This is a genomic window from Nannocystis punicea (assembly GCF_026965555.1).
GTDB classification, from domain to species: Bacteria; Myxococcota_A; Polyangia; order Nannocystales; family Nannocystaceae; genus Nannocystis; species Nannocystis punicea.
The window spans coordinates 3,509,902-3,566,996 of the sequence record NZ_CP114040.1; the positions used below are offsets into that span (position 1 = coordinate 3,509,902).

Below are 57,095 nucleotides of genomic sequence, written 5' to 3' on the forward strand. Positions count from 1 at the left end.
CACTTCATCCACAACCGCCTGGTCGAGTGCGTCAGCTGGCAGTGCCGGGCCCAGGGCGAGGGCTGGGGCGACTTCCTCGCGCTCCACATGGCCCTGCGGCCAGGTGAAGACCTCGACGGCACCTACGCCGACCACGTCTACGCCAGCTCCGATCCGACCGGCTACTTCGGCGTCCGACGGGTCCCGTACTCGGTCGACATCACCAAGAACGCGCTGACCTTCCGCCACATCGCCGCCGGCGAGCCGCTGCCCGACGAGCACCCGGTCAACGACCAGTTCGGCGCGCCCAACTACGAGTCGCACAACGCCGGCGAGGTGTGGACGACGATGATGTGGGAGGTCTACGTCGCGCTGCACAAGGTCAACTCGGGGCGCAAGAGCTTCGACGAGGTGCGGCGGGCGATGAGCGATTACATCGTCACCGGCATGATGATGGCGCCGGTGGGGCCGACCTACACCGAGCAGCGCGACGCCCTGCTGGCGGCGATGGCGGCCGCCGATCCGGCCGACTACGCGGCCGCGGCGACGGCGTTCGCCCGGCGCGGCGCGGGCACCTGCGCGGTCGGGCCGGGGCGCGGCTCGGTGACCTTCGAGGGCGTGATGGAGGACTTCGAGGTCCGGCCGCTCGGGGTGATCGCGGCGGCGGCGGTCGACGACCTGACGATGTCGTGCGACATGGACGGCGTGGTCGACGTCGGCGAGCCCGGGGTCCTCAACGTCAAGATCGACAACCTCGGCGGCGGCGACCTCGCGGGCGCGGAGCTGGTGGTGACCGCGTCGAGCCCGAGCGTGACGTTCTCCGGCGAGACGAAGCTCGCGCTCGACACGGTGGCGCCGCGGGAGTCGCTGTCGCTGCAGTTCCCGTTCGAGCTGCCCGAGGCGCTGCCGGGGGTCGAGAACGTGACCTTCACGGTCAGCATGACCACGCCCGATGGTTGCACGACCGAGACCGTCCGCGAGCTGGCGGTGGTCCTCAACGGCGACCCGACCAGCGCCGCGTCGTCGGTCGACGACGTCGAGGCCGCGGACACCCTGTGGACCCTGGGCGGCAACGGCGGCGGGACCTTGTGGTCGCGCGCGGCCAACGCGTCGAGCGGCAAGGGCTGGCACGCAGACGACGCCGACGCCACCAGCGACACCTGGCTCATGTCGCCGCCGATGAAGGTCTCGGCCGACCAGCCGCTGAAGATCTCCTTCGACCACGCCTACTTCTTCGACTCGGCGGTCGACGCGGACACCAACGTCTACGCGTGGGACGGCGGGGTCGTCGAGATCTCCGCCGATCAGGGCAAGAGCTGGGACGACCTGTCCAAGTTCGGCGATCCCGGCTACACCGGCACGATCGCCAGCAGCGACAACCCGCTGTCGAACCGGCCGGGCTACGTCGTGATAAGCCCGTCGTACCCGCTGCTCGAGCACGTCGAGGTCGACCTCGGGACGGCGTTCGCCGGCCAGGAGATCCTCGTGCGCTTCCGCGCCGGCACCGACGTCTCCACCGGCGCGCCCGGCTGGGACATCGACAACCTCGGCTTCTCCGGCGTGACCAACACGCCGTTCCCCGGGTGGGTCAGCGACCCCGGCGACTGCGTCGGCCCGGTGCCGACCACCAGCGAGGGCGAGGACACGTCGAGCAGCTCGACCGACGCGCCCGACGAGCCCTCGACCGGCGAGACCGACTCGGCCACCGGACCGTCGCAGACCGGCCAGGACGACGGCTGCGCCTGCCGCTCCGACGCGGGCGGCGGCTGGCAGGGTGCCGGGCTGCTGGCGCTTGCGGGGCTCCTGCGGCGCCGGCGACGGAGCGCGTAGCGCTCGGGGCATGTCCCGACGGGCATGTTCGATAAGGCATGCTCGAAGGTACATGGCACGAAGGGCATGTCTTGATGGACATGCCCTTCGTTGCGGTGCGACGCGAGGCGAGGGCTCGGGCCCGCGCTACGCGGCCTTCTTCTTCTTCGCCTTGGGCTTGCCGGGGGCCGGGTGGGCGGCGTGCCAGGCGGCCAGCAGCTCGGCCTCGCGCTCGCGGGTGATGCCCGCGCGCATCTTGGCCCGGCGCGGCTCGGGCAGGGTGTTCCACCAGGCGACGGTCGAGGTCACGGTCTCGGCCAGCGGGCGGAACTTGAGGCCGATGGCGGTCGCGCGGTCGATGCGGACGGCCGTCGCGCCCTCGAAGCCGGGGTCGGGCGGGATCCACACCGGCAGGTCGCTCCACGGCTCGACCTTGTTGTCGGCCAGGAACTGGCGGTCGACCCATGTGAACTCCGCATTGCTGGCGAGCGCGGTCTTGCTGCCGTTCAAGAGATCGCCCATCGGCATCGGCGCGCCGTTGGCGTTGTAGACGCCGACGTGGCCGCCCTCGATCGCGGTGATGATGAACTCGGCGAGGTCGCGGACATCGATGAACTGCACCGGGTTGGCCGGGTCGCCGGGCGCGAGCACCTCGCCGCCGGCGGCCACGCGGACCGGCCAGTAGGTGAAGCGGTCGCTGCCGTCGCCGGGGCCGACGATGAGGCCGGGGCGGACGACGGTGGTCCGCTTGGGCATGGCCGCCTCGGCGGCCTGCTCACACAGGGCCTTGAGCGCGCCGTAGTGGGCCGGGATGTCCTCGGTCTTCGGGTCGGGGGCGACCGCGACCGGCGAGTCCTCGTCGATGCCGACCTTGCTGGTGTCGGCGTAGACGGAGATCGTCGAGATGAACACGTACTGGCGCACGTTCGGCGCCAGCAGCTCGGCCGAGGCCTTGACGACCCGCGGGACGTAGCCGGAGGTGTCGATGACGGTGTCCCACTGGCGACCCTCGAGCGCCTTGAGGTCGCCGTCGCGGTCGCCGCGGAGCTTCTCGACGTCGGGGAACAGCTCGGGCCGGGTCTTGCCGCGGTTGAACAGGGTGACGCTGTGACCGCGACGCTGGGCGGCCTCGACCAACTGCGGGCCGAGGAAGGCGGTGCCGCCGAGGATCAGGATCTTCTGCGCCTGTCCTCCGAGCAAGACGGGCTCGGGGCGCAGGGGCGGATCGGCGGGCGGCGGGGCGCTCGAGGTGGTGGGTGCGGCGGTCTGTTCGCCGGCGCCGGGGCGACAGGCGGCGAAGCCGAGGGCGGCGCTGGCGAGGCGGAGGAAGCGGCGACGTGCGAGGCTCATGCAGGGCTCGGTGGTGGTACGACCCGCAGGCCCGCGGGCGAGTTTCGAGCGACCGACGTGAGGCGGTGGAGCGGTCGCTCGCTGCGACGCGCGACCGGGACGAGCGGCCGTCCCCTATAGTCGCGGCGATGGCAGAAGAAGAGGGGCGGGTGTGGCGTATGGCGCGGGCGATCGCGCCGCTGCAGCGGGAGGAGCTGCCGGGGGCCTTGTGGTCGGCGGGGCTGATCTTCTGCGCCCTGTGCTCCTTCTACATCCTGAGACCGTTGCGCGACGAGATGGGAGCGGCCGGGGGCGTCGACGGGCTGCCGTGGCTGTTCTCGGCGACCTTCGTGGTGATGCTGGCGGCCGTGCCGGTCTACTCGTGGGTGGTGGCGCGGTTCGGCCGGCGCACGATCGTGCCGCTGGTGTACCGCTTCTGCGCGCTGGTGCTGCTCGGCTTCGTCGCCCTGTTCGCGCTCGCCGACGGGCCGGTGCTGGTGTGGACGGGCCGCAGCTTCTTCGTGTGGGCGGCCGTCTACAACCTGCTGGTCGTGTCGGTGTTCTGGGAGCTGATGGCCGATCTGTGGCGCCGCGAGCAGGGCGAGCGCCTGTTCGGCCTGGTGGCCGCGGGCGGCAGCGCCGGGGCGATCCTCGGCCCGCTGCTGACCGCGGCGCTGGTGCCCCACGTCGGCGCGCCGGCGCTGGTGCTGCTCGCGGCGCTGTTCCTCGAGGGCGCGATCGCCTGCGCGCGCGGGCTGATGCGGTCCTTTCGCACAGGTTCGGAAGAACATGCGCGAAAGGCCATGTCGATGGACGCCCGGCCGATCGGCGGCGGGGCGCTGGCGGCGTTCGTGCTGATCGCCCGCTCGCCGCGGCTGCGCGGGATCTCGCTGTGGATCGTGCTGCTCACCACCACGGCGACGTTCGCCTACTTCGAGCAGGCGCGGATCGTCAAGGCGGCGCTCGCCGACCCCGCCGAGCGCACCGCGCTGTTCGCCAAGGCCGACCTCGCGGTCAACGCGATCAGCGTGGCGCTGCAAGGGCTGGCGGTCGGGCGCCTCATCCCCAGGCTCGGGGTCGGCTGGACGCTGGCGCTCCTGCCCCTGATCTCGCTGGTGGGCTTCGCGGTGCTGGCGGCGTCGCCGGTGCTGGCGGTGCTGATCGGCTTCCAGGTGCTGCGCCGCGCGGCCGACTTCTCGCTGGCCAAGCCGGCCCGCGAGGTGCTGTTCACCCAGGCCGGGCGCGAGGCCAAGTACAAGGCCAAGCACCTGATCGACACCGCGCTGTACCGCGGCGGCGACGTCGCCGCGGCCTGGCTGTACGGCGGGCTCGGCCTGCTCGGCCTGGCGGCCCCGGGGCTGTGCGGGGTGGCGGCGGCGCTGTGCCTGCCGTGGGCTGTTCTTTCGCGCAGGCTCGAAAGCACAGGTGCGAACGAGCAGGTTGAAGAGGACAGGTCTGAAGAGGCAGGTCAGTCGCCGGCGAACACGTAGAGGCGCTCGCCGAGCATGGCGGCGCCGCCGAGGCGCTCGCCGGGCGGGGCGCCCGCGGCGGCGAACGGCGGGAACTCGGCCAGCGGGGCCTGCGAGACCATCTCGAAGCACAGGCCGACGTCCTGCAGGAAGACATCGGTGGGCGTCAGCCAGGCGGCGTAGCGGCCGAGCGCCGCCAGCTCGTCGATGCAGGTGGCGTAGAACTGGCCGCCGACCCACGAGAACGGGGCGTCGAGGTCGACGACCAGGTCGCGCACGGCCGCGGGCGTGCCGGGGTTGACGAGCGGGGTGAACGAGCTGCAGCAGGGGCCCTCGAGCGCGAACTGGGTCTTGAAGCCGCCCGGCTGGAACGCGAGGGTGTAGACCCACGCGAGCGGGTCGCCGACGGCGTAGACGTCGTAGGTGCCGAGATCGGGGTTGTGGACGGCGTAGGCCTGCAGCACCGGGAACGGCAGGTCGGGGAACAGGTCGGTCAGGGGGCCGGAGCCGATCCAGGCGTGGTCGCTGCCCTGGAGCACGTGGTAGGTGGCCTCGGTCAGGACGACGATCTGGTCGTCGGCGTGGAGGTCGAAGGCCGCCTTCACGGGGCCCGCGGGCGCGTGCCGGGGCGGCGGCTGGGGCAGGGCGACGCGCTGCCAGCCGAGCTGGAGGTCGTCGACGTACCAGTAGGCGCACGAGCTGGCGTCCTCGACGCACTCGTCGGGGCCCCAGGTGCAGTCGGCCTGGCAGGTGCGACGGACGCGGCCGCACGGGTCGCACAGCGCCCCGGTGTCCATGACCTCGGCGGGCGTGCACTCGATCTCGCCGGGGCACAGCGACGCCTCGGTGGTGCTGTCCGTGGGGTCCGGCCCGCCGGTGGTGGTCGTGCTGGCGGTGTCGGAGCCGCCGGTCGTGGTCGACGGATCGGGCAGGTCGCCGGTGGTGGTGCCGGGGCCGGTGCTGGTCGAAGGGCCAGGTTCGGACGAGCCGCCGGTCTGCGTCAGCGCGGCGCCGTCGTCCTTGAAGCAGCCGGACAGCAGCGGCAGGACGGCGAACGCGAGGGCGCAGCGGCGGACCGACATCGGCCGATGCTAGCGCAGGCGATCCGCGCGAGGCGGCGGGCCGGCGTGCGCCGACGCGGTCGGGGCCGCGCGGAACATGACCTTGCGGACAGGTCGGCGCGCGGCCTCGCCGCCGGCGCGGACGATCGGCCGCGAGCTTCGAACGCGACGGTCCGCGCGCGAAGGCCATCGGGCTTCGGGGACATGTCGAAACGGACATGCCCCGGCGGACAGGTCAGCCGGCCGGCCGGTCAGGTCGCGGCTTCGGGCTTGCGATCCTTGCGCGGCCACGACAGCAGCTGGCACAGGCGGTCGACGATGGTGTCCAGCGAGGCCGGCTTCTGGATGCAGCCCACGGCGCCCAGGTGGCCCTGGATCTCCATCAGCTGCTCGATCGGCATGCCGCTGAGGATGACCACCGGGAGGGTCTTGCCGCCGACGTTGGTGGCCCGCCGGACCATCTTCATGGCCGTGTCGCCCCGCATGTCCGGGAGGTTGAGGTCGAGCACCACCATGTCGGGCTGGAAGCGCATGACGACCGCGACCAGCAAGAAGCCCTTGTCCAGGGTCTCGACGACGAACCCGGCCTCGGTCAGCGCGCCCTTGACCACCCTGGCCGTCGCCGCGTCGTCCTCAACAACCAAGACCCGTGGAGCACGTGTCGTCACGCCCTCCAGGGTGCAAGGTTTACGGTTCCCCGTCCAGAGCAAACTCGGAGCGCAGTGCGCCACGTTGGGGGCTCTCAGCCCGCCGTGAAACCGCTGCAGGCGGGCGAACGACGGCTGTCCGCGACGGCCGGGGTGGCGTGGACCCATGCCGTTGCGCGCGGCCGCGCAGGCGGCGCCCGGCTCGCCGCGCGTCGATCGAAATGCGCCCCGGGGCGCGCCCGAACGGCGCGACGAGGGCAACAGGCGCTGCCGCCGGCGAGCTCATCCGGACAGGTCCCAAGGGCCAGGTGGGCGCGCCCGCCGGCGCCTGGACTCAGTCCTCGATGGGCTCGAAGTCGGCCTTGGTGGCGCCGCAGTCGGGGCAGTACCAGTCGTCGGGGATGTCCTCGAACGCTGTCCCGGGGGCGATGCCGGTGGAGGGATCGCCCTCGCGGGGGTCGTAGATGTGCTCGCAGACGAGGCAGCGGTACTTCTTGGCGATGACCACGGTGGCCCGATCGTACACCGGTCGCGATGTGGCCGAAAGCACGGCGCGGCTCGCGTGAAGGGCGGCGCCGGCGGTCACGGGCGCGGATCTTCGGCGCTATGATGCGGTGACGATGTCCGGCGCACCGCCCGAGGTCGAACTCACCAACGACGCCGTCGTCGACGTGGCGGCGCTCGGCCTGCTCGCGGGCGACGCGTCCGCGGTGACGAGCCGCCGCGGCTGCATCACCCTCGAAGTCTGCGCCAGCGAGGCTCCGGGCCCGGGTTCGACCTCCATCCCGTTCTGCTGGCCCGAGGCCGTCGCCCACGGCAAGATCCCCGAGTTCACGTCCAGCGCCGTGCGCGTCGACAAGGCGCGCGCCCCAGCCCTCGCCGACCTCGACGGCGCCGCCGAGTGAGATGGAGACGATCTTCATCGCCGTCGTCACGGTGCTGGTGGCCGGCTACGGGTTCATCCGCCTGCGCCGCGCCGACGAGGCGGCCCGCCGGTACCTCGAGTCGAGCCAGGAGAAGCCGCTGCAGCTGGCCCACCTCAGCGAGACGCTGGCCCGCGTGGCCCGGGAGACGCGGACGCTGCGGATCTGGCTCGAGTCGCCGCTGCAGGCGGTGCGCGACCACCTGGCCACCGACCTGACCCGCACCGACGAGGACGTCGAGGCGTTCGACGCGGTGCTGCTCGACGCCAGCCGCGAGGTCGGCCTGTACCTGGCGATGATCGACGGGCTGCAGCCGCACGAGCGCCAGGAGCTGGAGGCGCTCGGCGCCGGTGTGGGCGCCATCCGCGGGGCCATGGAGGCCGAGAACGGTGCGTTCGAGCGCGCCCACGTCAAGGCGCCCGGGCGCCCGGCGATGGACCAGCGTCTCGAGGCGATCCTGCGCGAGCTGGCGCGCATCGAGGGCGCGCTGCAGGGGCAGGGGCACGTCTACCGCTGAGGCGGAGGATGTCCTTCGGGCCAGGTTGGGCGCGACGCGCCCGGCGGTCGAGGCCGCGATCGCGCCGAGCCCGACCGCTCATTGGGACAGGTCCGGACGGACATGGCGAATGGGACATGTCCTGACGGACATGTCCCGGAGCGTCCAGCGGCCTCAGAACTCCGTCGCCAGGCCGACCATCCAGGTGCTGTCGCCGAGGTTCATGCTGTCCTTGCGGCCGAAGTTGGACAGGCGCGTCAGCTGCCACTCGCCGATGATGTAGGTGTGGTTGATGCCGGAGATCCGGTCGAAGGTGCGAGCGGTGTCGGGGTCGAGGAAGTCGAGCCGCAGCATCATGCCGAGGTTGATCTGGTAGCCCCACACGCCGCCGCGGCCGCGGTCGACGACCTCGGTGCCGTCCTTGATCACGGCGATGTTGCCGTTGCCGTTCTTGGTCCACCAGAAGCCGTAGGCGAGGCCGGCCTTGACGTAGGGGACGAACGGGGCCCAGCGGACCTTGTCGGCCAGGAGCTCGAAGCGGTAGACCGCCTGCAGGGCGATCGGCATGACCGTGAAGCGGACGGTGTCGGCGCCGCTGCGGGTGCTGCCCTCGGCCGGCGGCTCGGCCAGCGGGGCCTGGGCCTTGTCGCGGGCCATGGTCCACTGCACGCCGATGCCGATCGGGCCGGCCAGCTTCTTGGTGATCTGCCACTCGAAGGCGATGCCGCCGTAGATGCTCTTCTTCGGCTGGCCGATGGTGATGCCGCGCTCGTCGGTCTCGCCGAAGATCTTGGCGTAGGGGCCGAAGCCCTCGCCGCTCCAGTTGCGGTCGACGTCGGCCAGGTAGGGGCCCATCTTGACCTCGAGCGCGAACCGCTGCTTGCTCTCGGCGGTCAGCGAGGTCTGCTTCTTCTTGAGGCTGTCCGTGAGGTCCGGGTTGCTCTGGCCGACGACCGCCGACTCGCTGGGGACCGGCTGCTTCTCGTAGCTCGGGCCCTCGATCGGCCGCCAGACCTCGCCCTCGCGCTTCTCGCCGACGCGCGAGCCGTAGGGCGGGCCGAACAGGTCGCCCTGGCGGGTCTCGGTGGTGGTCGTGCCGCTGGCCGGCGGGCTGGCCTCGGGGCCAGGTGGCGCGGGCGGGACGGTGGCAGGGTCGGCCGGCGGCGGGGTCGCGCCGGCGTCGCCGGTGATCGTCATGTCGGCCGCCGCAGGCGCGGCGACGAGGGTCAAGGCGAAGGCGATCACGCGCGGTTCCTTCTCCGGTTGGCGACGCCGAGGCCGCCGAGGCCGAACGCTGCGAGGGCGCTGAAGAGGGCCAGGCCGCCGCTCGAGTCGTCGCTGACGTTGCAGTACCCGGAGGCGCCGCAGATGCCGCCGTCTTCCTCGCACTGCTCCCACAAGTCGTAGGTCTCGACCGGGATGCCCCGCGCGATCGTGGCGACCGGCGCGGGGTTGCCGATCAAGTCGTACGGGACGAGCATGAAGTTGTACTCCTTGCCGTTCTCGAGGCCGCGGATCCGGTAGGTCTTGGTGCTGAACGGGATGTGGCCGCTGCAGACGTAGTCCCAGTCGAGGCTCAACATGCCGGCGCTGGCGGTGAAGGTGCAATCGGGGCTGCAGCTCGATGTGTCGCTGTTGTTGAGGCCGTCGTCGCAGTCCTCGCCGTCCTGCTTGATGCCGTCGCCGCAGGCGGGCTCGTGGCAGGTGTTCGAGCAGCCGTCGTTGTTGATGTCGTTGCCGTCGTCGCACTCCTCGACGTCTTTCCAAACGAAGCCGTCGCCGCAGGTGGCGCGGAAGCAGCCCTCGGTGCAGGCGTCGGTGTTGTCGCCGTTCTCGCCGTCGTCGCACTCCTCCGGCTCGACCCCGTCCGGCGGATCGCTGAACACGAAGCCGTCGCCGCATTCAAATTTGGTGCAGTCGCTCTTGCAGGCGGCGTGATTCGAGTTCAGCGGGCCGTCATCGCAACCGTTCTCGGGATCGAGCGCGAGCTCCTCGGTATCATCGCTGTTGCCGCACGTCGGGCAGGTGCCCAGGGCGATGCAGTTGACGAGCTCGCAGAGCTCGTTGCACGGCGACATGTTGTCGGTGGCGTTGAGGTCGCCCATGTCGCAGAACTCCATGCCGACCCAGAGGCTGCCGTCACCGCAGCCGGCCATCTTGCACGCGTTGGTGCAGGCGTCGCCGTCCTCGTCGTTGCCGTCGTCGCACTCCTCGACGCCGGCCTGGACCCGCCCGTCGCCGCAGTAGCTGCGCTTGCAGTCGCCGCTGCAAGCCGCGTCGTCGGCGTTGGCGTCGCCCTCGTCGCACTCCTCGTCGCCCTCGATGATGTCGTTGCCGCACTCGGCGCTCGGTTCGAGGGTGTCGCCGCCGGTGTCGCCGATCGTGTCGGTGCCGCCGTCGGTGTCGGTGCCGGTGGCGCTGTCGTCACCGTCGCTGGTGGTGCCGAGCGGGTTGTCCTCGGAGGTGAAGAACGTGCTGAAGGGGCCGTTCGGGCACAGGTTCTCCTGGGTGAAGAAGTACTGGCCGTTGGGGATGGTGTCGTACGGGTGGGCGAACGGCTGCTTGAGGCCGGGTACGGGCTGGCCGGTGGCTGCGTCCTCGCAGAGGATGCGGAAGCCGTTGACGTCGCCCGAGCCGGCCTGCCAGGTGAGGACGACGGCGCCGTCGCCCGGCTCGGCCTTGAAGTCGTTGATCTTGAGCAGCGGCGGCTGGAAGTCGTACTTGATGCCGCCGGTCTTGCTCGGCAGGTTGATGTTCTGCGAGCCCTGGATGAAGAACTCGTCGGCCTGGCAGTTGCCCATGCTGTTCATGTTGGGCGCGCACATCCACACGCCCGCCTCGCCGGTGACGTTGGCCTCGCACGAGCCGGCGGTGTACGCCTCGCTCGGATTGCGCGAGGGCGAGTTCGGAGTGACGCCGTTGGTCAGCCAGATCGGGTGGAACGAGGTCGTGATGCCCATCTGGAAGGTGGACACCAGCTCGACCCCTAGCTGGGCGCACTTGCGGAACTGGCCGGCCAGCGCGACCTCGGCCATCCCGCACTGCGTGCCGACGAAGCTCTGCAGCTGCTCGCCGGTCGAGTAGCCCGCCATCGTCTTCTTGAGGCGGACGATGACGCCGATCTGCAGCCCGCACTGGCAGCGGGCCTGGTTGAAGTACTGATTGAAGTACTTCTCCGTCAGCGGCCGGAGGAAGTCGCCCTTCTCGTTGAGGAGCCAGTACTGGATCGTGAACGCGTCGGCGGGCGGGAACTTGTTCGTCGTGCCGCCGGTGCCGCCGGTGCCGCCCGAGGGCGGGGTCTGGGCGGCGGCGTCGCGCAACGGGCCGAGCACGCACAGGCCGGCGAGGAGGAGGGCAGCAGGACGCGAGAGGTCGTGCATACGCATGGGCGGTGTCAGCGTTCGACGGCTGTGCAACCAGGATGCCACAGGCGAGGACCTCGCGGGAGTTTGGCGCGGCGCGGCTTGCCACACGCGGACAGCGGCGCGCGCGTGACATTTTGTCAGCTGGCGCCTTCTGGCAGTGACGATCGGACGCGCAGCCTGCGGCGCCGCGGCTCTGGTAGAAAGCGCGGTCGATGGCGACGACCGGGTCCGAGCTGCGCCTGCGGCGGCTGCAGAGCGAGGCGTACCTCAACCTCTCGCGGATCCACCGCGAGCTCGAGCGCAAGGTCGCCGACCTGCTGGTCGAGTCGGGGCTCCAGGACGTGACGCCGGCGCAGCTCGGCGTGCTCATCCACCTGTTTCAAGAGCGCGCGCCGCTGACCGCCCGCCAGCTGGCCAACCTGATGGGCCTGTCGGAGGTGACGGTCGGCCGCTTCGTGCGCGCGCTCGAGGGCGTGGGCTGGGTCGAGCGCACGTCCGACCCTGCCGACAGCCGCGCCATCCTGGTGAGGCCGACCCGCCGCGCCTACGCGGCCCTGCCCAAGCTGCTCGAGGTGTCGAACGCGCTGCTCGACCGCGCGTTCGCCGGCTTCTCGCCCCAGGAGATCGAGGCGATCGCGCGCACGACCGAGATGGTGCGCGACAACCTCGACTCGCAAGAATGAGCGAGGCGAGCGCGGGACGGCCGCGATTCGCCGCCGGCCTGCGGGCGATGCGAGCTGCGGCCGACGTGTTCTCGAGGGGCGCGTCAGGCCCTTGAGACATGCTTCGAAGGACATGTACGAACACGCAGGCGCTGAAGCGCCGCGGCGGACCTGGCCTTCAGAGCAGGCTGCCGATCGGCTCGAGCAGCGGCTGGAGGCGCTTCCAGGTCGGGAATTTATTAAAAGTGAAGACCTGCGGGGCGCCGGCGAGGCGGGCGGCGAGGGCTTCGTCCTTGGCGAGGCTGAGGTCGACGCCGACGAGGAAGTGGGGGTCGGGGCGGGCGGCCAGCTCGTCGAGGCGGCGCAGGAGGGCGTGGCGGTGCCAGCGGTGGAACAGCTCGACGGCGACGCTCTTGCCGGTGGTGCCGTCGCGGAGGGCGAAGTCGGGCACGCACATGCCGGCGGCGCCGACGTGGCGCAGCTCGGGCATCGGGTCGAGGGTCCAGCGCGCGTCGCCGAGGCTCGCCATGCCGAGCTCGATCTCCTGGGGGATGTGGCCGAGTGGGCCGTCGTCGAGCGCCTTGAGCGGGTCTTTGTGGTCGAGGTAGAGCCGGCCGCGGGGCTGGCGCGGGAGGTCGATGTCGGCCTCGACGGTGAACTTGCCGAGCACCGGCACTGCGCCGAGGAAGGTGGCGAGCTGCAGGCCGTACTTCTTCTGCATGTCGAGCTGCGCGGCCGGGCCTTCGATCCGCAGGTGCCAGCCGTCGCCGTCGCGGCGCACGTCGGCGACCAGGCGCGAGAAGCGGAGCCAGCGCAGCAGCTTGCGCAGCTCGAGCGGGCCCGGGCTCGCGGCCCGGACGTCGAGGCTGCCGGCGTAGAGCACGAGGCCCTGCGCCAGCGCGAGGTTGTAGCGGGCCAGCAGGGCCGCCGGGGTCGGCAGCTTGGCCGACAGCAGGCGCCGGTGCTCGGCGAGGTCGTCGTAGAGGTGCGCCCGCACGTCGGCGAGCGGGCGCGGCAGGCCGGCGGCGACTGCGTCGAGGTAGTCGGACAGGGATGACTCTGCGGACAGGTCGCGCAGGACGGCCGCGCTGCGGGCGAAGGCGACGGCCCGCAGGTCCATGGCGGTGTCGCCGGGGTCGTCCCACTCGCAGCGGTCGGTCAGCAGCTTGTAGAGGCCGCGCGCGACCTTGACCTTGCGCGCCTCGCCGCAGATCGCGTCGGCGGCCTCGTCGACCGCGCCGCGCGGCTCGCCGGTGCCGTGGGTGAGGAGGTCGATCAGCGCGCCGGCAGTGGCGATGTGATCGTCGTCGTCCGGGTCGACGAAGGTCGGGCGCAGGCGCAGGCCCTTGACCCGGCGATAGACGAGGAGGTCGCGGGTCAGCATTCGCCCTCGGCGGGGGAGGGGAGGTCGGGGCGTTCGCGCGGGGTCCGCGGGGGCGAGACGGGCATGTCGCTCGGGACATGTTCCGAGGGACCTGGCGATTCGGACATGTCGCTCGGGACCTGGTCGATCGGACCTGGCCGGAGGGCGGCGGCGCCGCGGCGGGGCAGCGGCTCCTTCTGGTAGGCGCGGTGCTGGCGGCGGCGCTCGCTGACGCCGTGCTCGGCGGCGACGGCGGTGCACAGCTCGTAGAGGATCGCCCGCTTGCCCTCCTTCTTGCGCAAGATCCGCCCGAGGCGCTGCACGTGCTCGCGGACCGAGCCGCTGCCGGACAGGATCACGCCGACGTTGGCGTCGGGCACGTCGACGCCTTCGTTGAGGACCTTCGAGGTGAGGAGCACCGGGAGCGCGCCGGAGGCGAACTGCGCCAGCAGCGAGACGCGCTCCTTCGGCGGGGTCTGGTGGGTGATGACGGGCAGGAGGAACAGGCGCGACAGGCGGTGGACGGTGTCGTTGTCCTCGGTGAACACGAGGATCCGGTCGCGGCGGTGGCGCAGGAGCAGGCGCCACAGCGCCTCGATCTTGGCCTCGGCGGTGAAGGCGATCCGCTTCTGCTCGCGGTAGGCGGCGAAGGCCTGGCGGCCGTCCTCGCTGCGGTGACAGACGGCGATGAACTGGGCCCACCCGCCCGGGCGATCGAGGCTGACGCCGCTGCCGCGCAGGAAGTCGATGTAGAGCGCGCGGGCCTCGTCGTAGCGGGCCTGCTCCGCCTCGGTCAGCGCGACCGCCAGCGACTTGACCTCGTACGGCGCGAGGTAGTCGCCCTCGAGCTCGTCGATGTTGGCCCGGTAACACACGGGCCCGAGCAGCTCGGCGGCGATGTTGTGGAGGCCGTCGGGGCGCTCGAAGGTGGCGGTGAGGCCGAGCCGGAACGGGGCCAGGCAGCCCTGGGCGATGAAGCGGTAGGCCGGCGCGGGCAGGTGATGGCACTCGTCGCACACGAGGAGGCCGTGGCGGTTGCCGTGGAATTCGGTCTGGGCGGCGGCGGAGTCGTAGGTGGTGACGGTGATCTCTCGCGCCTCGCTGTTGCCGCCGCCGAGCATGCCGATCGGCCGCTGCAGCCAGTGGCCCAGGACCTGCTGCCACTGCAGCATGAGATCGATGGTGGGCACGACGATCAGCGCGGGCCGCCCGGTGTGGACGATGGCGAGGACGGCGAGGATCGTCTTGCCCGCGCCCGTGGGCAGCTCGACCACACCGACGCCGCCGGCCGCACGCCACGCGGCCAGAGCGTCCCGCTGGTGCGGAAACGGCTCGAGCGGCCCCGACAGCGCGAGATCGAGACGATCGTAGATGCGAGCTTTGTCGACGTAAGGAATGTGGGCGTTGTGGAGATGCGAGACGATCGCGCGGTAGCGGTGCGCCGGTGCACGGTGCGTGCCGGTGCGCTTGTCGAGGCTCACGAGCGCGGCCAGCCGCGCGTCACCCTCGGGGACGCCGAGGACGACGAGCGTGCCGTGATCGAAGTGGAGCTCGACGGGCATGGTCGCGGCGCGGAGGGTAGCAGCAAATTGCCGCGATGCGCGCCTGCGCGCGACCCGCCCGCCGGCCGTGTATATTCGGCGCGATGCCCGAGCGGCGAGACAGCACGGCCGGCGCGACCGGCGAGTGGACGCGTCGACCCGACGACGCGCGCCGAGCGTCGCGCAGCGACGACCACGGAACGGTCGAACACGCGGCGCACGGGGCCGTGAGCGGCGGCGACGACGACGACGACGCTGCCGCGCGGGCCGGCGGCGGTGACGGCGACGGCGAGGATGCACACGCGGCGCAGCGCGGTCGGGCGGATCGGTCGGCGACGGCGCGAAGCGGGAGCGGCGACGACGGCGAGAGCGCCCACGCGGCGGCGCGAACCGACGGCGAGGACGGACCCGTGACGCAGCGAGGCCGCGGGGAGGAACAGGCGCGGGGCTCCGGAGGCCGCGGGGAGGAACACGGGGCGCGGGGCTCCGGAGGCCGCGGGGAGGAACACGGGGCGCAGCGCTCCGGAGGCCGCGGGGAGGAACACGGGGCGCGGGGCTCCGGAGGCCGCGGGGAGGAACACGGGGCGCAGCGCTCCGGAGGCCGCGGGGAGGAACACGGGGCGCAGCGCTCCGGAGGCCGCGGGGAGGAACACGGGGCGCAGCGCTCCGGAGGCCGCGGGGAGGAACACGGGGCGCAGCGCTCCGGAGGCCGCGGGGAGGAACACGGGGCGCAGCGCTCCGGAGGCGGCGAGCCGTCGCGGGCGGCGGCTGCATCGCGCTCGCGGGCCGAGGCGGCGGCGTGGGCCCAGGGCGAACGACTTCGCATGGCCCGGGAGGCGGCGTCGACCGGCTCGGCGGCGGACAGCGACGCCGCGATGTCGACGATCCGCGAGGTCCCGCGGGCGGCAGGGTCGACGACGCAGGGCCGCGCGCTCGGCCTCTCGGCCGCGGTGGCGCGGGCCGGCTCGCGCGCGCGACGGTCGCTCGCGCCGCGCACGGTGGCGCTTGTCCTCGGGGCCATGTTCGTCGGGACAGGTGCGACGGTTTATGTCGTTTCGCGCATGTCGAAAGAGGCAGGTGAGGCGCGGCCCGGCGAGCCGCCGACGACGACGAGCTCGGGGCGCGGGAGCGCGGGCTCGAGCGGCGCCGCGGGGAGCGGTTCGAGCGGCGCGTCCGCCAGCGACGGCGCCGCGGGGAGCGGCGTGGACTCGGCGAGTGCTGCGGGGAGCGGAGGCGCGGGGTCGAGTGACGTCGGGGCGAGCGGAGGCGCGGGGTCGAGTGACGTCGGGGCGAGCGGAGGCGCGGGCTCGAGTGGCGTCGGGCAGCGCGGGGCGGCGAGCGCGGGTGCTGGCACGAGTGAGGGCGGGCGCGGGGCAGCGGGCGAGGGCGTCGAGTGGCGCGGAGCTGCGGACGGCGACGGTGCGGGTGAGGCAGGCGCGGACGCGGCCCAGGGCAAGCGCGGCGAGGCGCAGCCGGGGGGCGCGGAGGCGGGCGGATCGCTGTGGGTGCCGGTGGCGCAGGCCGACGGCGAGGCGGCCGAGCGGCGGCGCCGGATCGCCGCGCAGGCGCGGGCGCTCATGGGCGAGCCGCGGGTCCTGGCCTGTCTGTTGGGACATGTCACGATCGGCGTGGGCCGGCGCACCGCGCTGACCGGCAGCCTGGTGGTGGCGAGCGACGGCAAGGTCGTGCGCGCGAGCGTCCGCGGTGACGCGCGGGTGCCGGCGGCGGCGCGGGCGTGCGTGGCGGCGGAGCTCGAGAAGTCGCGGTTCGTGGCCGGACCGCAGGCGCAGCTGGTGGTGCCGTTGCGGCTGGAGATCCAGTGATCGCTGCGGGGATGGCGTTGTGGATGGCCCTGGTGCCGGCGCCCGACTGCGTGCGCGCGGCCGGGGAGGCGCTGGCGCACGGGCAGGTCGAGGGCGCGGCGCGGCGCGGCGAGGCCTGCTTCCGCGCCGGCGGGCACCCGCAAGGGCTGCTGCTGGCCAGCCAGGCGTGGCTGCAGGCCGGACGCTATGCGCACGCGCGGCTGGCGGCGCGGCGCTACCTGGCCTTGGGGACATCTCAAGATCGGACCGGGCGCAACGTGGCCGAGCTGGTGGCGGCGTCCGCCGCCCGCGAGTCCGGGACGGTGCACCTGGCGGTCGATCCGACGGTGGCCCCCGACGAGCCGCTGACCGTGACGGCCACCCGCGAGGGCGAGGGCGAGGCGCTGACCCTGCGCGCCCGCTGGGACGAGCTGCTCGAGGCGGGGGCGGCCACTCTGGTGCTCGATCCGGGCCGCTGGGTGGTGACGATCGCCCGGCCCGGCTTCGCCGAGGCGCGGCTCGAGGTGACCTGTGCGAAGGGACAGGTGACGACCCTGGCGGCCGACATGACGCGGACGCCGCGGGCCGCCGGCGTGGGCCCGGACGAGCGCCGCCGCCGGCGCTCATGGGCGATCGCGGCGCCGCTGATCGGCGGGGCCGGGATCGTCAGCGGGGCGGTGGTCACGGCGCTCAGCCTGCGCGGTGCCAACAATGTCTTCGCGGACATGTCCTGCGGGACAGGCGCGAGCGTGGCCGGCTGCCGCCGGCCGCTGGCGATCTGGACCGAGCGGGGCGGCGGCGGGGCGGCGGCGCTGGGGCTCGGCGCGGGGGTGCTGGTCGCGGGGCTGACGGGGCTGGCCCGTGACGAAGCGCTGCGCCGGCGGATGTGGACGGCGGAGGCGATCGCCGGCGGGGCGGTGGCGGGCGCGGGGGTGGCGACGCTGGCCTACGGGACGACCTACTTCGTGACCGTCAACGCCGCGGAGGCGTGGGTCGGCGAGGCGGTGGAGCGCGGCGAGGTGCTCTACATGACCGGCTTCGGCCTCATCGGCGCGGGCCTCGGGCTGGCGGCGACCGCCGCCGGCGGGCTGGTGGCCGACGCGCTGCAGCACCGCCGGGGACGGCGGGCGGCGTGGGAGTTCGTCGGCGGGACGCTGCGGTTCTAGAGGCGACGTCGTCCGACTGTGGGTCCTGCGCGTCGCCTGGCTCATCGGCCAGGATGACTGCGGCGCCGCGACGACGTCACGTTCGCGGAGCTTCGAACGAATACGTGAAGTACACCGCGATCTCTTCCGGCGCGACCGTGGCGGGGTCGTACAGCGCCGTGTGGACGCCGCAGAAGCGGAAGCCGGCGCGTCGATAGAAGCGGATCGCGGGGGCGTTGGTGCTCTGCGTCTCGAGCACCAGGCAGCGCACGCCCTGGTCGCGGGCGAAGTCGAGGGCGGCGACGAGGAGCGCCCGGCCGAGACCTCGGCCTCGGCTGCCCGGGGCGACGAAGAGGGCGCTCAGCTCGGCGCTGCGGTTCCACTGCCGCAGGTGGACGGCGGTGAAGCCCTCGATCTCGCCGCTCGCCGATTCTGCGGCGAGGGTGAACGACGCGGTCGGGATGGCTTCGAGGAAGGTGTCGGGGTGATACTCCTTGCGGAAGGGGACGCTCAGCGGGGTCTCCCGCAGGCGCACGTTCAGGCCGACGACCTCCGGGACGAAGATCGTCGAGGTGCTGTAGGAGGCGTCGAATTCCCGCAACGGAGCGGCGTCGGCGGGCCAGCGGAGGGGGCGCAGGTTCATGGCGGGGGCTCGGCCGGATTCGTAGGTGATCGAAGGGACATGTCTTGAGGAGCATGGCCCCTGGATCATGTCCTCGAAGACCTGGCCTCGGAGGCATGTCTCGAAGGGCCGGTCAGTGCCCAGCCTCGAGGCGCAGGCGGAGGGCGAGCTCGCCGTCGACGGTGAGGAGGTCGACCGCTTCGCCGGGGGCGAGGGCGGGCGGCGGCTGGACGGTATTGTTAAAAATTCGGCCGCCGAGGCGGAAGTGGCCGATGTGGCCGGTGTGCTGGACCTCGACGCGGTCGTCGTCGCGGCGGACGAGGACGTAGGCGGTCTGGCCGCCGAGCAGGGCCTGGCGCGTGTGCGGGAGCTGGATGTGGTCGGCGGGGCGCAGGCCGATCGTCAGGCGGGTGCCGGGCGAGACGGGCCAGCGCGCGCCCGGGCTGGGGCCGCGCTGGCGCAGGGCGGGGTGGACGTCGTCGAGGACGAGCCACAGATCCGGGGCCTGAATTTCCGGGGTGGTCTCGTCCATGGGCTACACGATCGGGCCGATCACCCAGGTCAGCAGGTCGAGGATGAAGAACACCAGCATGCCGGCCGCCAGGCTCGAGAGCACGGCCTGGCCGAGCGGGGTGCGCCGCTGGGCCGGGTCGAGGCGCTCGAGCAGCGGCAGGCTGACCAGGAAGTAGCAGGCGTAGAACAGCGAGCCGTACTTGAGCATGCGCGCCTTGTCGGCGTAGCGGAAGTAGTCGCTGATGGCGTCGCTGGCCATGAACCAGGTCTCGGCGAACGAGACGGCGTAGGCGAGGCCGCACACGACGCAGGCGAGGGCGAGCCGGCGCACGAACCGGGTAGCCCTCGGGGACATGTCCTCGACGCCAGGTTCGGCGAGGCCGAGCAGGCCGCGGACCCGGCGGATGCACACCAGCATGACCACGTGGTAGGTCACGAAGTACGCCTGCGTCAGCGGGTACATGAACAGCGGGATGTCGCCGCGCGAGCGCCCGACCAGCGCGGCGCCGCCGTTCCAGCGGGTCGGGAAGGCGTAGCGCATGCCGAGCACGTCGAAGAAGTAGTGGGTGAGGAAGTACGTGCCGACGAAGACGAACAGGAAGATCCAGGCGTTGAACTTGAACCAGTAGCTGTCGTACCAGGGCGTGGCGCGCAGGGCCGGGTGCCGGCGGTGCAGCAGCGCCGGCACCAGCACCGGCGGCAGGCCGACCAGCAGGCCGAAGCCGATGAAGGTCGGGTCGTCCCAGGCGAGCACGGCCCGGCTGAGCAGGGCCCAGGCGACCAGGGCGATCCAGATCGGGCTGTAGAGCAGGATGAACCGCTCCGTCCAGGCCTTGCCCGGATCGGCGGCGAACCATGAAGAGGACGCTTGGGACATGGCGTTCAAGTCAGGTGGGAGAAGAGGCGGCGCAGGGGCGACGGGACGAGCGGGTCAAGGGAGAGGTGCGGCGACGGTAAGGGTGGCCGATGGGACATGTCCGAAAGTTTCAGGTCGCGCTCGGCCGGGCTCGGCGAGGCTCGCGGCCGGCGACCGCACGTGCGGGCCGGTCGATGGCCCCGCGACCGGGCGCGAGCCATGGCGTGTCCCTGAGGACATGTTTTTTAGTCGCGCAGCTTGCGGGCGAGCATGACGCCGTCGCGGACGGACAGGAGGACGTGCTCGACGCGCGGGTCGGCGGCGACGTGGGTGTTGAAGGCGACGATGGCGCGGTCGCTGGCCTCCTTGGGGGCGACGACCTTGCCGCTCCACAGGGTGTTGTCGGCGACGACGAGGCCGCCGACGGGGACCAGCGGGAGCGCGGCGTTCCAGTAGTTGACGTAGTTGGGCTTGTCGGCGTCGATGAAGACGAGGTCGAAGCGGCGGCCCTCGGCGGCCAGCTCGGCGAGGGTGTCGAGCGCGGGCGCGAGGCGGAGGTCGATCTTGTGGCCGTGGCCCGACTCGGCGAAGTAGCGGCGAGCGACGGCGGTGGCGACGGGGTCGATGTCGCAGGTGACGAGCTTGCCGTCGTCGGGCAGGGCGCTGGCCATGGCGAGGGCCGAATAGCCGCTGAAGGTGCCGATCTCGAGCACGTCGCGGGCGCGGCTGACGGCCACGAGGATCCGCAGGAGCGCGCCCTCGACGTGGCCGACCTGCATCTGCGGCATGGCGAGGCCGGTCTGGGTCTCGGCCCGCAGACGGGCGAACAGCGGCGACTCGGCGGTGGTGTGGGCGTCGACGTAGGCGGCGAGGTCGGGGCCGATCAGCGAGATCATGGGGCGGAGGCTAGCACGTGCGCGACGCGCTCCGTGACGCGTTCGAGGCCGTCCGCGAACTCGGGCTCGGGGGTGATGAGGGACAGCGCGAGGTGGGCCGGGGGCAGCTCGTAGAGCTCGCCGGGCTGGGTCAGGACGCCGGCGTGCAGCAGCTCGCGCGCCCAGCCGCGGCCGCCGTCGTCGAACAGGTGCGGCAAGCGGACGAGCGCGGTCCAGCCGGCCTCGACGTCGAGGACGCTCAGCGAGGTGCCGGCGCAGGCGCGGCGCAGACGGCCGAGGTTGGCGCCCACGCGGGCGCGGATTTCCGCCTGCACGGCCGGGGCGGCGGCGAGGAGGTCGGCGGCGGCCCGCTGCACCGGGGTGGCGGCGCTGAGGTAGGTGTCGGCGACGAGCTCGAGCCTGCGCATGGCCTCGCGCACGAGCGGGCCCGGGCCGCGCGCGACGGCCCAGGCGAGCTTGAGCTGCGGCAGGGCGGCGACCTTCGACAGGCCGGACAGGACGAAGGTGAGGGCCTGGCAGGGGCCGGCGATCGGGCTGACCGCAGGGACATGGCCGATGGGATAGTCGAAGAAGACCTCGTCGACGAGCACCGCGAGGCCGCGCGCGGCGGCGAGGGCGTCGACGCCGGCGAGCTCGCCGGCGGAGAGGTAATTGCCGGTGGGGTTGTTGGGGGCGACGAGGACGATCGCGCGGGTGCGCGGGCAGACCGCGGCGTCGAGGGCGACATGGTCGATCGACCATGTCCCGTCGTACAGGAGCGGGTAGGGCCGCAGCTCGACGTGGGCGAGGTCGGCGATCATCGGCAGCAACGGGTAGCCGGGCTGCGGGACGAGGACGACGTCGCCGGGGTCGCAGAGGATCGCCAGGAGGTGGGCGTAGGCCTCGCTGGTGCCGGCGAGCAGGCAGATGTCGGCGAGCGGGAGGCCGAGGCCGGGGACGCGGGCGCGGTAGTAGTCGGCGACGGCGGCGCGCGCCTGCGGGAGGCCGAGCGGGTCGGGGTCGTAGGCGGCGCTGCCGGGATCGCCGAGGCTGGCCCAAAGGTCAGGTGGATGGCGGAGGCCGACGGCGGTCGGGTTGGAGATCGTGAGGTCGAGGACGCCGGCCGCGGCGACGAACGGGGGCTCGTCGGCCGGCGGCCAGGCGGTGCGGCGCGAGAACACGGGCGAAAGATGCCGCGAGCGCGGCGGCGAGGGCAAGCGGAGGCCGCCGAGCGAGGCGGCCGCGCGTGGGCGAGGGAGACGCTCGGGGTCACTGGCAGGCGAGGTAGACGTCGACGACTTCGCCGCTGCGGACCTCGCCGGCGAGATTTTTGAAGTCGAAGCGGGCGCGCTCGCGGCCGCAGTTGCCGCGGTCGTCGCACTCGGCGCGGACGGCGACGTCGAGGTGGATGGCGACGAGGTCGACGTGGGCGACGGGGACCAGCTCGGACAGCTCGCCGCGGCGATCGCCGTCGCCGTCGGACCAGAGCACGAGCTCGGCGAACACGGGGTCGGCGGCGTCGATCTTGCCGTCGCGGTTGAGGTCGTGCTCGGCCAGGGCCTCGAAGCCGTGGCTGGCCCGCCGGCCGCCGTGCAGGACGGTGCCGCTGCCGAACAGCTCGCGGCCGCTGTCGATCGCGCCGTCGCGGTCGCGGTCGAGGGCGAGCCACGGGAGGGTCGGCCAGTCGGTGCTCAGGCACTGGCCGACGCCGGAGATGTCGAACGAGGCGGCGGTGGCAGCGTCGAAGCGCAGCGGGGCGCCGTCGAAGTTGAGGACGAGCGGGGTGTCGCACTCGTCCTCGGCCCACGAGTACAGGTAGAGATCGGTGCCGTCGAAGGCGCAGATCTCGCCGACGCAGCCCATGTCCCAGTTGTAGTTGGGGTCGCACGGGGGCTCCTCGACGCTGCACTCGGTCCAGTGCTCCTCGCCCTCGTACACGAAGCACATGCTGGTGCCGGCCTCGCCGCCCTCGGTCGTACACTCCTTGGTGCCCGGCCACTCGAGGTCGGGGCAGGACTGGACGGCCTCGGGCTTGGGCTCCACCGGCGGGGGCGGCGGCTCGGGCTCGTCGTCGCCCTCGCTGTCGGTCTCGGGGACGGGGATGTCGCAGGTGGTCCCGCCGTCGTCGGGCTCGCAGGGGGGCTCGCCCTCCGTGGTATCAGGCTCGGGCGGACCGTCGGGGCCGTCGGTGGTGTCGGGACCATCCGTGGTGGTGTCGTCGACGACGTCGCCGGTGTTCGGTCCGGGGCCCTGCTTTTCGTCACAGGCGGGCGCGAGGACGAGGGCGGGCAGCAGGGCGAGGCTGAGGACGATCCGCGGGCTGGGCATGATGCGGAGTGGCAAAGCAGGAGGCGTGCCAAGCGGGTTTTGCGGCCCCGGGCGGGCTCTCGCGCGGCAAGGCGCAAGAATGGCCCGGGGGCCGCGACATCGTTGTCAGTGACGGGGCATCGCTGTCCGGGCGCGGGGCGAGGCGACCGGCCGGCGCGACGGCGGCACGCAGTTGATGATTTTCGGGACATGTCGCATCGCGCATGGCAATTCGGACATGTCCGAAGAGGCAGGTTCTGCGGACGTGGCGCTCGCGGGTCGTGGGACCTGTCCTCGCGGACAGGCGACGCTCAGTCGTCGCGGCCGCGCGGGAGCGACAGGCCGCGGCTCTGGTGCTCGCGGACGGGCTTGTGCAGGGTGAGGCCCTCGCCGGCGGCGCGGCCGGCCGCGTGGGCGCGGCCGCGCTGGACGGCGGAGGAGCCCATGCTGCGGATGTAGGGGTGGCGGCCGCGGAGGAAGCGGTCGAGGTCGGCGTCGCCGAGCCACACGAGGCCCTGCTCCTCGTTGCGCTGGCGTTCGCCGCGGAGCTTGTCGCGGAAGCCGGTGAGGAGGCCGGCGCTGAACTCACGGCGGCGGTTGGCGGGCAGGCCCATGTCCTTCCTGGCCTGCTCCCACAGGCGCTTGGTGGACGCGTGCAGGAAGTCGTGGACGTAGGCGGCCATCTCGAGGTTCTCGGCGGTGCCGAGGACCTCGAGCACGCGCTCGTGGCGGAGCCGGCGGGCGTTGTAGGTGGTGACCCAGATGCACTCGACGAAGAAGAACTCGCTGAGGATCGAGCTGATCAGCTTGGCCTCGAGGGCGATCGCGGCGGCGCTGTCGCCGAGGCGGCGGGCCTCGTAGTCGCGCGGCGGGCCGTCCTGCGGCAGGTCGAGGTTGTAGCGCAGGAGCAGGGTGTTGGCGGCGGCCATGGCCGCCTCGGCCTCGTGGCGGTTGGCGCTCGTGGCCAGAGCGAGCAGCTTCTGCACGCGCTTGAGCACGCGCGCGGCCGGGTCGTCGCTGGCCCGCGGGCTGCCGGTGGCGTCGGGGCGGATCTCGAGCAGCGCGCAGGCGCGGGCGAACTGCGGGCCGTGCGGCCGCACGTCGCCGCCGAGGACCTCGTCGACGTACTGGTGCGCCATCTCGTGCTTGAGGGTGTCGAGCACGTCGTCCCACCGGTGCGACAGCAGGTGATCGTGGGCCAGGCCGAGCGTCCGGGTGTCGCGCTGCCAGTGGCCGAGGCGCGCGGTCGACAGATCGATCTGCAGCACCGGCGGGCGCAGGGCGCCGCCGAGGTGGCGCTTGTTGAACTCGTGCCAGCTGCGCAAGAGCTCGGTCAGCCAGGGCCGGTGGAGTGTCTCGTGCAAGGAGACCATGCGGCCGGAGGATCGCGGACGCCGACGCGGTCGACAACGAGAATCTGAGCGGTTAGGCTCGTCCGGTGCCGCTCCGCGCACCGCTGCGCTCTCGGGCCCGCGGGGGCGCGGCGACGGCGATCCGCGTGGGCCCGAGGGTGCGGACGCTGGCCGCCGCGGCGGCGCTGGCGGGCGCGAGCTGTTTGCCCGAGGAGCGCCCCTACTGGGTGATCGATCACACCGACGCGCTGGCGATGCGCTTCGAGGTGATCGAGCGCGGGCCGTGGGGCGCGGACCCGCCGCCCGGCGGAGGCCCCGTGGTCGAGGCGATGCCCGGCGATCGCGTGCGGGCGACCCCGTTCGTGGCCGGGCCCGACGGGCCGGTCGACGTGGCGGCGCTGCAGCCGCGATGGTTCGTGTGCGGCGGCTCCGGCTGTACGGGCCCGCAGCTGGTCGACCTCGCCGAGGCGCCGCCGTGCGGGGCGGTCGAGCTGCCGCAGGCCGACACCTGCGCGCTCGGGTCGGGGCCGGCGCCGACGTTCGAGCTCGGGCCGCTGCGCGACGTGGTCGGCGCGGCCAGCCTCGGCGTGATCGTGATGATGGTCGCGGGCACGCCCGAGGGGCCGAGCACGCGCGAGTGCCTGCGCCGCGCCGACGCGCTGGCGGACGTGACGTCGTCGCTGCGCGACTGCCTGTTCTTCGTCCGCACGCTGCGGATCGGGCCGACCTGGCGCACCGTGGTGGCCGGGGCGGCGATGGGCGCGACGTCGCCGGTGGTCCCCGAGGCCCTGCCGTGGCAGATCAGCCAGATCGAGCCGGACGTGGCGCCGGCGATCGCCCACTTCGCGGCGTGGGTGCCGGCGCCCGGGGGCGGCGAGTACTTCCTCGAGGCCAAGTCGGGGGCGACCCTGTCCGTTCGGACAGGCGACCAGATCGCCCTGTCGCTGATCGAGGCGGCGCCGCCGCAGACCTACTACGCGGTGTCGGTCGACCAGTCGACGCTGGCGGTCTCGGTGTCGCAGATCGTCGAGGTCCGCGGGGCGGCGTGGTTCTCGACCACCCCGGCGCCGTTCGAGCTGACGGCCGGGCCCGGCTTCGAGGTCGACTGGCGCGCGCCCGAGGAGCCGGGCACGCACCACGTCTACGTGGTCCTCGCCGACGGCCGCAGCGCCACGACGGCCTGGCTGCGCGTCGAGGTCGCGCCCTGATGCGAGGGTGGCTCTTCGGACATGTCGCCGCGGCCATGGTCTTTGGAGCATGTCTGAAGGCGCATGCAGCTGCGCCGTCGCGGCCGCCGCCGAAGATCAGCGAGCCGTGCGCCGGGCGCGACGACTGCGGGACGCTGCGCGCGCGGGTGCGGGCGGCCGGGCTGCGCACCGCGCTGGCCGAGGTGCGGGTGGTGCTGGTCGGCGCCGGCGGCTGGACGACGGTGGTCGAGACCGACGCTGCGGGGCGCCTGGCGGTCGACCTGCCGCCGGGGAAGGTGGAGGTAGTGATCGCGGCGCCGGGCTTCGAGCGGCTGGCGGAGACGCTCGAGATCCGCAGGCGGGCGACGACGGAGCGGCAGCTGTTCCCGCGGCCGACCGAGTGGAACCCGTACCGCACCGTGGTCCGCAACACCACGGAGAAGCGGCCCGAGGCGGGGGCCCGGTCGCTGTCGCGCGAGGAGATCGCGACCATGCCCGGCAGCCAGGGCGATCCGCTGCGGGCGCTGCAGAACATGCCCGGGGTGGCGCGCACGCCGGGCGGGCTGGGGCTCCTGGTGCTGCGCGGGGCGAGCCCGCTGCAGTCGGGGGTGTTCATCGGCGAGCACCCGGTGCCGCGGGCCTTCCACGCGCTGGCGCTGGCGAGCGTGGTGCCGGCCGACGTCATCGAGCGCCTCGACTTCGTGCCCGGCAACTTCGACAGCCGCTACGGCAACGCGTCCGGCGGGATGGTGGTGATCGAGCCGCGCCGCGGGCGACGCGACGGGGTCCACGGGCACATCGGCGTCGACCTGCGGGCCGCGAGCGCGCTGATCGAGGGGCCGCTCGGCAAGCGCGGGTCGTTCATCGTCGGGGCCCAGCGCGGCTACGTGGACGCCGGCCTGCGCGCGTTCATGTCGATCACCGACTCGAACGGGACGGTGCTGCCGACTTATTATGATTACCAGGCGATGGTCGACTTCCCGCTGAAGCGCGGGGCGTCGATCTCGGCCCGCGTGCTCGGGGCGGGCGACCGGATCCGCTTCCGCTTCCGCGACTACGAGAAGGAGGGCGGGTTCACCGACGCGATCGACTACCGCTCGAGCTTCCACCGCGTCGACTTCACGTACAGGCAGAAGCTCGGGGCGTGGTCGGCGATGGTGTCGCCGGCGCTGCGCTTCGACGTCGGCCGCCAGCTGATCGAGGTGGAGCAGCGCGAGCAGTTCCGCCGCGACTACGTCGGCTCGCTGCGGGCCGAGCTGCAGCGGTCGATGTCGAAGCGGTTCGACCTGATCGTCGGCGCCGACCTGATCGTCGACCACTACCGCGCCCGCGGCCAGGTGCCCGACGGCGTCAGCTGGCCGCCGCCGGAGGAGTCGGCCCGCGGCGAGCAGACGTGGCTGGGGCTGTACGGCTCGGGGCGGCTGCGCCTCGGGTCCTTGCTGCTGGTGCCGGGGTTCCGCGCGTCGGGGTTCGCGGTCGGGTCGGAGCGGGCGTTCGCGCTCGACCCACGGCTCAACGGCCTGTGGGAGGTGAGCGACCGCTGGCGCCTGCGCTTCGGCGCGGGCCTCTACTCGCAATCACGGCTGTTGGAGTGGGGGGTCGACGCGCGCATCGTGCCGAGCTCGGGGCAGATCGGCACCAACCAGGTGGTGCTGCCGGCGTACTTCGCCAACTTCGAGCCGGCGTTCGCGGTCATCCCGGGGCAGAACACGCTGCGCGTGATCCGGGCGCTGCAGCTGTCCGCCGGGGCGTCGCACGACCTGCCGGCGGACATGACGATCGACGCGACTGCGTTCTACCGCGACCAGGACAACGCCAACCCGCCGCTCAGCCTGGGCGGGTTCCCGACGCGCCTGACGTATGGGCGCACGGTCGGGCTCGAGCTGCTGCTGCGCAAGCCGCTGACGCGGCGGCTGTACGGCTGGCTGGCGTACACGCTGATGCACAGCCAGTTGCTGTTCGACCAACAATACGGCGACCCGGGCGGGCGGCGGCCCGGCGACTTCGATCAGCGGCACAACCTGACGATCGTGGCCTCGATCAAGCTCGGGCGCGGCTGGCAGATCGGCGGCCGCTTCCGCCTGGTGTCGGGCCAGCCGTACACGCCGGTGGTCGGCTCGATCGAGTACGAGGGCGGGTACCTGCCGATCCGCGGGCTGCAGAACTCGGCCCGCTTCCCGCCCTTCCACCAGCTCGACCTCCGCGTCGACCGGCGGTGGATCTACAAGCGCGTCAGCTTCCTCGCGTACCTCGACGTGCTCAATGTGTACAACCATCAGAACATCGAGATGTACGTGTACAGCTATGATTTCCGCGACACCGTCGGAGGCTTCGGCCTGCCGATCTTCCCGTCGCTGGGGCTGCGGCTCGATTATTGACACCCGTCAATGGCGGGGGGCCAGCGCCCGCAGGCGCTGCTGCGCGTCGGCGTAGCGGGCGAGGTCGTCCGGGCCGGGGGATTCGTCGTCGGGGCCGCGGATCAGCGCGAACAGGGCCGGGTGGTCGGTGAGCTGGCGCCGGCTCGCGCGCCAGCGGTGCAGCAGCGATTCGCAGGCGTGATAGCGGACGAGATAGTGCGGGTCGGCGACTGCGGCGAGGAGCGCGGCCTCGGCGGCCTCGCCGGCGAAGTCGCGCAGGCCGATGGCGGCGTCGATCCGCGGGGACCACGACTGTCCTTTGGACCAGGTCGTGCCGAGCACGGCCAGGAGGTGCTCGGCGAGCCGCGGGTCGGGGGTGATGCGGTGGAGGATCCGGGCGAACCGCACGCGGGTGGCCGGCGGGAGATATGGGTCGTCGGCGTCGAGGCGGGCCCGCATGGCGGCGATCGTCGGCGCGTCGCCCATGGCCGCCAGCGCCTCGCTGGCGTGGTCGTCACCGAGCGAGCGGCCGAGCCGCAGCATGGCGAGGGCCCGGGCGCGCGCCTGTCCTTTGAGCCTGGTGACCGCGCCGACGTCGAGCCCCTCGTGCCAGATGTGATAGCCGGAGCCGAAGGTCTCCTCTTTCCAGCGGCTCCACGTCGCGGCGAGGTCGTTCATGAGGGGGCTTATCAGGGGCAGCATAGATCGTCCGTGGTCAGGGGAGGAAGCGGCCGGCGTACACGTCGAGCAGGCCGGCCGAGACGAGCTGCAGCGGGTCGTGGGTGAGCTCGAGGTCGAACGCGCCGGCGACCGCGATCTCGCCGGCTGGCCCAACGCCGAGGCCGGGGCCCGCGGGCGCGAGGATGCCGGCGAGGTGGCGGCCCCACACGAAGTTGCCGTCGCTGGTGAGCTTGACGAGCAGGGCGCCGGGGGCGTCGCCGGGCGGTCCGCCGCCGAGGTCGATCGGCTGATCGCCGACGGGCAAGTAGGCGACGACGCGGCCGGTGGCGTCGACGGCGACGCCCGGGGGTTCGGCGCCGAGGACGAAGCCGGTGCGGGCCCAGCGGAGGCCGCCCTTGGCGTCGAACGAGGCGACGTAGCCGCCGAGCTTGCCTTTGCCCGGATCGGGCACGGCGCCCTCGCCGAAGTCGAGGCCGCCGCCGTGGACGCCGGCGACGACGAAGGTGCCGTCGGGCGCGGCCGCGAGGGCGCGCACGCGATCGTCCTCGGGGCCGCCGAGCTGGGTGCCCCACTGCGGGACGCCCTCGACGTCGAGGCCGGCGATGAAGCCGTCGAGGCCCTGACCGAGCAGGTTGATGTTGGCGATCTGCAGGCCGGTCTCGAGCTCGCCGCCGACGAATACCGCGCCCGCGGGCGCGACGGTGACCGCGAGCGCGACCTGGTCGCCGCTCGAGTGCGGCAACCAGCTCCACGCGGGGCCGGCGACGGGGTCGAGGCCGACGGCGAACAGGTCGCGCGCGCTGCCGATCGTCTTGTCGCCGGCGATCAGGATGTCGCCGTCGTAGCGGCCGACGACCACGAGGTCGTCGGTGGGCGTGAGCGCGACGTCGAGGGCCGCGACGTCGTCGCCGCCGAACACGTGGAGGGTCGAGGCGGTGCCGCTCGCGTCGACGACGGCGACGAAGCCCGGGTTCTGGCCGACGCCGTCGACCTGGTGCGGGTCGAACAGCAGCTGGCCGGCGAAGTGGCCGGCGACGGCGATCCGATCGTCGGACAGGGCGACCACGGCGGTGGCCGACTGCAGGCCCGCGCCGGAGAGCTGGCGGATCCACACCTGCTCGCCCGCGGGGTCGAGGCGCAGGATGAACGCGTCGCCCTCGGTCGGCTCGGTGGTGGCGGTGATCACGTCCGGGGCGGTGCCGAGCTCGCCGGCGAAGTTGCCGACGACGACCACGCTGCCGTCGGACAGCACCGCGACGTCGGCGGCTCGCTGGATCGCCGCGTCGCCGCTGCGGCGCAGCCACTCGAGCTTGCCGGAGCACTCGACGCCGCCGAGGCATTCGTCCTCGGTATCGGGGCAGTCGCCGCCGCACGTGTCCTCGCTGTCGCTTTCGGCCGAGGTGGTCGAGGTCGTGCCCCCCGGGTCGGTGAGCCCCTCCGTCGGCTCGACCGGGTCGTCGGTCGGATCGAGGCCGGTGGTGCCCGCGGGCCCGCCCGTGGTCCCGGGGCCGCCGCTCGTGGGAGCGCCGGGGCTGCCAGTGTCGCCGCTCGAACCGCTGGTGGGTTCGTCGTCGTCGTCGACCGTCGGCGTCGGATCGCCCTCCGAGAGGGCGAACAGGGGGTTGGGCCTGGTGCACGAGAATGAGGCGGCGACCAGCAAGACGACGCGACGCGACATGCAACCGAAGATACGGACGAACCACCGGGCGGCGAATGGCGGGTCGCGGCGGCGAGGCAACGGACGGGCGGACAAGCTGCCTGCGACCGGGCTCGCCGCGATCTCGAAGGTGTCCTTCGGGACATCCGAGGCCGGCGGGGCGTCCGCGCCGCGGGGGAAGCGCCTGCGACGGACGGCGTCGGACGGCGCCAATTCTGCGATCCGGATCACACGATCGGCGACGGCGAGTCTGCGGATTCATCCCGGCGTCGGCCGCAGGCGAGAGCCTCGACGCGGCTCGATCGCCGCGATGAAGTGCACCATGTTCTGCTTCGCTTCGCGCCCTGCTTCGTCCGGTGCGCGCTCGAGCGCCGTCTCGAGGTCTCCCTCGGTCGTCTCGAAGTCGGCGCTGCGCGAGGACCGTCCCGTCATGGGCGCCGCAAGCTTCGCGCGCGCCGTCGCCAATTCGCGCTGGAGCTGCTCCTGCGCGGTCGACCTCGGCGCTACTCGCTCGGGCGCTCGCGCGGGGTGGTGGCGGCCAGCAGGAACGCGGCGGCGAGGGCGACGTGAATGGCGGGACCGAACGGGCGCTGGCCGAAGGTCTGGAAGTGCAGCCAGAGTGTGACGCCGGTCAAGACGACGCCGCCCCAGCGGGTCAGCCAGCGCGGGCCGAGCGGGCGGTCGGCGGCGTCGGCCTCGGCCTTGGCGTAGAGGTAATAGACGCAGGAGACGGCGGTGAAGCCGAGGTACGACAGCCGCAGCGGGACGCCGGGGGCGTGCACGATCGCCAGGGCGTGCAGCACCAATACCGCGTGGGTGAGCGAGAGCGGGACCTGGATCACCTGCGCGGCCCACACGCGATCGTGCAGCACGCTGGCGACCGCGACCGCGAGGCCGAACAGGAACGGCGCGCCGAAGGTGAACAGGCCGAACAGGGCGCCGATCGGGTCGCGCGCGCCGATCGCCAGCAGCCAGTCGAGGACGCTGGCGTCGCCGACGATGGGCAGGGCGATGGCGGCGAACAGGGTGAGGCCGAGGGCGGCGCTGTGGCGCGGGAGGACGGGCGAGCCGGGATCGACCATGCTCTCAGGATAGCAGGATCGCCGAGGTGCGGCGAGCCTGTCCGTTGGGGCAGGTCACAAGGGACAGGCGACGGTCAGCCGAGGACGCCGCGCTCGCGCAGCAGCGCTTCCAACTTGGCGAGGCAAGCTTCGACGTCCAGCTCGTGGGTCGGCAGGACCAGGTCGGGGGCGACGGGGGCCTCGTAGGCGGCGCTGACCCCCGGGAAGGCCTTGAGCTCGCCGGCGTCGGCGCGGGCGTACATGCCGGTGCGGTCGCGCGCGCGGCAGACGTCGAGCGGGGCGGAGAGGTGGACCTCGAGCACGCGGCTCTCGCCGATGACCTGCCTGGCCCGGGCGCGCACGGCCTCGTGCGGGGCGACGAAGGCGCAGACGCAGATCAGACCGGACTCGTTGAACAGGCGGGCGACCTCGGCGGAGCGGCGGAGGTTCTCGCTGCGGTCGTCGGCGGTGTAGCCGAGGTCGCGGGCGAGGCCGCGGCGCATGGCGGGGCCGTAGAGGACGGTGACCGCCCGGCCGGCGGCGAACAGCCGCTGCTCGAGGGCGTAGGCGAGGGTGGCCTTGCCGGAGCCGGGCAGGCCGGTGAGGAGGAGGGTGACTGCGCGCTGGCCGAAGCGCTCCTCGCGGGCGTCGCGGGTGATGGCGCTGCGGCGGTCGCGGCCGCCCTCGTCGACGCCGTCGGCCTGCCACGGGTCGCCGGCGCCGCTGCGGTCGCCGCGGTCGCACAGCATGCCGGCGCCGACGGTGCCGTTGGTGGTGCGATCGATGATGATGAAGCCGCCGGTGGCCTGGTTGACCGCGTACGGGTCGAAGTTGATCGGCCGGTGCAGGGCGAGGGCGCAGCGGCCGATCTCGTTCATCGCCAGGCTGTCGGCCGGCCGCCGCTCGAGGGTGGAGATGTCGACGCGGTGCAGCACGGCCTCGAGCTCGCCGGGGACGGTGCGGGTGTTGTGCTTGATCAGGTAGGTGCGCCCGGGCACCAGCGGCCGCTCGTCCATCCACACGACCATGGCCTCGACCTCGCTGGCCTGCTGCGGCTCGCCGCCGGGGCGGACGATGACGTCGCCGCGGCTGACGTCGACCTCGTCGGCGAGGACGACCGTGACGGCCATCGGCGCGTACGCCTCCTCGAGGTCGCCGTCGAAGGTGACGAGCCGCTTGACGGTGGAGCGGGCCCGCGACGGCAGGACGACGACCTCGTCGCCGACGCGCAGGACGCCGGAGGCGAGCGAGCCGGCGAATCCGCGGAAGTCGTGGCTGGGCCGCAGGACCAGCTGGACCGGGAGGCGCAGGTCGCGGAGGTTGCGGTCGCTGGCGATGTGCACCGTCTCGAGGTGGGCGAGCAGCGGCGGGCCCTGGTACCACGGCATGCGCGCGCCGGCCTCGACGACGTTGTCGCCGTCGCGGGCGGAGATCGGGATGAAGGTGATGTCGTGGATCTGCAGGCCGGCGGCGAAGTCGGTGTAGGCGCGCCGGATGTCCTCGAAGACAGCCTCGTCGAAGCCGACGAGGTCCATCTTGTTGACGGCGACGACCAGGTGCTTGATGCCGAGGAGGCTGCAGATGAAGCTGTGCCGCCGCGTCTGCGGCATGACGCCGTGGCGGGCGTCGATCAGGATGATGGCGAGCTGGCAGGTGCTGGCCCCGGTCGCCATGTTGCGGGTGTACTGCTCGTGCCCGGGGCAGTCGGCGATGATGAACTTGCGCCGGTCGGTGCTGAAGTAGCGGTAGGCGACGTCGATGGTGATGCCCTGCTCGCGCTCGGCCCTGAGGCCGTCGGTGAGCAGCGCCAGGTCGAGCTCGCCGCCGGTGGTCCCCTGGCGCACGCTGTCGCGCCGGATCGCCGCCAGCTGGTCCTCGTAGATCGCCCGCGTGTCGTGCATCAGCCGGCCGATCAGGGTCGACTTGCCGTCGTCGACGCTGCCGCAGGTCAAGAGACGCAGGAGCTCCTTCTGCTGGTGGCGCTCGAGATAGGCTAAAATGTCGGTCATGGATCCTCGCGGACGCGGGCGGCCGGGCGAGCTTGCGCGGCAACCGGGGCCGCTGGCAACGGTCGGCGTTCACGTCGCGCCAGCGGCGCTTTCGGGGCGGAAGGGCGTCCGCGTCGTAGGTCGCGTATCCGGCGGGGCCGGCGGGGCCGGTTGAGTTCGCGCACGCGGCTGCAGGCGCAGTGAAACCGGGGCCGGAACGACGCTGTGGCCGGGCGAACCGGGGGCGCGCGCGGGAAATGATATGCCCGAAGAGACAGGTGCGAGCGGGGGGTCGAGCGCGTGGCGGACGAGGTGCAGGCGTTCGAGCCATGAAGGCGTCGCCGAAGTTCCTGTCGATCGCGGACCGGTGACGGCGGGCAGGGTCCCGCGAGGTTTCTTGGCGGGGTGATCTTGTCTCTCGAGACATGCTCGATCGGGCATGTCTCGGGAGACATGAGGGAGAGATCACGCAGCGTCGAGCGGGATGCAGTCGACCCGGTGGCGATAGACGGCGATGAGGCGGGCGCCGTCCGGGGTGACCAGGAGCCTGCGCGCGCCGTGGCCGGCGGAGACGACGTCGGGGCCGACGAGCTCGGCGAGCTCGGCGGACTCGAGGTCCCAGCGCTCGATGGTCTCCGCGGCCGTGAAGACGCGCCGGCCGTCGGGGTGGGCCGCGATCGCGGTGAACAAGGCGTGCGTGGGGCCCGGGAGGTCGGCGACGGGGCGGGCGTGGTCAGGGTCCCAGACGAGGAGCCCGTTGCGTGGATCGGCGTCGGGGGTGGACATGTAGCGACCGCGCCGCTGGAGCAGCAGGCGGCCGTCGGGGAGAAAGACCGCGGGGGCGTACGTGTGCGGCAGCGCTGTTTGAGGGACGAGCGAGGGGAGCGAGAAGAGGGTCGGCGAGAGGGGGGATTCGTCGCCGACGAAGGCCGTGAGCCACGCGCCCGAAGGCGCCAGGGCGAGCCCGGAGACGATGTTTTGGTAGGGGATGGTCAAAACCTCGCCGTCGCCGACGGTGACGTATTCGCCGCCCCCGGGCGAATGGTAGCCGAGGCAGAGCGACGATTCGAGGTCCCAACAGACGAGGGCCTCGTCGTCGGCGTTGGTGACGAGCCGGGCTCCGTCGGGGGTGACGCAGAGGTGCCGGATCGGGGCGCGGTGCGCTCGCCAGCCGCCGCACTGCTGCCGGGTGGCGAGGTCCCACAGGGCGACGTTGCCGTCGCGGTGGCCGACGAAGAGCCGCCGGCCGTCGGGGTGCGCGGCGATCTTGCAAACGGAGGGCGGCGAGGGGACCGCCGGGCCCAGACGCTCGCCGCTGGCCAGATCGACGACGAAGGGCGCTGCGGGCAGCTCGAACTCCGGGTCGGGGCCCTCGACGCCGAGGACGACGGCGCGGTCGGGGCCGAGCGGGGCGGGAGGCTGGAACTCGGCGGGGTACAGCTCGTCGGCGCCGCTCATCCACACGACACGGCCGTCGACGAGGTCGAGCAGCGCGAGGGTGGCGAAGTCGAGGAGGACGAGGGCGCGCCGCCCGTCGGGCAGGAGGGTGAACGACTCGATCGCGCCGCCGTCGGGATTGATCACCTCGATCGTGGTGGGGCGATTCATGGGCGGTCGCGAATGCGAGGAGTCAATGCGGGCAGGCCAGCGAGTGGGTGGCCACGCCCTCGCCGTAGATCTTGTGGTCGGGGAAGCGCTCGCGCAGGTGTTCTTCCAACTTGCGGGCGACCCGCCAGGTGGCGCGCTCGTTCTGCCGCACGATCGTCATGGCGTTGCCGCCGCGAGTGCGGCGCAGGGCGTCGACGAGGCCCGCGCCGCCCTCCGCGAGCCAGTCCTGCAGGTCGGTGGTGGCGGCGGGGACCGTCCCGCACGGCTTCCACGCGCCGGCGAGCGGCTCGGTGCGGTAGCAGCAATGGTTGACGACCGCGTCGCCGGTGAGCTCGCCGTCGATCTCGATCTCGAACACCGAGAAGTGATCGAGCAGGCGGGTCAGGACCTCCTGGCGGCGCAGGACCTCGGCGCCGGAGGTGGTCGCGGTCGCGGCGGCCTGCTCGGCGGCGGTGCGCAGCTGGTCGAGGGCGGCGCGCAGCTCGGTCTGGGCCTCGGTCGCGCGCGCGAGCTCGGCGCGCGCGGCCTCGGCGTCGGCGCTGGCGTCGGCCTCGGCTTGCCGTAGACGCGCGAGCTCGCCGGGGTCGACCTGCTGCGCGCGCAGCCGCTGCAGCTCGGCCTGCAGGGCCGCGGCGGTGTGCGTGGAGGCGTCGAGCTGGCCCTCCTGAATGGTGGCGAACACGAACAGGACGACCATGAACACGTCGAGCAAGGGCAGGAGGTCGAGGGCGTGGCGACGGCGACGCTTCACGGCCCGGACCCCTCGGGCCTGTGCTCGAGGCCTTCGAGCAGGGCCTCGCGGACGTGCTGGGAGGCGCGCTCCAGCAGGCTCTCGCACGCGCCGGCGACCAGCGACAGGGCGATCGCGCCGATGAGGCCCCAGAAGGTGGTCCCGAGGGCCATCGGCAGGCGCGCGCGGAAGCCCTCGAGGTCGGTCGGATCGGCGCTGACCAGCGCGAACACGGTGCCGAGGATCCCGAGGTGCACCGACAGCTGGGCGAATCGCTCGACCCAGCCGATCCGCTCGCCGAGGCGGATCAGGGTGCGCGCCGCGGGCTCGACCTGCTGGCCGCTGAGGAGGCGGGCGAGCTCCTCGAACGACAGGTCGACCACGGGGGCCGACTCGAGGCGGCGGCGGATCGGGTGATTCTCGGCCAGCTGGGCGCCGATCTTGCGCAGGACGATGAGTCCGCCGGCGAGGACGTCGCGCTGGCGGGCCGCGCCGCGCAGCCAGCCGAGGGAGAGGCCGGTCATGGCCAGCGCCGCGGCGAGGACGACGATGCTGAGCGGGTCGAACAGCGCCTGCCAGAACACGCGCTACTCCGATACGACCTGGGCCTTGATGCCGCGGCCCTGCAGGCAGGTGCGCAGGCCCTCGACGGCCCGCTGCGCCCCGGCGGTGGCCTCGATCTCGACGGCGGTGCCGGGGGCCTGCTCGGCGCACCATGTGTCGCAGGCCTGCAGCGGGCCCCTGCCGTCGAGGCGGCACTGCTCGCCCTGGACGACGACGCGGACCCTGGCGTCCGCCTGTGCCGTCGGCTTCGCGGTCTCGGCCGCGGTCTGCTTGCGAATGGCATTTGCAGACAACCCGAGGCCGACGAGGCAGCCGTTGAGGTAGGCGGCGACGAGGCCGACCAGGGCCGTCAGTAATGCGAGGAAACCGACGCGGCTTGGACGAGGACGGTCGCTCACTGCTGCGACGATGACCTACCCGGTGGCGCCGCGCAACCACGTGGGTGGGTTTGGGACGACCAGGCTCGGCCATCGGCGTCGCTTCGTGGCGGCGCTGCGAGGCCTCGGGGGCTCGTGGCTGCAGCCCGGGGCGACCTGCGCGGACGAGCCCCCGTGCGAGCGCCTACGCAGGCGAACGCGGCCGCGAGGGCGCTTGCGGCTGGGATCTCCGCCAGAGTGCGCCATCGGGGGTGAGCGCATGTGGTGTGACTACATTCGTGCCTCGGCGGGCCTGCTGGCGCTGGCGGCCTGCGGCGACAGCGGCGGCCGCGGCGACGGCGGTTCGGCGGCGACCGTGACGATCACCTCGACGGGGCGCCGGTGGCCCGGAACACGTTTACCAAGGTCGGGGCGTCGGAGTGGGAGGTCGCGCGCGTGCCGGCCGACGACGGCGTCCACGTGCTCACCGGCGACCAGCCGTTCGGGGTGATCGACGAATACGACTCGTACGCGTACCCGGGCGGGCTCGACCAGAAGCAGCTCGACCCGCAGGGGTAGGCGTGCAGGACATGTCCTGCGGGACATGTTTTCTCAGGCATGTCCCGCAGGACATGCCCGGAGGGGCAGGGCCTAGAAATAGCCCTCTTTCTTCTTCTGCTCCATGCTGCCGGCCTCGTCGTAGTCGATGAGGCGGCCCTGGCGCTCGGAGTGGGTGGCGACCAGCATCTCTTCGATGATCTCGGGGACGGTGGCGGCGGGGCTCTCGATGGCGCCGGTCAGCGGGTAGCAGCCGAGGGTGCGGAAGCGGACCTTGCGGAGCGTGGGGACCTCGCCCGGGAGCAGGCGCATGCGGTCGTCGTCGACGGCGATCAGCGCTCCGTTGCGCTCGATGCAGGGCCGCTCGGTGGCGAAGTAGAGCGGGGTCAGCGGGATCTGCTCGAGGTGGATGTACAGCCACACGTCGAGCTCGGTCCAGTTCGACAGCGGGAACACGCGGATGCTCTCGCCCGGGTTGACCTTGCCGTTGTACGTGTCCCACAGCTCGGGCCGCTGGTTCTTCGGGTCCCACTGCATCTGCTTGTTGCGGAACGAGTAGACCCGCTCCTTGGCGCGCGCCTTCTCCTCGTCGCGGCGGGCCCCGCCGAAGGCCGCGTCGTAGCCGCCCTGGCGCAGCGCCTTGACCAGCGCCTGCGTCTGCATGGCGGCGCTGTACTTCGGGGTCGGCGTGTCGAACGGGTTGATGCCCTCGGCCAGCGCCTCCTCGTTGGTGTAGACGATCAGGTCCATGCCGTGGGTCCGGGCGAACCAATCGCGGTACTCGAGCAATTCGCGGAAGTCCCAGGTGGTGTTGATGTGCAGCAGCGGGAACGGCAGCGGCGCCGGGTGGAACGCCTTGCGCGCGACGTGCAGCATGCAGGCGGAGTCCTTGCCGCCGCTGAACAGGAGGACCGGCCGCTCGAACTCGGCCGCGACCTCGCGGATGATGTGAATGCTCTCGGCCTCGAGCTGGCGCAGGTGGGTCAGCGTTTGCGACATAGGTCTTAAAGGTCAGGTCGGAAAGAGCAGGTGGGCGGCCGCCTCGGCGCAGCCCCAGGACAGGGTGACGCCGGCGCCGCCGTGGCCGTAATTGTGGACCACTCGGCCGCCGGCCCGCGTTTCGGCCTCGAGGCGGACGGTGGGGCGAGCAGGGCGGAGGCCGACGGCGACCGACAGGACCTCGGCGCCGGCCAGCGCGGGCTCGAGGCGGGCGCAGCGGGCGATGATGCGGGGCGTCAAGGCGGGGTCGGGCGTGGTGTCCTCCTCGCGCTCGTCGGCGGTCCCGCCGAGGACGACGTCGTGGCTGCGCGGGACGACATAAGTGATCCCGCTGCCGCTGTGCTCGTCGATCCACACGCGAGAAATGCCGGGGTTACGCACCCTCACGATCTGGCCCCGCACTGCGTACATCGACGGATCGGGGACGAGCTCGCGAGCGCCGAGGCCGGTGCAATCGACGACGAGCGGACAGTCGCCCACGGCCTCGTCGAGGCTCGCGTAGGCGTGGACGGTCAATTCGCCGCCGGCCGCCTCGACCTGGCGCATGAGCCAGGGCAGGTAGACCGAGGTCTCGATCACGAAGGAGGTGAATCGGTGGCCCGCGCCGTAGCCGGGCGGGAGGTCGGCCGCGGGCACGAATTCGAAGTCGGGCAGGTCGCTGGCCCAGGCGGGCGGCGGGGCCTCGTGCGGGAACACCTCGACGGTCTCGCGGCGCAGGACGCCGGCCTCGGGGGCGCTGCGCGTCAGCTCGGCGAAGCGCGCGTAGCTGACGCGGGCCCACGGTGCCACCATCGCCTCGGGATAGGCGCGATAGGGGTACCAGAAGGCCGCGGCGACGGCGGAGGTGGTGCCGGCGACGTAGGCCCGGGCGGCCACGCGGACGCGCTTGCCGGCCCGCAGCAGACAAAGCGCGGCGGTCAGGCCCGCGACGCCGCCGCCGAGCACGAGGACCTCGGGGGCGGTGGATTGCGCGCTGGGGCGGGCGGCCATGCGGGCGATGAATGTAGCCGACGGGCGCGACTGCGGGCAGTGGCGTGCGGGGTGCGTCAGGCCGCGGCGTGATTCTGCATGCGCAGCGTCACGTGTCCGCGCCCGGCGGTGGGGGCTCGGGGCCGCCGCCCGGGCGTCCGCGAGCGCAGATTCTCTGCTGCCGCCCGTCGAAATTAGCGCTTGAAGCCCGGGGGAGGGATTGCCTAGGGTGGAACTTGGACAAACCCCATGATCCTGCCGTTCGCCGTCCTTCGATCGCACCCCGGGGCACTCTGCATCGGGGTGTGCCTGTTGAGTTCGAGCGCGGTCGCCGCTCCTTTCGTGCAGCCGCCCGCTGCGCCGGGAGCGCCGGAGCCGCAGGCGTGGCGGGCAGCTCCGATGATTCCGCCGGCCCAGCAGGGGCTCGACCTGACCGACCGAGTGCGGGCGAGCGAGGCGGGGCACGCCCAGGCCAACGTGTTCTTCCTGAATTACGACGGCGTGACCCTGAACCAGGGCGGGCAGGACAATTCGGCCACCAACACGACGGTGTTCAACGAGTTCGCGACCACGTATCAGCCGTACGGGGCCGGCAACAAGCGCGCCGCGTCGCTGCAGGCGGTCAAGGCCGACTGGGCCCCGTACGACGTGACGATCACCGACGTGCGGCCGAACGGCGGGCTCTACACGATGTGCGTCAATTCGCCGACGAACATCTTCGGCGGCGGAGTGCTCGGGGTGGCGCCGCTCGATTGCAACGACAACATGGCGGCCAACATCGTGCTGGCGTTCCACAGCGCCAATGACGAGTTCTCGGCGGCGACCCAGGCGACGACGATGAGCCAGGAGATCGCCCACGCGTACGGGCTCGAGCACGTCAATCAGCCGAACGACATCATGAACCCGTACAACGCGGGCGGCGATCCGAGCTTCCTCGATCAGTGCCTGAACCTCGACGGCGGCGGCAACCCGATCCAGTGCGGGGCGCAGCACAGCCAGTTCTGCGGCAACAACCAGCAGAACTCGCACCAGGAGCTGCTGTGGCTGTTCGGCACCGCGACGCCGGACCCGACGCCGCCGACCGTGGCGATCACGAACCCGAAGAACGGCGACCAGTTCCCGGCGCCGGCGACGATCACGATCGTCGCCGAGGCGAGCGACAACATCGGGGTCGCCGAGGTCAATCTGTACATCGACGGCATGAATCAAGGCGCGCCCGATTCGACGCCGCCGTATCAGTGGTCCGACGCGACGTTCCCCGAGGGCACCTATTGCGTGGCGGCGCAGGCGATCGACGACGAGCCCAATACGGCGATGTCGCCGGAGGTCTGCTTCACGGTGGTGAAGCAGAATGAGGGCACCACCGGGCCGTCGAGCACGAGCACCAGCGGTGAGCCGCCCGATCCGACTACCGGGGACCTCCCGACCACCGGCGGCGAGACCGGCAATCTCGAGACCGGTGAGCCCGAACCGGAGCCGGAGGAGGACGACAGCGGGAACGGCGACGAGGGCGGGGTCGGGTTCTCCGACTCGGCCGCGCTGCCGCCCGGGTTCGGCCAGGACGGCGGCGACGAGGGCTGCGGCTGCGCCCAGCCGGCTCGACCGGGCGCCGCGGGCCTGGGGGTGCTGGTGGCGCTGGGGCTGCTGCGGCGGCGCCGGCGCGGCTGAGGGGGGCGAGGGCTCAGGGGTCGAGGCCCGCCGCGCCAGGGGTGCGGTGGGTTTTCTCGCGCCTGCAGATCGCGTGAAGTGCGCAGTGAACGTTGTCAACGCGTGCACGGCGCGTAGACTGTGCGGAGAATGCTTGGCGCGGCGAGCGCTGCGCAAGAATTTGCGCAGGCTCACACCGCAGGCCCAATTCCCTCCAAGACGGCTCGGGGACCCGCGGAGCGCCGGCGGAATGTCCGCACCGCACGAATGGTCGTTGTGCGGGCGAAAATAAGGCTTGAAGGCGGTGGCATGGATTGCCTATTGGGAATGTCGTACCGGAGTGAGGCACATGACATTCACCACCGACCGCCGTGCGCGCATTGTCGTCCTTTCGCTCGCCACCTGTCTCTTGAGCAATGCTGCGGGTGCAGCGCCGTATGTGCAGTCCCCCGCGGCGGAGGCTGCGCCCGAGCCGGAGCCGACGGGCGTGCGCGCGGCGCCGCTGTCGCCGCCGGCGAGCATGGAGGCGACGGGGCGGATCAAGGCGAACGTGCCGCCGACGGCCGCCGGCCAGGCGATGACCAATGTGTTCTTCCTGAACTACGACGGCGTGAAGCTGAAGCACACCGGCAAGGACGACGCCAAGAACGACGAGACGGCGTTCGAGGAGTTCGAGGCGGACTTCAAGCCGTACGGCGAGGGCAGCAAGCGGGCGGCCTCGCTGCAGGCGGTCAAGGCCGACTGGGCCAAGTACAAGGTGGTGATCACCGACGAGCGGCCGGAGGAGGGCGAATACACGATGTGCGTCAATTCGCCGACCAACGTGATCGGCGCCGGCGTGCTCGGGGTGGCGATGCTCGACTGCGAGGACGCGAAGATCGCGTCGAACGTGGTCCTCGCGTTCCACAGCGCCAAGGACAAGTACTCGGCGTCGACCCAGGCGACGACGATGAGTCAGGAGATCGCCCACGCGTACGGGCTCGAGCACGTCAACGAGCCCGACGACATCATGAACCCCTACAACGCCGGCGGCGACCCGAGCTTCCGCGACGAGTGCCTCAAGCTCGACACCAACGTGCCGGTCCGCTGCGGCGACCAGCACAAGCAATTCTGCGACAAGGGCCAGAACTCGCACGCCGAGCTGATGTGGCTGTTCGGCGCCAACGAGCCCGACCCGACCCCGCCGACGGTGGCGATCACGAGCCCGCAGGACGGCCAGGAGTTCACCGCGCCGGCGGCGGTGACGATCACCGTCGAGGCGAGCGACAACGTCGGCGTGGCCCAGGTCGACCTCTACGTCGACGGTGTCGACCAGGGCGCGCCGGTGACGACGCCGCCGTACGAGTGGAAGGACGCGACCTTCCCCGAGGGCTCGTACTGCCTGACCGCGGAGGCGCGCGACGACGAGCCCAACGTGACCATGTCCGACCCGGTGTGCTTCACCGTGGTGACCCAGAGCGAGCCGGGCGAGAGCGAGACCGGCGAGGCGCCGGACGGGACCAGCGGCGGGCCGATGCCCGCGCCCGGGGCGGAGACCGGCGAGGGCGACCCGCAGGGCGGCGAGACGACCGGCGCGCCGGAGACGACCGGCGATTCGCAGGGCGAGGGCGACAGCGACTCCGGCGATTCGACGGGCGAGGCCTCGACCGGCGGCGGCAGCACCGACAGCGGCGGTCCGGTCGTCCCGCCGGGCCCGCTGCTCCCGCCCGGCTGGGGCCAGCAGGACAGCGACGACGGCTGCGGCTGCTCGCAGGAGCCGAGCTCCGGCGCGGCCGGCCTGGTGGTGCTGCTGGGGGCGTTCGTGGCCCGGCGCCGGCGCCGGCGCTGAGCTGTCCCGCGGGACAGGCGCGAGTTTCAGCCGTCCTGAAGGGTGGTCCGACGAGCGGGCTGCATCGCCGGACTCACCCTTCAGGACGGTCTTTTACCCGAAGCTCCGCGAATGAGTTTAGCTGCCCCGAAGGACAGGCTCGTCGCGCGCACGACAGATCTGTCCTTCGGGGCAGGTTTTTTGAGAAAGCGCGGCGCTAGTGGACCTTGTCGGGGTGCATCGGCGTGCACTCGCCGCTCGGCATGCACTCGAGCGGCCAGCCCTGCTCGGACATCTCGCCGAGGGTCTGCGCGCCGGCGCAGTCGGTCCGCTCGTCGCAGCGCGTGAGGCAGGCGCCGGCGCGGCACACGTACGGGTAGCAGTCCGCGAGGGCGCCGTCGGCCTGCCGCACCGTCTTCCGGTCGAGGCATTCGGCGGGGCCGAGCGACGGCGGGGTCGCAGGGGTCGCGGTAGGGACCTGCAAGGTGAGCTCGATGCGTCGGTTCTTGCGCGGGTCGTCGCCGAGCGGCCGCTGGGCGCCGTAGCCGCGGGCGAGGAGCTGCGTCCAGCCGACGTCCTTCGCCAGCAAGTAGCGGGCGATCGCGTCGGCCCGCCGACAGGTGAGGCAGCCCTTGCTCGTGGACTCGTCGGAGTGGACGGCGATCTCGAGGGTCACGGCGCTGTGGCGGAGCAGGACGTCGACCAGCCGATCGAGGGCGGGCCGTGACTTTTTCAATTCGAGCTCGGCGCTGTTCGGCCGGAAGCTGATGCCGTCGACGATCCCGGTGATGGCGGTGACCTCCGCCGGGACCTCGTCGGGACAACCATCGGCGTCCTCATAGCCGTTGACGGTCTCGGGCGCGTCGGGGCAGAGGTCGATCAGATCGGCGGGGAGCGCCTCGGCCTCGGTCCCGGTCCCGGCGGGGGCAGGGGCGGGCGCGGGCGTGCTCGACGGGGCCGGCGCAGGGGCAGGCGCGGGCGTGTTCGACGCGGCGGTGACCGGCGGAGCGGGCGGGTCGGGGTTCTTGGCGGTGCACGCTGCCGCCAGCAATGAGCCGAGGAGGAGGCGCACCATGGCGGCGAGGATAGCCAAATTCGCGGCGCGAAGCCGAGCCCGTCGGCCTCCTGGACGCTCGTAGTCGCCGGCTCAGGCGCGGCCGGATCGGTGGCGCCGTCGGGGGCTTCGTGGTCCGGAGACGAGCTGTCCGTCGGGACAGGGTGAGCATCGGCCGCCTCGAAGGGCACGTCCGGCGCGCGGGCTGCATCGACGGCGTCGGGTCGCAGGGCGAGCGCTCGCTCGATCGCGCCTGTGCGACGGCTCTGGCCTTCGGGACAGGTCGACAGCGATCGCAGAGAAGATGGCCTTCGGGACATGTAGAGCGATCGCTGCGCTCTCGAGCGACACGCGTCAGGGCGACGCTTTCACCGGTCCTCCGGCCTGCGGGACGACCCACTGGGGCGCGCCGTCGGCGATGAAGGCGGCGCGCTCGCTGCCGTCGGCGGCGAGGAAGCGGATCCGGTCGCTCTCGACCGTCACCGTGCCGACGCCTTCGCGCTGCATGCGGAGCTCGTGGCCGACGATGTGCACGGCGGCTCGCTCGTCGCCGACGCGGATCTCCCGGGCCATCAACAGGCCGAGCTGCTCCTGCGTGCTGCTGTTGCTGTACCCGCCGCCGCTGCCGCAGGTGACGAGCGCGAGCAGCAGGCCGACCAGGCCGAGAGTCGACAGGCGCAAGCGGCGGACCGTGGCTTCGAGGGCGAAGATGCGGGCTTCGAGCGCGGCAGACGGCGTGTTCATGGCCGCCATGACATAGCGGCGATCGCGGCCGCCGGGCAAGGGAGGACCCCGGGGCTCGTCCGCGCGCGGCGAGTCGGCGCGCGCCGCCGGCCGCCGTCACGGCGTCGACGCGGCGCAGGAACCAGATGTCCCGAAGGACAGGTCAGTCGCCGAGGGCGACGGGCAGGGTGCTGATCACGCCGTGGGCGCCGGGGCCGAGGCCGAGCGCGCGCAGCTCGGCGGCGACCGGGCGCAGCTCGTCGACCAGGCCGACGGCGACCTGGACGTCGGCGCTGACGGTCTCGCTGTTGTCGTTGCCGCCGTCGAGCAGCGAGCCGAGCAGGCCCTTGTCCGCGGGGTAGACCTTGAGCTCGATGTCGGCGTCGGCGGCCAGACCGGCGGACTCGCGGGCCAGGCGGAGGGCGACCGGCCAGCCGCCGAGCTCGTCGACGAGGCCGAGCTCCTTGGCGTCGGCGCCGGTCCAGATCCGGCCCTTGGCGACCTCGCGGACCTTCTCGATCGGCAGGCCGCGGCCCTCGGCCACCTTGGTGGTGAAGTCGACGTAGACGCGGTCGAGCCAGGCCTGGAAGCGCTGCCAGCCGTGCGCGCTGTAGTCGTGGGTGTCGCTGAAGAAGTCGCTGTTGGCCGAGCTGCCGATCGCGTCGTAGGTGACGCCGAGGCGCTCGAACAGCTGGCGCGTGAGCATCTTGCCGCCGAGCACGCCGATCGAGCCGGTGATCGTGCCGGGGTGGGCGACGATCTTGGTCGCGTGCATGGCGACGAAGTAGCCGCCGGAGCCGGCGACGTTGCCCATGCTGACGATCAGCGGCTTGTTCGCCTGCTTGGCCCGCACGGTCTCGCGCCAGATCGCGTCGGAGGCGACGTAGGAGCCGCCGGGGCTGTCGACGCGGAACACGATCGCCTTGACCTCGGGGTCGTCGATGGCGGCCCGCAGCGCCGCGGCGACGGTGTCGGAGCCCATGGTGGCCTCGCGGAACAGCGGGTCGAAGCTGCTCTCGCCGCGCGCGACCGGGCCGATGCCGTAGACGACGGCGATCCGGGACCCGCGCTCCCACGGGCTGCCGGCGCGCTCGAGGTAGCGGTCGTGCCACAGCAGCTCGGCGCCGTCGCCGGCGCGCGCCTTGACGGCGGCCATGACCTCGTCGCGGTAGCCGAGCTTGTCGACCAGGCCCGCCTTCTCGGCCTCGGGGCCGAGGAACGGGCCGCGGTCGACCAGCGCGCGCACGGCCTCGGGCGCGAGCTTGCGGCCGTCGGCGATGCCGGCCACGAACTGATCGAACATGCTCTTGAGGACAGCCTGGCTGGCCTCCTTGTGCGCCGGGGTGTAGGCCCGCTCGGTGTATTGATTGAGCGCGTTCTTGTACTCGTAGCGGTGGTCCATGCGGACCGCGATGTCGAGCTTGTCGAGCGCGCCGCGGAAGAAGGTGCCCTGCATCATCAGGCCGTTGAGGCCGATGTCGCCGGAGGGCTGCAGCCAGATCTCGTCGAACGCGGTCGCGAGGTAGTAGCCCTGGTTGCCGGGCCCGAACTCGCCGAAGGTCTCGGAGAAGGCGACCGCGAACTTGCCGCTGGCGCGGAAGCCGGCGATCGCGTCGCGCAGCTCCTGGGTGCGGGCGAAGCCGGAGCCGGCGCCGCCGACGTGCGCCACCAGACCGGCCACCCGGTCGTCGGTCTTCGCCTTCTCGAGCGCGGCGACGAGGTCGTCGACGGTCGGCCCGCCGCCGCCCAGCGCGCGCGCGACCGGGTCGGCCGCCTGGTGCTCGAGGAAGGGCCGCTCGAAGTCGATCTCGAGCACGGTCTTCGCCGGGACGCCGGGCCCGCCGCAGGCGCAGCGGACCGAGACGGTGAAGAGCGCCAGCAAGGCGACGGCGGTGGACAGGACGCCGATGACGGCGAAGAACCGGAGGGTGCGGGACGGTCGAGTCATGCCGATGTCGCTGGAGGTGCCGGACCGCTGCGGGCCCGCGCGGAGGAGCGCCGGAGGCGCCGAGCTCAGGTGGCGGCGGCGGCCCCGGACGGCGACTCGTCGTCGTTGTCGTCCTTGGCCGTCATGCGTGAGACCGCCGCGCCCTCGCGCAGGGTTTCACCGAGCTGCTTGGCCCAGCCGTCGAGGTCACCCATGGTGCTCTCGAGCTGGGTCTTGCTGAGCGTGATCGACTCCATGATCTCGCGCAGCATCTCCTTGGCCCGCCGCAGCCGGCTCTTGACAGTGCCGCTCGGGATCTCGAGCACCGTCGCCACCTCGGTGGCCGACATGTTCTCCCAGTAGTGCAGCTCGAGCGCGATCTGCAGGTCGATCGGCAGGCGCCGCAAGGCCTCGTGCAGCAGCTTCTGCTCGTTGTGCTTGGCGACGACGGTGCTCGGCGACGGGTCGAGGTCGAAGAAGGACTTCGACTCGATGTCCAGCTCGTTGTTGAGCTTGCGCCGCCGCCGGTAGTGCGCCAACAGCTCGAGCCGGGCGACGCCGAACAGGTACGTGCGGAAGGTGGAGGCGCCGCGGAAGCGGTCGCGGGTCTCGACGCACGCGAGCAGGGTCCGCTGCATGACCTCGTCCGTGTCGTCGCCGACCTTGTTGCGCAAGAACCGGTGGATGCTCTCGAAGTGGCGGTCGAACAGCTTGCTGCCGGCCTGCAGGTCGCCGCGCCGCCAGGCGTCGAGGAGCTCGAAGTCGTCGGACATCCCCGCGACGGTAGCACGGCGAGGCCGCTCGTTCGGCGGAACGAGCGCGTAGAGCCGGATCACGCGCGGGGAGCGGGGGAGAAGCCGGCGCACGCGCACGCGTCCGCAGGTCGCCCCGCGCTCGCCGGGGCGCGACGCCGGTGACCGCCGGAGCCGATGAAAGGGGCGAAGACGTGAGGTCTGCAGCATCGGCAAGCCCGAGGTCTGCAGCGTCGGATGGGCCGGATGGGCCGCGCGCGAGCTCGCGTGGCCGCGGTCCGTCGGAGGACGCACGGCGGCGGGCAGCGTCCGTCGGGTCATGAGGCCGCCGGCGCAATTGCACCGCAAGGAGATCGTGAGGGGCGCCCGTCGGGGGACGCACGGCCGCGGGGCTGCCGGCGCGATCGCACGGCGGCGGGGCTGCGGACGCAGGCGAATTCTGTGCGGATGCAACCTCCGTCGGTCCGCAGGGCGCGCCGGTGTCAGGAGGAGAGGAGCGCGAGCAAGAACTGCGCGACTCAGGCGGGCAGCGCCGGCGCGAGCAGGTCGGCGAAGCAGTCCGGGTGTTCGACGCCGAGCGCTCGCAGGGCCCCGCGCGGGACGTCGCCGCTGCGGCCGGCGAGCCTGGCCAGGCGCAGCTCGGCCGCGGCCTGATGCGCGGCCATGCCGGCGGCCGCGAACGCGTCGCCGGCCGTCTGCAGCAGGATCTGCGCCGCCGCGTGGTCGCCGGCGAGGTGGCGCAGGCCGGCGCGCAGGAGCGCGGCGTGGCCGAGGGCGCCGTCGCGCTGGAGGGTCTCCGCGGCGCGCTCGACGGTCTTGCGCAGGCCCTCGCGCGCGCCCGACGGCGGGCCGGCGGCGAGGGCGGCGAGGGCGGTGCGACCGGTCAGCTCGGTGGCCTGGATCCGCAGCGGCAACAGGTGGGCCAGGCCGCTGCGAGCCAGCGCCGGGGCGGCGGCCTCGACGACGCTCCACGCGCCGAGCGGATCGCCGGCGGCGAGCAGGCCGTGGGCCTCGGCGCCGAGGATCTGGAGGTGCTGCATGTGGAAGGCGCGGGGATCGGCGGCGGGCCAGGCGGCGGCGGACTCGGCGGCGAGCGCCTGGGCGCCGATCGGGTCGCCGTCGACCGCGGCGAGCCAGGCCGCCAGGGAGGCGCAGGCGACGTGGGCGGCGCGGTCGTCGGCGAAGCGGGCGGCCGTCAGCAGGGCCGGGACCTCCTCGAGCAGCGCGTCGTAGCGGCCGAGGTGGGTGAGCGCGCGGAACTGGCACAGTCGCGCCAGGGTCGACAGGCCCGGGAGCTCGGGCGCGTGCAGGGTGCCGGCGCGCAGCAGCGGCCCGGCGAGCGCCAGCGCGCGGGTCGGCGAGCCGCCGGCGGTCTCGGCCAGCAGGTCGACGAGGTCGCACAGGTCGGCGATGCCGGCGGCCCCGGTGGTGCGGGCGAGGGCGCGCGCGGAGGCGAGGAGCGGGTCGATCTGGGCCCGCGAGCGCGCGCCGCCGGGAGCGAGGAGGCAGGCCTCGAGGGCGAAGGCGCGCGCGACCCGGCGCGGCTCGCCGGTCCGCAGGGCCAGCAGGAGGTGGCGCGCCTGGGCGTCGGCGGCGGCGCTGGGGTCGACGACCAGCGTCGACAGGGCCGCGGCGAAGCAGAGGTCGACCCGCGCCAGCTCCATGCGGTCGATGTCGGCCTCGGCGCGGGCGGTGAAGTCGAGGCCGCGGACCATCCGCTGGCCGCGGCGCCACAGCGCGCCGAGCTTGTCGCGCATCGAGGCGTCGCCCGAGGACAGGCCGGCCGACACGAGGGCGGCGGTGAGGACCTCCTGGCCGCGGGCGAGGTGGCCGGCGGTGATGAACTGGGCCGCGGCGGCGCCGACGAGGGTCAGGTCGCCGGCCGGGTCGCCGCCGGTGCGGGCGGACAGGTAGGCCTCGGCGGCCTCGCGGCTGTGGCCGGCGCGGGCGAGGGTGTCGCCGAGCTCGCGCGCGAGCGCCGGGGCGGCGCCGGGCGGGGCGAGGTCGCGGGCGACGCGGAGGAAGGCGGCGGCGCGCAGGAAGTCGTCGGCGTCGCGGTAGAAAGTGGCGGCCCGGCGGGCCAGGGCGAGCGCGCGGGCGGTGTCGCCGGCGGCGCGCAGGTGCTCGATGAGGGCGAACGGGTCGGTCTGCGGGTCGCGCTCGAGGGCGGCGGCGAGGCGGCCGTGGAGCTCGCGCAGGGCCGGGCCGTCGAGGCGGAGCAGCACGGCCTCGCGGGTGCGCTCGTGCTGGACGTCGAGCACGAGGTCGCCGGCCTCGCCGAGCAGGTCGGAGCCGGCGGCGGTGAAGCTGCGGACCAGGCCCGCGGCCTGCAACTGGTGGAGGTCGGCGAGCCCGGCGTTGCCGGCGTTGCCGGTGAGGCCGGCGACCGCGAACGCGACGCCCTGGGCCAGCGGACGCCCGGCCACCGCCAGCACCTCCAGCAGGCGCCGCTGGGTCGCGGTGAGGCGGGAGATCCGGATCTCGATCAGCTCGTCGAGGGTGACCTCGGGCGCGCTGCCGGCCCCGTGGGCGACGAAGCGCGCCAGCTCGTGCAAGAGCTGCGGGCTGCCCCCGGCCTCGGCGGCGACCCGGCGCAGCCGCTGCGGCGGGGTGTCGGGCCCGAGCAGGATCTCCGCCAGCGCGTCGGTCTCGTCGGTCGCCAGCGGCGGCAGCTCGACCACCTGTACCGAAGAACCTGCCTGTTCGACCATGTCCTTGAGGACATCCAAGGCGCGCAGCGCCGGGCTGTCGCTGTCCTCGCTGCGGTAGCTGGCGATCAGCAGGGCGCGCGGGGCCGCCGGCGGGCGCAGCAGCTCGGCCAGGGCGCGCACGCTGTCGCTGTCGCCCCACTGCAGGTCGTCGATCCACAGCACCAGCGGGCGACGGGCGCCGAGGCCGAGGAGCAGCCGCCGGAGGGCGCGGAAGGCCGGGGCGTCGGGGCGCAGGGCGGCCCGGAGATCGCGTCGAGTGGGGATGGCCGAAGGGACAGGTGTGACGGCCGCCACGGCCGGGGCCTGGTGGAGCACCGGGAACAGCGCGACCAGCGAGTCGATCTCGGGCGGCAGGACGGCCGCGACCTCGGCCTCGTCGCGCTGGCGCAGCTGGCGGGCCAGCGCGTCGACCAGGCTGTCGAGCGCCTTGTACGGGACGGTGTCGCGCTCGTAACAGCGCGCGCGCAGCAGGGCGGCGCGGTGGCGCAGGCCGTCGGTGACGTGGCGGATCAGCGCGCTCTTGCCGAGGCCCGCGCGGCCGTGGACGAGCACGACCGCCGGGCCGCACTCGGCCGCGGGGCTGGCCGGGTCGGCATCGGCGACCGGCTGGGCGGCCGTCGGGGGCTGCTCCATGGCGTCGAAGGCGGACCGGAGCGCGCGCACCTGGGCCGCGCGGCCGACGAAGCTGCGCGCGCCGACGTGGGTGGCGGCCGGCGAGAGGTAGGCGGCCGCCTGGACGCGCTGGATGTGGCTGCGGTCGCTGTGGAACAGGGCCAGCAGCTCGGACGCGCCGGGCCTGACCTTTGGGTCAGGTTGGAGCAGGCGCACGCAGACGACGTCGAGTTCGTCGGGGATCCCGGCGACGACGGTGCGCGGCGGGGGGGGCGCGGACTGCTGCTTGCGCTCCATCATCCGCGCGAGGTTCTCGCCGGAGTAGGGGACGCGGCCGGTGAGCGCCATGTAGAGGGTGGCGCCGACGCTGTACCAGTCGCTCGCGGGCGTGCGCGCGCCGCCGACGGCCTGCTCCGGGGCCATGTACGCGGGGGTGCCGACCACCAGGCTGCCGGCCGTCGACTCGAGGGTGCCGACGGTCTCCTCGCCGACGAAGCCGAAGTCCATGAGGACGACGCGCCCCTCGGGGGTGACCATGACGTTGGTCGGCTTGATGTCGCGATGCAGCTTGTGACTCTGGTGGAGCGCGAACACGCCGTCGACGAGCTGGGCGAACACCGCCCGCAGGCGCGCGAAGTCGGTGACGGGGGTGGCCGTGGGCGCCTCGGGAGCGGTCTCCACGCCCCAGAGATACGTGAGCAGCGGCGAGCCGCGGATGAGCTCCATCGTGAAGAAGTACTGCTCGTGGTCGCGATACATCTTGTGCAGCTCGACCAGGTTCGGGTGCGACAGGCGCGACAGGGCCCGGAACTCGCGCTTGAAGAGCGCCAGTGCGCGCGCGCTCGGGGCCCGCAGCGTCTTGAGGGCCACGTTCTCGCCGCGACGGGGGTCGAAGGCCTCATACACGATGCCCATCGCGCCCGAGCCGAGCACCTTGATGATCTCGAAGTTGCCGAGGAGCACCGGCTGGTGCGGCTGCTTGAACACCGCGGCGCGCATCAAGGCGCGCAGTCTGTCCGCCTCGAGGTCGGCCACGCCTGCGCGAGCACCTTAGCACGGGACCGCAAACGCCGGGGGCGGGGAGTTGCCGAGGTCCGCAGCGACGCCGCGCGGAGGGGGGTTTCCCCGCCTGCGCCCGCGAGGGGTCTGTGATACGGCTGGCTGGAGATTTTGAAAGGCAGGTGACGATGACGAACCGCGACAAGGCGACGGGGCCCTGGCGGGGATTACTACTGGTGAGTGCGTGCGCGGCGATTCCCGCCGCGTGCGGTGACGACGGCGGTCGTGACACGGCGGGCGCGAGCGGGGCGACGGCACCGACCGGGATCGCGTCGACGATGGCGTCCGGCTCGGACTCGGACGGGACCGAGACGGACGCGCCCACGACCACCGAGGGCACCGACGGCGCGACCGGGACCACCGACGCGCCGACCTCCACCACCGGCACGCCCGCGGGCTGCAACACGCTGACCGTCGATCCGCCGGAGGCGATGATCATCATCGACAACGGCGTGCACGCGCCGGTGCAGCTCAACGCGCTGTGCGACGGCCAGCCGGTGACCGCGACCTGGTCGGCCGACGCCAGCTACATCGCGTCGATCGACGAGAAGGGCCTCGTCGAGGCCGGCGGCCAGTACGGCGGCCAGCTGATCGTCGAGGCGCTGCACGGCAACAAGACCGCCGCGGCGACGGTCAACGTGTTCCTCAAGGTCGACCTCGTGCCGCCCGAGATCACCGAGGCCGACAAGCAGATCCTCGACGGCGCGACGCTGCCCGACACCGCGGTGATGTCGTACCCGTACGACGGCACCGTGTTCCCCAAGGGCCTGCAGCCGGCCGAGCTGATGTGGCACGGCTCGACGGCCGGCGACAAGTACCTGGTCCGCTACAGCGGCCAGTTCGTCGACGCCAAGATCTACGCGCTGGCGGAGCCGCCGTCGCGGCACGCGATCACCAAGCCGCTGTGGGTCCAGATCTCCGAGTCGAGCTCGGGCCTGCCGCTCAACCTCGACGTGCACCGCATGCCGGCCGGGCAGGGGCAGGCCTTCGTGCTCGCCGACGACACGTGGACGATCGCCTCGGAGCCGCTGATCGGCTCGGTGTACTACTGGGCCAACAGCCTCGGCCGCGTGCTCCGCATCAACCCCGGCGCCGACGCGCCCGAGGACTTCCTGCTCGCCGGCGGCCAGGACGGCTGCAGCACCTGTCACTCGGCCTCGGCCGACGGCACACGCCTCATCATCGGCGGCGACATCAACGTGTCGACGTGGGACCTCGTCAACAACACGCCGGTGTTCTCGACCGCGAACGTCGGCGTGCCGGTGCGCAACTGGGCGATGTCGGCGATCTCGCCCGACGGCACGGTGGTGATCGAGAACGGCGAGATGAACCTCCCGGGCCCGCCGGGCGGTCAGGCGGGCATGTGGGACGCGGCCACCGGCGCCAAGCTGATGGGCACCGGCATCGACGACCTCGTCCTCAACATGCCGGCGTTCTCGTCGGACGCGCGCAAGATCGCCTACGTCGACCACGGCACGCTGTCGCTGATGGCGCTCGACTACGACGCCGCCACCCGCACCGCCGCCAACCCGGTCAAGCTGGTCGACCCGGGCGGCGACCCGGCGCTCAACGGCATCATCTTCCCGAGCGTGACGCCCGACGGGCGCTACGTCATCTACCACCGCGGCGCCTACCCGGCGATGCTCGACACCCGCAACGGGACGTCGGACATGTTCCTCGCCAGCATCGAGCAGCCGGGCGTGGAGGTCCGACTGGCCGCCGGCAACGGCGACAGCTACCCGTTCTACGCCGGCGACCGCGACCGCCACTGGAACTACGAGCCGACCTTCGCGCCGCGCAGCTCCGGCGGCTACCACTGGGCCGTGTTCACCTCGCGCCGCACCTTCGGCAACAAGCTCGAGGGCGACAAGAACTCGGTCAAGCAGCTGTGGCTGGTCGCCATCGACGAGAACCCGCAGCCCGGCGTCGACCCGAGCCACCCCGCGTTCTGGCTGCACGGCCAGGACGTGAACACGCTCAACATGCGCGGCTTCTGGGTCCACAAGAACGACGACCCGGGCGGCTGAGTTCGCGCCCGCAGGCTCGTGCCCGCCGCGCCGGCGGCGTATGCTGCCGGCGATGGACGAGCGCGCGCTGTCCGACCTGTGCGACGGCCTCGAGGCGCTGCTCCGGCGCCTCCACCCCGACGGCTCGCGCCTCGACCTCGCGTCGGCGCGGGCCGAGTTCGCGACGGCGCTGGCCGCCGTCGACGACGAGCGCAACCACGACGTCGAGGCCGCCTCGCAGGGCAGCCTGACCCGCGCCGACGCCCTGCGGATCCGCAGCAGCAAGTTCGTCGCCTCGCTGCTGCCCCCGGGCATGTTCGCCGACCCGGCCGTGCGCCGCGAGATCGCCCGCACCGTCCGCGCCCTCGCCGAGGCCGCGCTCGGGCCGCTGGCCGCGAGCCGCTACCTGGACCGCGGATGAGCTCGCGGACATGCGCGAACGAACATGCTTTAAAGAGCATTCCTGAATGGACATGCTCTATCGGACATGTTCGATGGAGCATCGAGACAGGACCTATCGGGCATGTCCGAATGAGCATGTCTCTCGGAGCCTGTCCTGACGGACATAGGCCCGGCGCCTCACTCCGAGGCGGCGACGCGGGCGGCCGCGCGGGCGCGGGCCTCGGCGGCCAGGCGGGTCTTGACGCCGGCCCACGAGCAGATCGGGCACACCTTCGGGTCGTGGCCGCGGGCGGGGCAGTACTCGCGGCCGAAGTAGATGATCTGCAGGTGGAGCTTGGCCCACGCCTCGGGCGGCCACAGCGCCTTGAGGTCGGCCTCGGTCTTCTCGACCGTGGTGCCGTCGGACAGGCCCCAGCGGGCGGCGAGGCGGTGGATGTGGGTGTCGACCGGGAAGGCCGGCACGCCGAACGCCTGGATCATGACGACGCTGGCCGTCTTGTGCCCGACCCCCGGCAGGGCCTCGAGCGCGGCCATGTCCTTCGGGACATGTCCCCCGTGCCGCTCGAGCAGCAGCTGCGACAGCCGGCGGATGTTCTTGGCCTTGGCCGGGGCGAGGCCGCAGGTGCGGATGAGCCCGAGGATCTCGGCCTCCGACAGCCGCGCCATCGCCTCGGGCGTCGGCGCGCGGCGGAACAGCTCCGGCGTGACGAGGTTGACCCGCGCGTCGGTGGTCTGCGCCGACAGGACGACCGCGACCAACAAGGTGAAAGGATCGCCGTGGAGCAGCGGGACCGCGGGCTGCGGGTAGAGGCGGTCGAGGATCGCCTGGATCTTGAGGGCCTTTTCGCTGCGCTTCATGAGGACGCTGTCCGATCAGCGTACTCGAAACAGGGGCGAAATCGAACATGACCGCTCCGGCCGCGGCGGACGGCCCCCGGCCCGGCCCCAAGCCCCGGGCCGACACGGCGAATTCTCGCCGCCGACAGGCTGTTTTCGTACAATCGGGGCCATGCTCTCGACCCCCCGCCTCGCCCTCGTCCTCGCCGCCGTGAGCCTGGGTTGCAGCCCGACCACGTCGGGCAGCACCACCCCCCCCGACAACACCGCTGGCGGCAGCACCGGGCCGACGATCGGCGGCCCGCCCGCGGACGGCGCGGCCACGCCGGGCGACGCGCAGAACCCCAGCGCCGGCGGCGGCACGACCGACCCGGCGGGCGGCACGACCGGCGCGGGGCCCGGGGTGGTCGCGGGTTCGCCGAACGACACCCGCTTCCTGGCCCCCGAGATCTCGCACTCGAAGGGCGTGCCCGGCGGCGTGGTGGTGCTGTTCCCCCGCATCATCCCCAGCGCGATCGCGGCCGAGAACCAGAGCTACGGCCAGCAGATCCAGCAGAAGATGAAGCAGCTGGTCGAGAAGGCGCTGCCCGGGCGGCCGATCGACGTGCGGCCGTCGCCCGAGCGCGTGTGCCCCAAGGCCGGCTGCGACGCGATGTCGATCGGCGTGCTGTTCACGCGCCAGAACAACTCGTGCGTGGCGGTCGCGCTGGTCAACGCGCCCGGCGTGTCGACCACCAAGCTGGTGCCGTGGGGCGGCGAGATCACGCTCAAGGCCGACCCGATCCAGTTCCGCGACCCGCCCGAGAACTTCGTGACGATCAAGGACTACGCCAACTGCGACCAACTGGTGGCCGAGATGGGCAAGCAGGACAGCTTCGTCGAGGCGGCCGTGCGCGCGGCCGCGGGTTCCGCCGCCGCCGGCACCCCGGCCAACCCGACGTCGCCCGGCGTCTCGACCCCGGCCACGCCGGCCTCGAGCACCGTCACTGCCAAGCCGAGCGGGAAGTAAGCCGTGCGGATCCTTCACACCATGCTGCGCGTCGGCGACCTCGAGAGGTCGCTGGCGTTCTACACCGAGGTGCTCGGCATGCGCCTGCTGCGGCGCCGCGACTACCCGGACGGCCGCTTCACCCTGGCGTTCGTCGGCTACGGCGAGGAGTCCGAGACCGCCGTGCTCGAGCTGACCCACAACTGGGACACCGCGAAGTACGAGCTCGGCAGCGGCTACGGCCACATCGCGCTCGAGGTCGAGGACGCCGCCGCCGCCTGCGCCAACATCCGCGCCCGCGGCGGCAAGGTCGTCCGCGAGGCCGGGCCGATGAAGCACGGCACCACCGTCATCGCCTTCGTCGAGGACCCCGACGGCTACAAGATCGAGCTGATCGAGCGCAAGAACCGGGTGGACTGAAGGACATGTCCGTTCGGGCATGTCCCTGAGAGCCTGGCTCCCGGGACATGCCCGTCGGTGCAGGTCCGCGCGGGCATGCAGCTCACGCCGCTCGCGCGCGCGCCTGGGCGCTGGCGCCAGGTCTCGCCGAGGTCGGGGCGGTCGGCGAGCGCGGGCGGGGGTCGCGTGGTATGGTGCCGTCGATGGTCGCCCGCGCGAGGACGGACCTCGGAGGCTCCGGGACGCAGGCCGCGACGACGGCCGGGCGTCGCGGCCGCCTGCGGGCGCTGGGGCTGGGCCTGGCGCTGACTTCGGCGCTGGCGCCGGGGCGGGCCGGGGCGGCCGAGCCGGTGCTGGTCGAGTTCCACTACACGCCGGTGCCGAACGTGCAGATGGCGATCTGGCTCGAGGACCGTGACGGCAAGCACGCGGCCGACGTGCTCGTCACCCAGGCGACGGGCAAGTACGGGATCGGCAACCGGCCCGGGCGCTGGGACTTCCTGTCGAGCTGGCGCGCGCCCTACGGCCCGCGCCCGTCGGTCCTGCCGATCTGGGCCCACCGCACCGGCAAGACCTACCCGCGCATCATCTTCTTCGACGAAGAGCCGCTCGACCTCGAGTCGCTCGGCTGGCACGAGAACAGCAGCACCGCCGAGAACTACTTCTGCATCCCGCTGACCCCGGAGGACAACGAGACGGTCGTCGTCGACACGATGACCTGCCCGTCGCCGAAGAACTTCAGCACCGACAAGGGCCGCTTCGACCCCGCGGGCGGCGAGAGCGTGTACCCGCCGCGCAACGACCTGATGGTCTTCGACCCGCAGCTCGACTCGAAGGACGCGCGGGAGTACGCGGCGCTCAACCAGCTCGACTCGGTCACCGCGGCCACGCCGGTCGGCGAGAAGCAGGACTTCACGGCCTTCCTGATCCCCGCCGAGGTGGTCGAGCGCGGGCCGCTGACCGCCCACATCGAGGTCAGCCTCGAGGGCGACGAGAACGTGGCCCACGACTTCGACCGCGAGGGCGACCACTACGTCGACCCGCGCCTCAGCAACTACGGCGTCGAGTACCTCGGCCAGCCGTCGGTGCTGTACACGGTGAAGTTCGACCCCGACGAGCGCGGCTTCGTCGGCACGTCTGGCTACGCCGGCTACGGCGACTGGGACGGGGCCACCGGCGCGGTCCATCCGCGCGACGCGACGATCAGCGAGGACGGCGGCAGCGGCGGCGACCGCCTGCGGCTGATGACCAAGAACGGCGACACGTTCCGCTGGGGCGTGTTCTCGTACGGCGAGGACGGGCTGTCCGGCGACACCGGCGACCCCGGCGACGGCTGGCAG

Annotated in this window: 49 protein-coding genes (2 of these 49 only partly in view); 17 read left to right on the top strand and 32 right to left on the bottom strand. The window is 72.7% G+C overall.

Going from position 1 to position 57,095, the window contains the following annotated elements; translation table 11 throughout:
- On the top strand, positions 1-1,809 hold the final stretch of the coding sequence (locus O0S08_RS13420; protein ID WP_269039506.1) for a M36 family metallopeptidase. It extends 1,848 nt beyond the left edge of the window; the window shows 1,809 of its 3,657 coding nt (coding positions 1,849-3,657); its start codon lies off the left edge, out of view; its stop codon occupies positions 1,807-1,809.
- 126 nt (positions 1,810-1,935) lie between these two features.
- Here O0S08_RS13420 and O0S08_RS13425 read toward each other — a convergent pair whose 3' ends face one another.
- Positions 1,936-3,138, bottom strand: coding sequence for an NAD-dependent epimerase/dehydratase family protein (locus O0S08_RS13425; protein ID WP_269039507.1), 1,203 nt, complete (start codon positions 3,136-3,138; stop codon positions 1,936-1,938).
- Between the two features lie 128 nt (positions 3,139-3,266).
- On the opposite strand from O0S08_RS13425, the gene O0S08_RS13430 reads away from it, so the two are divergent.
- Positions 3,267-4,607, top strand: a complete 1,341-nt coding sequence (locus O0S08_RS13430) for an NTP/NDP exchange transporter (RefSeq protein ID WP_269039508.1) — start codon at positions 3,267-3,269, stop codon at positions 4,605-4,607.
- Here O0S08_RS13430 and O0S08_RS13435 read toward each other — a convergent pair.
- From O0S08_RS13435 to rd, 3 genes are all read right to left on the bottom strand, one after another.
- Positions 4,586-5,668 (bottom strand): hypothetical protein, encoded by a 1,083-nt coding sequence (locus tag O0S08_RS13435; RefSeq protein WP_269039509.1) that lies wholly within the window; start codon positions 5,666-5,668, stop codon positions 4,586-4,588. The two genes, O0S08_RS13430 and O0S08_RS13435, sit on opposite strands and share 22 nt — an antisense overlap.
- A gap of 230 nt (positions 5,669-5,898) precedes the next feature.
- Positions 5,899-6,291 carry a response regulator gene (locus O0S08_RS13440; protein WP_269039510.1) on the bottom strand — a complete coding sequence of 131 codons (393 nt, stop codon included), beginning with the start codon at positions 6,289-6,291 and terminating at the stop codon, positions 5,899-5,901.
- Between the two features lie 337 nt (positions 6,292-6,628).
- A complete protein-coding gene (rd, locus tag O0S08_RS13445) occupies positions 6,629-6,796 on the bottom strand; it encodes a rubredoxin (protein ID WP_269041959.1) in 168 nt (55 codons plus the stop codon).
- Between the two features lie 118 nt (positions 6,797-6,914).
- Between rd and O0S08_RS13450 the strand changes: the two genes are divergently transcribed.
- Both O0S08_RS13450 and O0S08_RS13455 read left to right on the top strand, forming a co-directional pair.
- Positions 6,915-7,199, top strand: coding sequence for a hypothetical protein (locus O0S08_RS13450; protein ID WP_269039511.1), 285 nt, complete (start codon positions 6,915-6,917; stop codon positions 7,197-7,199).
- A gap of 1 nt (position 7,200) precedes the next feature.
- Complete coding sequence (locus tag O0S08_RS13455) at positions 7,201-7,734, top strand: hypothetical protein (RefSeq protein ID WP_269039512.1); 534 nt, start codon at positions 7,201-7,203, stop codon at positions 7,732-7,734.
- Between the two features lie 153 nt (positions 7,735-7,887).
- Here the strand turns inward: O0S08_RS13455 and O0S08_RS13460 are convergent, their stop codons facing one another.
- Entirely contained in the window at positions 7,888-8,958 is a 1,071-nt protein-coding gene (locus O0S08_RS13460; RefSeq protein ID WP_269039513.1) for an MXAN_2562 family outer membrane beta-barrel protein, read from the bottom strand.
- A complete protein-coding gene (locus O0S08_RS13465; RefSeq protein WP_269039514.1) occupies positions 8,955-11,099 on the bottom strand; it encodes a DUF4215 domain-containing protein in 2,145 nt (714 codons plus the stop codon). The genes O0S08_RS13460 and O0S08_RS13465 overlap by 4 nt, the downstream gene beginning before the upstream one ends.
- A gap of 191 nt (positions 11,100-11,290) precedes the next feature.
- Between O0S08_RS13465 and O0S08_RS13470 the strand changes: the two genes are divergently transcribed.
- Positions 11,291-11,761 (top strand): MarR family winged helix-turn-helix transcriptional regulator, encoded by a 471-nt coding sequence (locus O0S08_RS13470; protein WP_269039515.1) that lies wholly within the window; start codon positions 11,291-11,293, stop codon positions 11,759-11,761.
- A 157-nt stretch (positions 11,762-11,918) separates the two neighbouring features.
- Here the strand turns inward: O0S08_RS13470 and O0S08_RS13475 are convergent, their stop codons facing one another.
- Together O0S08_RS13475 and O0S08_RS13480 are read right to left on the bottom strand one after the other, a co-directional pair.
- Positions 11,919-13,124 (bottom strand): DUF790 family protein, encoded by a 1,206-nt coding sequence (locus tag O0S08_RS13475; RefSeq protein WP_269039516.1) that lies wholly within the window; start codon positions 13,122-13,124, stop codon positions 11,919-11,921.
- Positions 13,118-14,665 carry a DEAD/DEAH box helicase family protein gene (locus tag O0S08_RS13480; RefSeq protein WP_269039517.1) on the bottom strand — a complete coding sequence of 516 codons (1,548 nt, stop codon included), beginning with the start codon at positions 14,663-14,665 and terminating at the stop codon, positions 13,118-13,120. Before O0S08_RS13480 ends, O0S08_RS13475 begins: the two co-directional genes overlap by 7 nt.
- Before the next feature lie 1,484 nt (positions 14,666-16,149).
- Between O0S08_RS13480 and O0S08_RS13485 the strand changes: the two genes are divergently transcribed.
- Both O0S08_RS13485 and O0S08_RS13490 read left to right on the top strand, forming a co-directional pair.
- Positions 16,150-16,467 carry a hypothetical protein gene (locus O0S08_RS13485; protein WP_269039518.1) on the top strand — a complete coding sequence of 106 codons (318 nt, stop codon included), beginning with the start codon at positions 16,150-16,152 and terminating at the stop codon, positions 16,465-16,467.
- Positions 16,468-16,478: 11 nt separating this feature from the next.
- Positions 16,479-17,612 (top strand): hypothetical protein, encoded by a 1,134-nt coding sequence (locus O0S08_RS13490; RefSeq protein ID WP_269039519.1) that lies wholly within the window; start codon positions 16,479-16,481, stop codon positions 17,610-17,612.
- A 76-nt stretch (positions 17,613-17,688) separates the two neighbouring features.
- Here the strand turns inward: O0S08_RS13490 and O0S08_RS13495 are convergent, their stop codons facing one another.
- From O0S08_RS13495 to O0S08_RS13525, 7 genes are all read right to left on the bottom strand, one after another.
- Positions 17,689-18,234: a GNAT family N-acetyltransferase gene (locus tag O0S08_RS13495; protein ID WP_269039520.1), complete on the bottom strand. Its 546-nt coding sequence runs from the start codon at positions 18,232-18,234 to the stop codon at positions 17,689-17,691.
- Positions 18,235-18,346: 112 nt separating this feature from the next.
- Positions 18,347-18,745 carry a hypothetical protein gene (locus O0S08_RS13500; RefSeq protein WP_269039521.1) on the bottom strand — a complete coding sequence of 133 codons (399 nt, stop codon included), beginning with the start codon at positions 18,743-18,745 and terminating at the stop codon, positions 18,347-18,349.
- 3 nt (positions 18,746-18,748) lie between these two features.
- Complete coding sequence (locus tag O0S08_RS13505) at positions 18,749-19,603, bottom strand: hypothetical protein (RefSeq protein WP_269039522.1); 855 nt, start codon at positions 19,601-19,603, stop codon at positions 18,749-18,751.
- A gap of 224 nt (positions 19,604-19,827) precedes the next feature.
- A complete protein-coding gene (locus O0S08_RS13510; RefSeq protein WP_269039523.1) occupies positions 19,828-20,478 on the bottom strand; it encodes an O-methyltransferase in 651 nt (216 codons plus the stop codon).
- Positions 20,475-21,638, bottom strand: a complete 1,164-nt coding sequence (locus O0S08_RS13515) for a pyridoxal phosphate-dependent aminotransferase (RefSeq protein WP_269039524.1) — start codon at positions 21,636-21,638, stop codon at positions 20,475-20,477. Before O0S08_RS13515 ends, O0S08_RS13510 begins: the two co-directional genes overlap by 4 nt.
- Before the next feature lie 88 nt (positions 21,639-21,726).
- Positions 21,727-22,785 (bottom strand): SPM autocatalytic domain-containing protein, encoded by a 1,059-nt coding sequence (locus O0S08_RS13520; protein ID WP_269039525.1) that lies wholly within the window; start codon positions 22,783-22,785, stop codon positions 21,727-21,729.
- A 290-nt stretch (positions 22,786-23,075) separates the two neighbouring features.
- Positions 23,076-24,137 (bottom strand): SprT-like domain-containing protein, encoded by a 1,062-nt coding sequence (locus O0S08_RS13525; RefSeq protein WP_269039526.1) that lies wholly within the window; start codon positions 24,135-24,137, stop codon positions 23,076-23,078.
- A 65-nt stretch (positions 24,138-24,202) separates the two neighbouring features.
- On the opposite strand from O0S08_RS13525, the gene O0S08_RS13530 reads away from it, so the two are divergent.
- Entirely contained in the window at positions 24,203-25,324 is a 1,122-nt protein-coding gene (locus O0S08_RS13530) for a hypothetical protein (RefSeq protein WP_269039527.1), read from the top strand.
- 35 nt (positions 25,325-25,359) lie between these two features.
- A complete protein-coding gene (locus tag O0S08_RS13535; protein ID WP_269039528.1) occupies positions 25,360-27,681 on the top strand; it encodes a TonB-dependent receptor in 2,322 nt (773 codons plus the stop codon).
- A gap of 6 nt (positions 27,682-27,687) precedes the next feature.
- On the opposite strand, the gene O0S08_RS13540 is transcribed toward O0S08_RS13535, so the two are convergent.
- From O0S08_RS13540 to O0S08_RS13580, 9 genes are all read right to left on the bottom strand, one after another.
- Positions 27,688-28,338: a HEAT repeat domain-containing protein gene (locus O0S08_RS13540; protein ID WP_269039529.1), complete on the bottom strand. Its 651-nt coding sequence runs from the start codon at positions 28,336-28,338 to the stop codon at positions 27,688-27,690.
- Positions 28,339-28,375: 37 nt separating this feature from the next.
- Positions 28,376-30,019 (bottom strand): hypothetical protein, encoded by a 1,644-nt coding sequence (locus tag O0S08_RS13545; protein ID WP_269039530.1) that lies wholly within the window; start codon positions 30,017-30,019, stop codon positions 28,376-28,378.
- Positions 30,020-30,256: 237 nt separating this feature from the next.
- The gene (locus O0S08_RS13550; protein ID WP_269039531.1) at positions 30,257-30,463 is read right to left on the bottom strand and encodes a hypothetical protein; all 207 of its coding nucleotides are present in this window, start codon (positions 30,461-30,463) and stop codon (positions 30,257-30,259) included.
- Positions 30,464-30,501: 38 nt separating this feature from the next.
- A complete protein-coding gene (locus tag O0S08_RS13555; RefSeq protein WP_269039532.1) occupies positions 30,502-31,080 on the bottom strand; it encodes a hypothetical protein in 579 nt (192 codons plus the stop codon).
- A gap of 74 nt (positions 31,081-31,154) precedes the next feature.
- Positions 31,155-33,068, bottom strand: a complete 1,914-nt coding sequence (cysN, locus tag O0S08_RS13560; protein ID WP_269039533.1) for a sulfate adenylyltransferase subunit CysN — start codon at positions 33,066-33,068, stop codon at positions 31,155-31,157.
- Positions 33,069-33,512: 444 nt separating this feature from the next.
- Positions 33,513-34,655 (bottom strand): WD40 repeat domain-containing protein, encoded by a 1,143-nt coding sequence (locus O0S08_RS13565; RefSeq protein ID WP_269039534.1) that lies wholly within the window; start codon positions 34,653-34,655, stop codon positions 33,513-33,515.
- 22 nt (positions 34,656-34,677) lie between these two features.
- Positions 34,678-35,406 carry a hypothetical protein gene (locus O0S08_RS13570; RefSeq protein ID WP_269039535.1) on the bottom strand — a complete coding sequence of 243 codons (729 nt, stop codon included), beginning with the start codon at positions 35,404-35,406 and terminating at the stop codon, positions 34,678-34,680.
- On the bottom strand, positions 35,403-35,969 hold the full coding sequence (locus O0S08_RS13575; protein WP_269039536.1) for a hypothetical protein: 567 nt from the start codon (positions 35,967-35,969) through the stop codon (positions 35,403-35,405). Before O0S08_RS13575 ends, O0S08_RS13570 begins: the two co-directional genes overlap by 4 nt.
- 3 nt (positions 35,970-35,972) lie before the next feature.
- The gene (locus O0S08_RS13580; RefSeq protein WP_269039537.1) at positions 35,973-36,347 is read right to left on the bottom strand and encodes a hypothetical protein; all 375 of its coding nucleotides are present in this window, start codon (positions 36,345-36,347) and stop codon (positions 35,973-35,975) included.
- A 360-nt stretch (positions 36,348-36,707) separates the two neighbouring features.
- On the opposite strand from O0S08_RS13580, the gene O0S08_RS13585 reads away from it, so the two are divergent.
- Positions 36,708-36,884 (top strand): hypothetical protein, encoded by a 177-nt coding sequence (locus O0S08_RS13585; RefSeq protein ID WP_269039538.1) that lies wholly within the window; start codon positions 36,708-36,710, stop codon positions 36,882-36,884.
- A gap of 72 nt (positions 36,885-36,956) precedes the next feature.
- Here O0S08_RS13585 and cysD read toward each other — a convergent pair whose 3' ends face one another.
- Positions 36,957-37,862: a sulfate adenylyltransferase subunit CysD gene (gene cysD, locus O0S08_RS13590; protein WP_269039539.1), complete on the bottom strand. Its 906-nt coding sequence runs from the start codon at positions 37,860-37,862 to the stop codon at positions 36,957-36,959.
- A 12-nt stretch (positions 37,863-37,874) separates the two neighbouring features.
- Positions 37,875-38,852: an FAD-dependent oxidoreductase gene (locus tag O0S08_RS13595; protein WP_269039540.1), complete on the bottom strand. Its 978-nt coding sequence runs from the start codon at positions 38,850-38,852 to the stop codon at positions 37,875-37,877.
- 228 nt (positions 38,853-39,080) lie between these two features.
- On the opposite strand from O0S08_RS13595, the gene O0S08_RS13600 reads away from it, so the two are divergent.
- Positions 39,081-40,499 (top strand): Ig-like domain-containing protein, encoded by a 1,419-nt coding sequence (locus tag O0S08_RS13600; protein ID WP_269039541.1) that lies wholly within the window; start codon positions 39,081-39,083, stop codon positions 40,497-40,499.
- Between the two features lie 328 nt (positions 40,500-40,827).
- Complete coding sequence (locus tag O0S08_RS13605) at positions 40,828-42,306, top strand: Ig-like domain-containing protein (RefSeq protein ID WP_269039542.1); 1,479 nt, start codon at positions 40,828-40,830, stop codon at positions 42,304-42,306.
- 196 nt (positions 42,307-42,502) lie between these two features.
- Here the strand turns inward: O0S08_RS13605 and O0S08_RS13610 are convergent, their stop codons facing one another.
- From O0S08_RS13610 to O0S08_RS13630, 5 genes are all read right to left on the bottom strand, one after another.
- Complete coding sequence (locus O0S08_RS13610) at positions 42,503-43,360, bottom strand: OmpA family protein (RefSeq protein ID WP_269039543.1); 858 nt, start codon at positions 43,358-43,360, stop codon at positions 42,503-42,505.
- Between the two features lie 333 nt (positions 43,361-43,693).
- Positions 43,694-44,083 (bottom strand): hypothetical protein, encoded by a 390-nt coding sequence (locus O0S08_RS13615; RefSeq protein WP_269039544.1) that lies wholly within the window; start codon positions 44,081-44,083, stop codon positions 43,694-43,696.
- Positions 44,084-44,225: 142 nt separating this feature from the next.
- Positions 44,226-46,010, bottom strand: coding sequence for a signal peptide peptidase SppA (sppA, locus tag O0S08_RS13620; RefSeq protein WP_269039545.1), 1,785 nt, complete (start codon positions 46,008-46,010; stop codon positions 44,226-44,228).
- 65 nt (positions 46,011-46,075) lie between these two features.
- On the bottom strand, positions 46,076-46,762 hold the full coding sequence (locus O0S08_RS13625) for an RNA polymerase sigma factor (RefSeq protein WP_269039546.1): 687 nt from the start codon (positions 46,760-46,762) through the stop codon (positions 46,076-46,078).
- Positions 46,763-47,259: 497 nt separating this feature from the next.
- On the bottom strand, positions 47,260-51,099 hold the full coding sequence (locus O0S08_RS13630) for a serine/threonine-protein kinase (RefSeq protein ID WP_269039547.1): 3,840 nt from the start codon (positions 51,097-51,099) through the stop codon (positions 47,260-47,262).
- A gap of 302 nt (positions 51,100-51,401) precedes the next feature.
- Here O0S08_RS13630 and O0S08_RS13635 point away from each other — a divergent pair, with 302 nt between their 5' ends.
- Together O0S08_RS13635 and O0S08_RS13640 are read left to right on the top strand one after the other, a co-directional pair.
- Positions 51,402-53,150 carry an SMP-30/gluconolactonase/LRE family protein gene (locus tag O0S08_RS13635; protein WP_269039548.1) on the top strand — a complete coding sequence of 583 codons (1,749 nt, stop codon included), beginning with the start codon at positions 51,402-51,404 and terminating at the stop codon, positions 53,148-53,150.
- Positions 53,151-53,202: 52 nt separating this feature from the next.
- A complete protein-coding gene (locus O0S08_RS13640; protein ID WP_269039549.1) occupies positions 53,203-53,550 on the top strand; it encodes a hypothetical protein in 348 nt (115 codons plus the stop codon).
- Between the two features lie 158 nt (positions 53,551-53,708).
- On the opposite strand, the gene nth is transcribed toward O0S08_RS13640, so the two are convergent.
- Positions 53,709-54,389 (bottom strand): endonuclease III, encoded by a 681-nt coding sequence (nth, locus tag O0S08_RS13645; protein ID WP_269039550.1) that lies wholly within the window; start codon positions 54,387-54,389, stop codon positions 53,709-53,711.
- A 151-nt stretch (positions 54,390-54,540) separates the two neighbouring features.
- On the opposite strand from nth, the gene O0S08_RS13650 reads away from it, so the two are divergent.
- From O0S08_RS13650 to O0S08_RS13660, 3 genes are all read left to right on the top strand, one after another.
- Complete coding sequence (locus O0S08_RS13650; protein WP_269039551.1) at positions 54,541-55,377, top strand: hypothetical protein; 837 nt, start codon at positions 54,541-54,543, stop codon at positions 55,375-55,377.
- A gap of 3 nt (positions 55,378-55,380) precedes the next feature.
- Positions 55,381-55,776, top strand: coding sequence for a lactoylglutathione lyase (gloA, locus tag O0S08_RS13655; protein ID WP_269039552.1), 396 nt, complete (start codon positions 55,381-55,383; stop codon positions 55,774-55,776).
- A gap of 182 nt (positions 55,777-55,958) precedes the next feature.
- Positions 55,959-57,095 carry the 5' portion of a CFI-box-CTERM domain-containing protein gene (locus O0S08_RS13660; protein WP_269039553.1) on the top strand. The gene runs 627 nt beyond the window's last position, so only the first 1,137 of its 1,764 coding nucleotides appear in the window; its start codon is at positions 55,959-55,961; the stop codon falls past the right edge of the window.

Coding starts and splice junctions, on each gene's coding strand:
- O0S08_RS13425 (WP_269039507.1), bottom strand. CDS start 3,138: ATGAGCCTCGCACGTCGCCGCTTCCTCCGCCTCGCCAGCGCCGCCCTC.
- O0S08_RS13430 (WP_269039508.1), top strand. CDS start 3,267: ATGGCAGAAGAAGAGGGGCGGGTGTGGCGTATGGCGCGGGCGATCGCG.
- O0S08_RS13435 (WP_269039509.1), bottom strand. CDS start 5,668: ATGTCGGTCCGCCGCTGCGCCCTCGCGTTCGCCGTCCTGCCGCTGCTG.
- O0S08_RS13450 (WP_269039511.1), top strand. CDS start 6,915: ATGTCCGGCGCACCGCCCGAGGTCGAACTCACCAACGACGCCGTCGTC.
- O0S08_RS13455 (WP_269039512.1), top strand. CDS start 7,201: ATGGAGACGATCTTCATCGCCGTCGTCACGGTGCTGGTGGCCGGCTAC.
- O0S08_RS13465 (WP_269039514.1), bottom strand. CDS start 11,099: ATGCGTATGCACGACCTCTCGCGTCCTGCTGCCCTCCTCCTCGCCGGC.
- O0S08_RS13470 (WP_269039515.1), top strand. CDS start 11,291: ATGGCGACGACCGGGTCCGAGCTGCGCCTGCGGCGGCTGCAGAGCGAG.
- O0S08_RS13475 (WP_269039516.1), bottom strand. CDS start 13,124: ATGCTGACCCGCGACCTCCTCGTCTATCGCCGGGTCAAGGGCCTGCGC.
- O0S08_RS13480 (WP_269039517.1), bottom strand. CDS start 14,665: ATGCCCGTCGAGCTCCACTTCGATCACGGCACGCTCGTCGTCCTCGGC.
- O0S08_RS13490 (WP_269039519.1), top strand. CDS start 16,479: ATGGCGTTGTGGATGGCCCTGGTGCCGGCGCCCGACTGCGTGCGCGCG.
- O0S08_RS13495 (WP_269039520.1), bottom strand. CDS start 18,234: ATGAACCTGCGCCCCCTCCGCTGGCCCGCCGACGCCGCTCCGTTGCGG.
- O0S08_RS13500 (WP_269039521.1), bottom strand. CDS start 18,745: ATGGACGAGACCACCCCGGAAATTCAGGCCCCGGATCTGTGGCTCGTC.
- O0S08_RS13505 (WP_269039522.1), bottom strand. CDS start 19,603: ATGTCCCAAGCGTCCTCTTCATGGTTCGCCGCCGATCCGGGCAAGGCC.
- O0S08_RS13510 (WP_269039523.1), bottom strand. CDS start 20,478: ATGATCTCGCTGATCGGCCCCGACCTCGCCGCCTACGTCGACGCCCAC.
- O0S08_RS13520 (WP_269039525.1), bottom strand. CDS start 22,785: ATGCCCAGCCCGCGGATCGTCCTCAGCCTCGCCCTGCTGCCCGCCCTC.
- O0S08_RS13525 (WP_269039526.1), bottom strand. CDS start 24,137: ATGGTCTCCTTGCACGAGACACTCCACCGGCCCTGGCTGACCGAGCTC.
- O0S08_RS13535 (WP_269039528.1), top strand. CDS start 25,360: ATGGTCTTTGGAGCATGTCTGAAGGCGCATGCAGCTGCGCCGTCGCGG.
- O0S08_RS13540 (WP_269039529.1), bottom strand. CDS start 28,338: ATGAACGACCTCGCCGCGACGTGGAGCCGCTGGAAAGAGGAGACCTTC.
- O0S08_RS13545 (WP_269039530.1), bottom strand. CDS start 30,019: ATGTCGCGTCGCGTCGTCTTGCTGGTCGCCGCCTCATTCTCGTGCACC.
- O0S08_RS13555 (WP_269039532.1), bottom strand. CDS start 31,080: ATGGTCGATCCCGGCTCGCCCGTCCTCCCGCGCCACAGCGCCGCCCTC.
- cysN (WP_269039533.1), bottom strand. CDS start 33,068: ATGACCGACATTTTAGCCTATCTCGAGCGCCACCAGCAGAAGGAGCTC.
- O0S08_RS13565 (WP_269039534.1), bottom strand. CDS start 34,655: ATGAATCGCCCCACCACGATCGAGGTGATCAATCCCGACGGCGGCGCG.
- cysD (WP_269039539.1), bottom strand. CDS start 37,862: ATGTCGCAAACGCTGACCCACCTGCGCCAGCTCGAGGCCGAGAGCATT.
- O0S08_RS13595 (WP_269039540.1), bottom strand. CDS start 38,852: ATGGCCGCCCGCCCCAGCGCGCAATCCACCGCCCCCGAGGTCCTCGTG.
- O0S08_RS13600 (WP_269039541.1), top strand. CDS start 39,081: ATGATCCTGCCGTTCGCCGTCCTTCGATCGCACCCCGGGGCACTCTGC.
- O0S08_RS13605 (WP_269039542.1), top strand. CDS start 40,828: ATGACATTCACCACCGACCGCCGTGCGCGCATTGTCGTCCTTTCGCTC.
- O0S08_RS13610 (WP_269039543.1), bottom strand. CDS start 43,360: ATGGTGCGCCTCCTCCTCGGCTCATTGCTGGCGGCAGCGTGCACCGCC.
- O0S08_RS13615 (WP_269039544.1), bottom strand. CDS start 44,083: ATGAACACGCCGTCTGCCGCGCTCGAAGCCCGCATCTTCGCCCTCGAA.
- sppA (WP_269039545.1), bottom strand. CDS start 46,010: ATGACTCGACCGTCCCGCACCCTCCGGTTCTTCGCCGTCATCGGCGTC.
- O0S08_RS13625 (WP_269039546.1), bottom strand. CDS start 46,762: ATGTCCGACGACTTCGAGCTCCTCGACGCCTGGCGGCGCGGCGACCTG.
- O0S08_RS13635 (WP_269039548.1), top strand. CDS start 51,402: ATGGCGTCCGGCTCGGACTCGGACGGGACCGAGACGGACGCGCCCACG.
- O0S08_RS13640 (WP_269039549.1), top strand. CDS start 53,203: ATGGACGAGCGCGCGCTGTCCGACCTGTGCGACGGCCTCGAGGCGCTG.
- nth (WP_269039550.1), bottom strand. CDS start 54,389: ATGAAGCGCAGCGAAAAGGCCCTCAAGATCCAGGCGATCCTCGACCGC.
- O0S08_RS13650 (WP_269039551.1), top strand. CDS start 54,541: ATGCTCTCGACCCCCCGCCTCGCCCTCGTCCTCGCCGCCGTGAGCCTG.